Source organism: Dyadobacter sp. CY356, from assembly GCF_021440195.1.
Taxonomy (GTDB): domain Bacteria; phylum Bacteroidota; class Bacteroidia; order Cytophagales; family Spirosomataceae; genus Dyadobacter.
The window spans coordinates 173,015-230,685 of record NZ_JAJTSZ010000008.1; the positions used below are offsets into that span (position 1 = coordinate 173,015).

Genomic DNA, 57,671 nt, shown 5'->3' on the forward strand with positions numbered 1-57,671 from the left:
CAGCAATGCCTCTTACGTGGGTGTTCGCGTGATTGAGTAATCTTTCAATTCAGTATAACCAATAAATCCGCAGGAAGGCCTTTCTCTTGCGGATTTATTGTTTAAAATTAATGTGATTTTATCTCCTGAGCTTTAAGATTTTATTCGTTTTTCAATTTGTTAAGTCTGTCAATCAAATGAATAAGCTCACTCTCTGCACTACTCAGTTCTTTCAATTCTCCGGTATCAATAACATTCCCGGCCGGATCATTTAGATTTTTAAAATCTTCGCTAACCTCGGGATTTTCATTATTCTCTGACGAAAATTCAGTCGCCAGATCCATGTCTGTTTTATCAAACTCAATCTGTTGTCTTTTCGCCATTATTTTTTCTTGCAGCTCTCTTATTTCTTGCTCTTTTTGATTTTGCATAATTTAAAAATTTTGTCTCCTGTAATAATTATTCAAAAAACCAGGCCAGCAATTCAGATTATTTTTTAACATGTCAGGAGCTCTGTTGGGTAAATTGTAACCGTAACAAACCATTAGGTTATTCCATTTTGATAATGAATTACCATTTTGATAGTCATCAAGCCATTTACATTTAATATAAATAATTGAATATCAATATTTTGTAAATTTATAATTAATGTGGAATACTCTTAATAGTAATTAACATACAGTTTTTAATTTTATGTTATGATTACACAATTTCAGGTTATTGGCTTATTGAAAGAGGAGTTGCCTAAAATTACAGGACAGGAAAATTTTCAGGAAATTCCAAGAGCTTTTTCATCCATCCATGCGGCAATTTATTCTTTATCGGATTTTACGAGGATAAATCTGGAACTAAAACATTTCCAAACCGCCAGAAAATGTTTTGCGCTTGCTGAGAAAATTTATCTGGAAGGTGATATTATGGTTCAGCTTTTGATTGAAAAGGTGTTTATAGATTCTCTGGTTTTAGCTAAAAAAGCGAGGACGAAAAATCATTTGGCATGCCTGATTCCGCCAGCACTTCAGAAGGTCTATCTCAAACACCTTGATCCCCAAATACCTCCCAGCCATATTTAAGTATCATCATAATCACAACGACCAGAAAGATAATCCGGACGAAATCATTTCCTTTTCTTAATGCGAGTTTGCTGCCTATAATATTTCCGGTTATGTTCATGACTGCCATGATAAGCGCAAGTTCCAGCATGAAATTGCCTTGTCTGATGAATACAATCAGAGCTGAGATATTGGTAACGCAATTGACGACCTTGGCATAGGCCGAGGCCTGGACAAATTCAAAACCCAGGACAACTACAAAAGCAAGTACAAAAAAACTTCCCGTCCCGGGCCCGAAAAATCCATCATAAAATCCAATGATTAACCCGATCATGGCACCATAGAAAAGTTGATACTCATAAGGGAGTTCCTTGGTTTTTACCGATCCCAGATCCTTTTTGAAAAATGTATAAACAGCAATGGCTATCAGGATGAAAAGTATTAGTGGTTTCAAAACCTCCACATTAATCAGGCTGACGATTCTTGCACCTGTGAATGACGAAACGAAACAACTGAGGGAGATTACAAAAAGCAGCTTAAAGTCAAATGTTATTCTTTTGGCATAATGAAAAGCAGCAACAGAAGTCCCAGCCAGCGCGGAAATTTTGTTTGTGCCGAAAAGCGTTGCAATAGGAGTGTTAGGAAAGCCGATCAGCAAGGCCGGAATTTGAATTAACCCGCCGCCGCCAACAACAGAATCTATAAAGCCGGCAACAAAGGCCAGGGAACCAAGTGCAATTAAAGTCCAGGTATTGTATTCAGAAAGGAAAATTGAAAACATTGATCTATTGGAAATGCGGGTATTTTTGCGAAGCTAGCAAGGAGCGATTTAATAAAAAAGCAAAGGACATTGCATTCGAAATATTATTGTTTCATTATAATTTCAAATGTAGCTTTAACCTGAATAAATTTTGTTTATTTTAGTTGGAAATAGCCTGTAAGCTATTCTGAATGAAATTGTTGAAAATTTTCTAACAAAAATTAATCACAAAATGAAACAAGGATTCATCAAAAAAGGTATTTTACTGACGTTTGCTGTTATGCTTATGACGTCACTCGCCTGGGCGCAGCAGGACAAAGCGAGCCTCCCAAGTCCACCACAAACGGCAACAGGAAAAGTTGGTGTTGCAACAATTACAATCAACTATGCAAGTCCATCGGTAAAAGGACGCAAAATTTTTGGTGATCTCGTTCCCTTCGATAAGGTTTGGAGAGCCGGGGCAAATGAAGCTACCATTTTCGAAACGGATAAGGCAATTCAAATTGATGGGAAATCACTTCCTGCAGGTAAATACAGCTTATATGCCCAGCCTGGCGAAAGCGAATGGACGTTTTTCTTTAACTCAGAAGTTGGACAATGGGGAATTAAACGCACCGGTGAAACCACAAAAGATGCTTCAAAAGATGTTTTGAGCGTAAAGGCAAAACCTGCAAAAAGTGCTTCATTGACAGAGAAACTGGCCTATGAAATTACACCAAAAGGATTTGTTCTGCGTTGGGAAAATGTTGAAGTTCCTGTCATGATAAAATAAATTTAAAATGAAAAAGACCGGAATTTGAAAATCTTTCAGATTCCGGTCTTTTTTGCTCTTGATTCCTTCTTAAACCAATACAACTTTGTCTGGCTCGGGATAGCTGTGAATTGATTCCGGATATACCAGGGCAATTCGTTTTCCGGTTTCTTCGGCTACTTCCAAAAGCTGGAAAATTTTATCTTCTCCTTCAATTTTCAGTGCCTGGTACAACAGATTTCCGTATTGAAATTCTTCGGAACCGAAACCATTGATCTGAGCAACAGACTGATAATGATCAAATAATTGTTTTCCTTTCATGGCTAATATTTTATTGGAGTGTTTCTTTTGCCTGAACAACAGATGCATGCAATAAAACAAAGGTTGCACGGCTTGGATTTTGATCATCATTTATTTTTATGAACGGCAAAATAAGCTGAGGAAAATGATTGACTTTTATTAGTTATCAGCGTGTTATAATATAGTGCTGATCTTCGGAACGCTGTCGTTTGGATAACTGTTTATTCGTATACCCATTTGGCAGTTGCCAGCTTTCGGCGTTTTTTCAGTTTATGGTGCAAAGAATTATACAAAATTACAGAGTTTCGTTTAGCGGACTTAGCAGAGAAACGTGGTTGTTGAGTCTGGTAATTCTGATCAATCGCTGCGGATATATGGCTGTGCCTTTCATGAGCATGTACATTACCCAAAGTATGCACCGAAGCATAGCTGACGCAGGTTTAATCATAACGCTGTTTGGCGTCGGTTCCGTTTTAGGTGCTCTGGCGGGTGGTTATTTTACAGATAAAATTGGTTTTCGTCCTGTCCAGCTAATAAGTCTGGTAGTAAGCGGAGGCATGTTCGCAGTTTTTGGACATATCGACGATTTTGACTTGCTCTGCGGTTTAACTATTATTCTTAGCTTTTTTGTTGAAGGATTCCGGCCAGCCAACAATACCGCCGTTGCTTCCTATTCATCGCCGGAAAATCTGACGCGGTCGTATGCCCTGAACCGTTTGGCCACCAACGTAGGGTTTGGCTTCGGAACCTCGGTAGGTGGTTTATTGGCTGCGATTGATTATCATCTGCTATTCTGGGTTGACGGCGTGGTATATACTTTCGCGGGGATTCTTATCCTTATTTTACTGCCAAAAAGTGAGAAAATAAAAGAAAAAACAGTTGAAGAAACAGAATCTTTAATGGTTCAGTCACCTTGGCGGGATATGTTTTTTGTACGTTTTATTATCCTGGTCACGATTTACATGGTGGCGTTTGTGCTCATTTTTCGACTTGTTCCCGTTTACTGGAAAGAAGAATGGAAAATCGGGGAATCTACGATCGGGATTTTATTGGGTATGAATGGTGTGATCATCGCACTTTTTGAAATGGTACTGATCCAGAATCTTGGCAACCGAAAAACCGATGCATTTTATATCATTTCAGGTATTATCCTCACTGCCATCGCTTTCCTTTTTCTGGTCGTTCCGGGCATAACGCCGGTGATTATCGCTGCTGCCGCGGTTTTGTTTTTTACAATTGGCGAAATGCTCACTTTGCCTTATATCAGTACAATGATCATAAGCAGAGCAACAGCGCTGAATCGCGGGAAATATTCCGCTGCGTATTCCATGTCGTGGGCCGTTGCGCAGATCATTGGTCCGGCCGGTGGTGGATTTATTGCGGCCCACTGGGGTTATAACAGTTTGTGGTTTGCACTGGTTTTTCTGAGTTTCAGTTGTGCGCTGGGATTTAAAATACTTTTCCAAAATCAAATCCCCCAATCTCATCTGCTATTGAAGGATTCCAAAACGGAGGACTGATTCTTATCGTTTTTTCTAGGTCAGTGATATTGAGTAAGGCGATTCGTTGTCACAGATCCATAAGAGGCAGTCTCAGGGATATAACAAAAGTAATCTGCAAGTTTGCCATCGCTTGATAAAAATTTTTTGAGCCCGTATTAGCTATCAGGTTCTTAGATTTTTTCTATGGCTAATGAAAAAACCTTTTTAATTAGTTTTTTGCAAAAGGCAACCGGGAACGTTATTTATACGTATATTGATTTATATTGAAGTGTGAATCAACCCATGAAAATTGATAAAAATACTGTTAAACTTCTGAGAATCCCGTTCTCATTTTTTCTGATGCCGCTGTTTTTGTTTGCATTTAGTCAGGCGAAAAATATAAATTATTTTGATGCTTCACTTTCTTTTTTTATCATACATTTTTTGATTTATCCGGCCAGTAATGGTTATAACAGTTACATCGACCGGGATGAAGACAGCATCGGCGGAATAGAAAAACCGCCTATGCCAACGGAAAGCCTTTTTTACGTGACCATATTTCTGGATGTACTTGCAGTTTCCCTGGCCTTTTTTTTTGTCGGTAAGTTCTTTGCCATTTGTTTACTGCTTTATATAGCAGCGTCGCGTGCATACAGTTCCAGACAAATCCGTTTGAAAAAATATGCTGTTATTGGCTTTCTGGTCGTGACAATTTTCCAGGGTGCTTTTACTTACTATATGTCTATGGCCGGGATAACCGGAAATTCTTTGGCACTCACCCGGGATAACCTTTTTATCCTGCTTGGATGTTCTTTTCAAATCGCTGGCGCATATCCACTTACTCAGATTTACCAGCATAAGCAAGACCTTCGCGACGGGATCACAACGCTGAGTTACAAATTGGGATACAGAGTTACATTTATTTTTACAGCGCTGATGTTTGCCTTATGCAATATTTTCTACTATTTGTATTTTCAAAGCCAGGATTCTGGAATGATTTTTTTTATCATACAGCTGTTCTTCATTCCAATCGTTTTGTATTTTTTTTATTGGTTTTATCTGGTCAATAAAAATACAGAAAATGCAAATTTCAGGAATACCATGCGGATGAACTGGATCGCCGCACTTTGTATGAACAGTTGTTTTTTTGTACTCATTATTATCAATTTTTTCCTTTGAGTTATATCACCGCTATTGGGACCGCAGTTCCGGAAAATTGTTTTTCACAAGAAGAATTGAGTTCATTTTATTTGAATTCGACGAATGATGACACACTGAAACGTAAAATTAAAATCGTTGCCGGAAAGACGGGTATAAGTCAGAGATATTCTGTTCTGAAAGACTTTGATCAAAATTCGAGTGATTTTGAATTGTTTTCACAGAATTCCACAGATGAACCGGGTCTGACAGACAGAATGATGCTGTATAAAAAATATGCAATTGAGCTATCTCTCGCAGCCATTCATGATATTGAAAATATTGATTCACACAAAAAGGAAATAACGCACATTATCACCGTTACCTGTACCGGGTTATTTGCGCCTGGTCTGGATATTGAGCTTATCAGAGAACTTGATTTGAAGCCGGATACACAGCGGAGCAGTGTCAATTTTATGGGCTGCAATGCTGCAATCATTGCGCTTAAAAGTGCAGATTCAATTTGTAGAAGTCAGCCAAATGCCAACGTACTGATTGTTTGTACGGAATTGTGTACGATTCATTTTCAGAAAAGATTTAATGATGACTATATTCTTTCCAATCTGATTTTTGGAGATGGTGCCGCTGCCGTATTAATGTCTTCTCAGCCTGATCAAAATAATTATCATAAGACGGTGGAGGTTAACCGGTTTAATTCCATGATCCTGCATCAGGGGTATAGAGACATGGCCTGGCAATTATCAGAAACAGGTTTCATCATGAATCTTACTTCGTATGTGCCGGGGTTAATAAAGGAAAATATTCTACCAATGTTAGATGAAATTGGGTTAAATGCTTCTGAGATAGCTTATTGGGCCATTCATCCCGGCGGGAAGAAGATTGTAGACGATTTTTCCATCGCATTGGGTCTTGATAAATGCACGTTAACTGAAACATATGATGTACTGAAAAATTACGGAAATATGTCTTCTCCAACCGTTTTATTTGTCCTTAAAATGATATTGGAAAAAGCAGAAGGTGCGAAGATTGGTGAAAAACTTTTCGCGGCCGCTTTTGGTCCGGGACTGAGCATCGAAACCATGCAACTGCAATATGTTTAGGTTGAGAAGTACAAAAAAGGAGCTTCTTGACCAGGAAGAAATTCCGGAAGAAGATTTATTTCAAAATCTGCGTGAACTGGATTTCATTAATCACTGGCTTGGAGGTTATAATATCTCTTTTTCAGCATTAAAATCGATTGTAAAACCAGGACGGCATTATTCATTCGTTGATATTGGTTGTGGAGGAGGCGATACGTTAAAGCGAATCAAGAGGTGGAGAACGAAACATGGTTATTCTATTGATTTACAAGGAGTTGATTTGAAGCCGGTTTGTGTAAAATACGCAGAAAACAATCCAGAAAACACAGGGATCCGGTTTATTTGTGATGATTACAAAAACGTATTCAACCATATCGAAAAGATTGACATCATTCATGCCTGTTTGTTTTGTCATCATCTTTCAGAAGCTGAGCTTTTGGCATTGGTCAGTTTTGCTGTAAGAAATAAATCAGTGCTGGTTATCAACGATCTTGAAAGAAATCCGCTTGCATACTATTCAATCAAATGGCTGACTTATTTGTTTTCAAAATCTTATCTTGTAAAAAACGATGCGCCGCTTTCAGTTTTGAGAGGTTTTAAAAAGAAAGAATGGATATCAATTCTAGAACAATCCGAAGCTGTTAATTTTTCAGTTAAAGATAAATGGGCTTTCAGGCATCTGATCATTGTGGATGGAACCAGAGAATAAAACATATAATTGTGCCATTATCGGTGGGGGCTTGGCCGGGTTATGTTTGGCTATTCAGCTTGCAGATGAGGGAATTAGTGTCGTTTTATTTGAAAAAAATGAATACCCTTTACACAAAGTCTGCGGTGAATATATTTCCCTGGAAAGCTGGGATTTTCTGGTTGGACTCGGTTTGCCTATTGAAACATACAATTTGCCCATCATTAATAGTCTGGGTATAAGTTCTGAACAAGGATTTATGCTAAACCAAAGCCTGGAAATGGGTGGTTTTGGTATCAGCAGATTTAGTCTTGATCATTATTTGTATCAACTGGCAATTGAAAAAAATGTTACAATTCTCCAAAATTGCAAAGTTAATTCCGTGGTTCAAGCCGGAGCAGATTTACAGGAAATTGATACGGTTAACGGAAAATTCAGGGCTTCTGTTGTTTGTGGAAGTTATGGAAAATATACGCCTTCATTTATTCAAAAAAACGAAAAGTATCATAGCCGGATCAATAGCAAAAGTACCAACTATATTGGTGTCAAATATCACATTAAAAGCGATTTGGCTGCTAATCGCATTGAGCTGCATAACTTCAGGAATGGCTATTGCGGCATTTCAAAAGTGGATCAGGACTGGCATTGTCTTTGTTATCTGACCACCGCTGAAAATCTTCAAAACAATGCAAAGGACGTTAAACTGATGGAAGAAAATATACTTTTCAAAAATCCGTTTTTGAAAGATTATTTTACCAAATCAGAATTTATAAATCCTAATCCATTGGTAATAAGCAACATTCAGTTTCGAAATAAACAAACAGATGTTGGGAATATTTTTCTTTTAGGTGATGCGGCAGGGTCAATCACGCCTTTGTGTGGAAATGGAATGAGTATGGGTATGAGAGCCTCGAAAATACTTGCCAGGGAACTGACAAAATACTTCCGGAATCAATGTTCGATTGAACAGGTATCAACAGCTTACAAAAAATCCTGGAATACAGCATTCAGCAACAGGATTATGGCAGGTTATTATTTGCAGAATTTATTTGGCAGGAAAAATACAACGCATTTTGCCTTAAAGCTGCTTGATAAATCGCCGGCATTAATGCGAAGACTCATCACATTAACGCACGGCGAAAAGTTTTAACGGCCTTAAACAGAGCGTTGTACTTTGTTTTGCTTGGCCATTGATTGTTTCGCTTCCTTAAAGTACTTGAACGAAACCCATAACATACCAAAACATTCCCCTTCTTCTTTACCTAAATGCTTGTGATGCACCTTATGCGCTTTACGAATTGCTTTCAGATAAAAGGAATCAGTGTTTCTGAAAATTTTAAAACGCTGGTGAATAAAAATGTCATGGACAAGAAAATAAGCCATTCCGTACAAAGTTATTCCGGTACCAATCCAGAACAATACATTGAAATGCTGCTGCACACCCAGGAAAAGGCACAGTATACCAGGCGTTGCGAAAATGAGGAAAAAATAGTCGTTTTTTTCAAAGAAATCTTTGTCATCTCTTTGATGATGGTCATGATGAAGAAACCAGAAAAGGCCATGCATCAGATATTTGTGTGCCAGCCAGGCAACGCATTCCATCAGAACAAAAGTTATAATTACGGTCAGGATATTTACAATAACTGGATTCATATTTTGCTTAAATTCTTATTCTGTCTAAAACTTCACTAAGGCATATTTTGAACCATTCCGTGTACTTTGCAGGATTCTCCTTCATGTCTGCGCGAAGGTTCTCTTCTGAAATATATTTGTAACTTAAAACTTCATCGGGGTTAATAACCGGCACCACATCTGTAATTCCCCAAAAAACATGGTCTAATTCATGCTCAGTCAATCCGTTATCCAGACCAGCTTCATAGCGGAAAGAGTATAAAAAATTTAAACCGGCATCAATTCCCATTTCTTCTTTCAATCGTCTTGTGGCTGCGTCGGAAGTTGCTTCATCAGGATAAGGGTGGCTGCAACAGGTATTGGACCACAAGCCTTCTGAATGGTATTTGCCATAGGCGCGCTGCTGCAAAAGCATTTCGCCGTTTGTATTGAAAATAAAGATAGAAAATGCCCGGTGCAAGACTCCTTTCTGGTGCGCTTCAAGCTTGGGCATCAGTCCAATTTCAACATCATTTTCATTTACAAGGACAACGTGATCATTCATGCTTTATTGATTTAGGATTTAAAACGGGCAAAGCAATTAGAATGCCTGTTTACAGTACTACTTTTTACAACAAATTATTGTCATAAAAGATCAAATTGATGCCTAAATAATGACTGAAACATTAAACCGATTTTGTTATAATCCGGAATTCTGATTCTCGCCGTCATTACCTTTTCCGGAGGCAATTCTTTAATTCTCAGAAATAATTTTTTATAGTAGAAATAAGCCAGATAAACGCCTCTTCTGGCTCCGGCTGGTAATTGTTTTATCCCAATGAGTGCTTCATCAAAATCAGCTTCAATTTCTTTCTGAATGTTCATTTTATCTTCAGCTGAAAAATGCTGAAAATTGACATCCGGGAAATAATTTCTGCCCAGCAATTGATAATCTGCCATCAGATCTCGAAGAAAATTTACTTTTTGAAATGCAGCGCCAAGTTTCATTGCATATGGTTTCAGGTCATCATATAGAACTAGGTCGCCCTGGGTGAATACACGTAAACACATCAGCCCCACGACCTCAGCAGATCCCATAACATATTGATTGTAAGAATCTTCGGTATGTTCTTTTTGATAAAGATCCATTTCCATACTTTTTAAAAAAGTATCGATCAATGCCCATTCAATTTTGTAGGTATGCACCACATGCTGAAAACTGTTCAGTATAGGATTTATGCTGATTTTCAGGTCAATAGCTTCCGTTGTATCCTTTCTGATTTTTTTCATCAAAAATTCCTTGTCATACGCATGAAAGCTGTCTACGATCTCATCTGCCAGTCTCACAAATCCATAGATCCCGTAAATCGGTTCATGATATTTTTTATCAAGAAACTGGATGCCTAATGAAAAAGAAGTACTATACAACTGAGTGGTCGTCTTGCTGCAAGAAGCCGAGAGATTATCAAAGATTGCTTTCATAGTTATTTCTTTAGGAATTTCAAAAGTTCTTGTGCTGCAATTTGTCCTGAAATAATGGAGGGTGGAACGCCTGGTCCGGGTACCGTTAACTGTCCCGCGTAGTATAGATTTTTAACCTTTTTGCTTTTCATTTTCGGTTTGAAAATCGCTGTTTGCATCAAAGTATTAGCCAACCCATAGGCGTTCCCTTTGTACGCATTATAGTCACTGATAAAATTAGAGACACAGTAGCTTCTCTTATATACCACGTGACTGGTTACATCTTCGCCGGCGAACTTTTCCAGCCGTTTCATTAACGCTTTGTAATATTCCTCCCTGACTTCCTCTGTATCATTCAAACCAATCGCTATCGGCATCAGCACAAAGATATTTTCCATACCTTCCGGTGCCACAGACGGATCTGTTTTCGATGGACAGCATACGTAAAAAAGGGGATTCGTCGGCCACTTTTTTTCTTTGTAAATTTCTACTGCGTGCTGTTCAAAATCTTCATCAAAGAACAAATTATGATGTCTCAGCTTATCAATTTTTTTATTTACACCAAGATAGAAAAGAAGACACGAAGGAGCAAACGTTCTTGTGGACCAATAAGAATCACTGTACGATTGCAGATAGTCGGGCAGCAGGTCATTTTCGATATGATGGTAATCTGCGCTTCCGATAATCGCGTCTACCTGATGGCTGTTACCGTTTGAATGTAAATGACTGATAGAGCCTGCATTAATTTCTAACCAGTCTACATTATGAGAATTTTTGAAATCTACGCCCTCGTTTTCAGCGATTGTCTTAAATGCATCCGCAACTTTTCCGAAACCGCCCATTGGATAAAATGTGCCTTGTTTCAAACCGGCAAAATTCATCAGACTATATAAAGCCGGTGTATCTTTTGGCATTGCTCCCAGAAAAAGAACCGGAAACTCTATGATGGCGAGCAATCTTGGATTCTTGAAATATTTTCTGACATGTTCACTAAAAGAAGAAAATAACTGTATCTGCAATGCGTCTTTGAAAAGTTTCAAACTGAAAAATTCGGTGACCGAATGGCCAGGTTTAAAAACCATTTCACCCATTCCAACCCGGTATTTAAACTCACCTTCTTCAATAAACTTCCTTAGTTTTACTCCGCTTCCTGTTTCAATGCCTTCAAATAACGTGCATATATCATCAAAATCTGATGGGATATCTATTACTTCATTTTCTCCAAAAACAACTGCAAATCCGGGATCCAACTTCTTTAATTCGTAGAAATCAGAAGTTGTTTTTCCAAATAAGTTGAAATAATTTTCATATACATCAGGCATCCAGTACCAGCTCGGGCCCATGTCAAAAATAAAACCATTGCTTTCAAAGGATCTGGCGCGTCCACCGCTTTTTGCATTTTTTTCAAACACTGTAACCTTTGTGCCGTTTGCAGCCAATATGGCCGAAGCGGCCATTCCTGCAAATCCGGAACCGATTACGGCAACGTCTTTTTTATTTGTTTTACCAGTCGGGTTAAGCATTGTTGGTTGTTAAAATTTCAATGAGAGTATCAATTGTTTTGATCTGCATGATGTTATTTTCACCGGCAATTTTCTGAACGTTCTGATCGCCCCCCGAAATGCAGATCACACAGGATCCGAAGTCATTATTCAGGTTTTTGACTAATTCAGTCAGCTCATTTTCGTATTGATTTCTTACGAAAAATGAATAAATGTGCGTCGGTTTACACTGTTCTACTACATTGGTTAAGTCATTATAAGGCACTCGTTGTCCCAGATAAATAACTTTTTTCCCATGTTGGCGTATAAGATAATTTGCAAATAATAATCCGATTTCATGATCCTCCGACTCATTAAGGAATAAAATCCAGGTTTGATCCGCATTTTTTGGTAACGGAATTGCTTCAATAGCACTGAAAAGTTTTTGTTTAATAAGATTAGACAAAAAGTGTTCCTGAGCCGGAAGCAGATCGTCCTTTATCCACATCAATCCTGTTCTTACAAGAAGCGGATATATTATTTTAGTGTATGTTACAGCAAGTCCAAAATGAGTTACCGCGTTTGAAAAAAGATCGTCAAAAAGTATCTGGTCATAAGTCGAAAGAGAAAGCAGCGCCTGATTTGTAATGGCTTCCACATTTTCTTCGCCTTGAAATGATTCGTTGATCACTTTATCAATCTCAGTATCCATTTCTGATTTACTGAGTTTGCTGATATGCGAAATCTTCATACCCTTGCTCATCAAAGTACATACGTTCAACAGTTTTTTAAGCTGATTTTCGTCGTAAAATCTGATGTTCGTTTCCGTTCTTTCAGGTTCAAGCAAACCGTACCGCTGCTCCCAGATGCGTATTGTATGGGCTTTTCGGTTGCTGATCCTTTCCAGATCCTTAATGGAGTATAAAGCCATTTTGTTTAACGTTTTTCAAAAATAGTTAAACAAAATGATTTATGTAATATTTTCATAAAATACTTTAAATAAAAATTTCATCTCACACATCAATTCTGTATTAATAACTGATCCTTTCACCTGGTTATAACTTATTGGTTTGAAATTAAATACAGAAAAAATATTTTCATGTTTTGTATGTTTTATGTAAAAAGTTATTACATTTGATATTGAAAATATCTACTGATTGATTTCAAAAGTATCATATCGTTATGGAGACGCAACAAATATTTTGGTCGGGAAACATTAAGCATTTACGACTGCGAAAAAAAATGAGCCAGGAGGTTTTAGCCGAAAAGCTTGGAATTTCGCGTGTGAAGCTGAATGCACATGAAAGCGGAAGGACCGTCAACCCGACGGTAGAAGATCTGGTGAATACTTCCGGGTTTTTCAAGATGAGTATTGACTGTCTCTTAAAAATGGATCTGTCAAAACTCAGTGAACAAAAACTGAAAGATCTGGAAGATGGCAGCCAGGCTTACATGTCCGGAAACAAGATCCGCGTGTTGGCCATTACGGTGGATAAGGATGAGAAAGAAAATGTAGAGTACGTTCCCGTGAAAGCCAAAGCCGGATATCGTTCTGGATATAGTGATCCTGAATTCCTGGCCGGCTTGCCAAGATTTAATCTGCCGAATCTGCCAAAAAATGGCACATTTCGTATGTTTCCTACCGTCGGAGATTCCATGCTTCCGGTACCGGAAGGCAGTGATATCATCACACGATATGTTCAGGACTGGCGGATGTTAAAAAATGAAACGCCATGTATCGTGATTCTGAAAGGAGAACAGGATTTCGTTTTCAAACAGGTCACAATAAATGAGGACGGGACAATGCTCTTGCAATCGTTTAATAAACAATATTTTGCGTACACTGTTCCGGTGTCGGAGGTTTTAGAATTATGGGAATATTACAGCTTCCATAGCAAGCAGCTTCCTGAGCCGCAGACTGATATGCAGCAGTTGCTCAAAATGTTACAGGAAGTTCAATATGAAATAAAGGAATTGAAAAAATAATTTAGATTTGGGTGTGGGTAATAAGGAATAACGGCTTCGGATTTGATCACCCGGAGCCGTTATTTTGTAATTGCGGTGATCATGCCTTTAAATATAAAAAAGTGAAAAGGCATGGAAGAATACCAGTAAAGCCTTCCATACAAGCCTTTTGGCCGGAAAGTTGCCGTTTGGGTTAATTCTTTTCCATTGATGCTGAATTCCAGCCAGGCCTCTCCGGGAAGTTTCATTTCTGCAAATAGTAAAAGTCGGCCCTGATTTTTGTCTGCAAGCAAAACTCGCCAGAAATCCAGCGTATCTCCTGAATGAATATCAATAGCCGAGGTTCTCCCTCTGCGCATGCCGACGCCACCCGCAAGTTTGTCAAAATAACCACGCAATTGCCAGAGCCAGGTTGCATAATACCAGCCGGTTTGTCCGCCAATTTGCCAGATTCGGGATTGCACCGTATGGATATCGCGGATCGGAAATTTTTTAATATCCTTGAAACAACCATCTACCGGAACCTGTATATACTGCGTCAGTCTGGTATTGATTCTCCCGCTGATCAGGGAATCTTTCCAGCTGGAAATAATTGCATTCTGTTCAATTTTTGTAAAAGCCGCAGCAATGGCTTCATGATAAGTCATGGGTTTAATATCGAGCAATTCCGAAAGTCTGTTGTCGCGGCATACCACTTCAACAGTCATGCTATCAACAAGTTTTTTTGCCAGAGAAAACGTGGTTGAAGTGACAAAGTAAAGCCAATAGGAAGATAGTTTCGGTGTCAGAACGGGCAGGGTGATGATGAAACGCTTCAAATTTCTGATTTCTGCAAACTCTAAAAGCATTTGTTTGTAAGTAAGAATATCCGGTCCGCCGATATCAAAACTTTCGCCATAGGTTTCAGAATTGAAAAGCACTTTTTCAAGCATGGTAATTACATCCCGGATGGCAATCGGCTGCGATTTGGTTTGAAGCCATTTTGGTGTAATCATAATCGGAAGTTTTTCAATCAAATCTCTTATAATTTCGAAAGAAGCGCTGCCTGAACCAATGATTATTCCTGCTCTCAAAGTTGTAAAATGATATTTTCCTTCTGCCAGAATATCCTCGACATTTTTTCTGGAAGCCAGGTGTTTTGACAAACTATGATCGTTAGTGATACCACTCAAATAAACAATGTGTTTTACCTGGGTTTGATTCATACGGTTCCGGAAATTTTCTGCTGACTTATCTTCCAGCTTTGCAAAATCATTTGAATCTGATGACATAGAATGGATCAGGTAATAAGCTCCGTCCAGATCGTCAGGAATTTCAGTAAGTGTATCCGGATTCAGAAAATCTGCTTCAATAACAGTAACCTGATTTTCAGAATTTTCGGGTGGTGTAAATCTGCCTTTGTCCCGGACACAACAAATCACATTGTGGCCATTTTCCAGTAAAACTGGCAATAATCTTTTGCCAATATAACCCGTGGCACCGGTTAGCAGGATTTTCATTGTAACGAAATTTGAAAGGATGAAGTAATTACTATCAGAATTCTTAATTTCTGTGACCAACCAGAGAACTTAACGTCTTAATTCTGTTGCTGTTTTAAATAATTCCCTAACGTTTAATAACATTTTAATAAAAATTCAATACAATTTTCAAGTATAAATCGTTAATAGGTTAACTTTGTATTGTTATAAAAAAAGATAGAATAGTCATGACACATGAAAAAGTTTTCACTTTGAAAAATCGCCGGGAGGTTAAAATAATCTTTGAGGCAACCTATCATTCCACAACACAAAAATTAAAAACGGACTGCGAGATCCTGATCAGGGAACCAGGTGAAAAAGCGTTTAGAACACCGATTGGTATTAGTCATCCAAAATATTGGAAGTTGCAGACAGTTACAAAAGAGCAGGGGAGGGAGCTTATTTTATTGTATAGCGGGCTAAGCCGAAAACAAGTTCAACTGGCTGAAAATGAATTTAATCAGTTGATGCTCATGCCAGCCTGATATAAAAGATTTATAGTTGCCAGCTTCTTTCAATACGAGAGAAGCTGGCATTTTTGTTAGTAGATGCGTTTTACAACAACTTTACTATTGGTCAGCTGAGCTGCATATGCCCGGGCGTTTTCATTAGGAAGGGAAATGAAAGTCTGTTTTTTCTTTTTCCCATCGGTGGTTACCCAGTTGGCGGAATAAATCTCAAATGGAGGTGCGCCTGCATAAATCGGACGATTATCAGAATGCACAAAATTGTCTTCTTCTTCATAGGCCAATTCAAGGTCGCTTCCTTCTAATACCTCACAGATAATTCTCAGTTTTCCAAACTCATCATCTGCCAGACCTTTAATACGCGCTTTTCCGAAAAAGGGCTCTTCCCCGAATTCCCAGCGATCGTAGTATTCTATCACATTTCCTATTTGAGAATCAATATAATCTGCACTTAACTTCGTGTCCTGGTCCATGGTAGTAACGGCTTTGTTTAACATTTCTTTTTTTTATAATCTTATCACTGATCCCAGTGATTTAGACTGACTGGTAATCCTGACTTCCTATTTAAGTCAAAAGTATGACTTTCAATTTTGTGAATATTTGCAAATATAGGAATGCAGTTATATCTATAACACAATCCAGGCTTTTAATTAGTGTATTTAGTGGTAAAATATAAAAAAAATTCAGATATACGTAGGATTTTAAAATTGTCTGAGAGAAACGTTTATTGAAATTTATTCATAAATTATTTTATACCAGAGCCTTACAAATATTTTTTAAGCTTTTTAAAGAGAAATAAACAACCGTTTTGATTGAATCTAAATTATATTGTTTGAAAGAAATATCCTCCGCAAATCCGTTTTCCAAACTATTGGCAAAGCAGGACTTACGGAGGACTAATTAAATTCAAAAGATATTATCCTGAATCTTAAAAAATAAATTTCGTACTTAAAAAATTGGAGCTGTTTTCTCTCACAATTTCATTGATCAGCTGATTATTGCTGTCGTTCATTTTAAAGGCAACAAGTGAACGTATTGAAAACGAGCGAATTGCGTCGGGTATAGAAAGTGTTCCTTCCGCGCTGTCCTTACGTCCTGTAAATGGAAATGCATCCGGCCCTCTTTGTGATTGCGTATTGATGTTGACACGGCTAACCAAATTCACAAGCGGGTCAATAAGCCAGGAAACTTCCTGAGCATTGTTGCTAAAAATACTTACCTGTTGTCCATGCGTAGACGCAATCAGAAAATCAATGGTTTCTTCCAGATCATCAAAAGGAACAATAGGAATTATTGGCCCGAATTGTTCTTCATGATACAACTTCATCTGATCGTTTACAGGATAAACAACGGCGGGGTAAAAGAAAGAAGCTACGGACGTTCCTCCGTTTTCATTCATAATTTTTGCCCCGAATTTTTCCGCGTCTGCAATACACTCGTTCAGATAATCAATTTTATTAGGTTCTGGTAACGGTGTCAGCGATACGCCTTTTTCCCAAGGCATTCCAAATTTTAGCTGACCAACTGCAATGTTGAATTGTTTGATAAATTCATCGGCAATACTTCTATGTACCAAAACGATTTTTAACGCAGTACAACGTTGCCCGTTAAAAGACAGTGAGCCTGTAATGGTTTCTTTAACAGCGAGAGGAATATCTGCGTGCGCTGTAACAATTGCCGCATTTTTAGCATCCAACCCCAGAACGGCACGCAATCTGTTCACTTTCGGATGTTGCTTTTTCAACTCATTTGCAACTTTACTGGACCCGATCAAGGTTAGAACATTGATTTTTCCTGATTGCATCAAGCCCGGAACGATAGCATTTCCACGTCCATAAATCACGTTTATCACACCTTTTGGAAAACAGTCCCGGAATGCTTCCTGCAATGGGTAATGTAAAAGCGTACCAAATTTCGGAGGTTTGAACAAGATTGTATTGCCCATGATCAATGCCGGGATCAGGGTTGTGAATGTTTCATTTAAAGGATAGTTAAATGGTCCCATACACAAAACCACGCCCAGGGGCGACCGTCGAATTTGGGCCGCAATGCCGTCAACAATCTCAAAACCGGACGAATCTCTGTCCAGGTGTTTCAAAGAATCAATCGTTGCATAGATATATTCAACAGTGCGGTCGAATTCTTTTGTGGAATCAGCAAAGGATTTACCAATTTCCCACATGATGAGCTTGACGATAATATCTTTTTGCTCTATCATTTTGCCCGTAAATTTTTCAACATGATGAATACGTTCTTCAACGCTCATGATGGGCCATTCGCCACGGCCGTTGTCGTACGCTTTCACAGCGGCTTCCAGCGAGGCCTGCGCTTCTTCCTCAGTACAAACAGGATAACTTCCGATCAGTTTTCTTTCTAGACCGTTTTCAGTTTTGATACAAATTGGAGAATATACCTCATGAACCTGGCCGTTCCATTGCTTCATTTCTCCATTACTCAGATATTCCCGCTGGTGAATTTCAGAAGGAAGGGAAAACTCAGCCGGAACATCCTTTGCCTCAACAAAGATGTTTTCTAATGTGGTTTTGAAATCCATTTTTAATTTTTAAAAAGGTACAAGATACATGAATGCCCGAATCATTGCAGATCAATTTAAGACCATAATTATTGACATCACGCTATGAAGGTAAAAGTATTTTTTATGCTGTTGAATTGCAATGCCGAGTTCATCGCAAATATGGTATTAATCAATTATAAGCTGCTTTTGCCGCAGCAGACGCCGCCTGAGCAGTAAACTTTATTGATTTATTGTATTAATAAAGTCAATAATTCCTCTGGAATCCAGTATCAGATCCATATCCATTTTATTTATAGCACTTTGCGGCATATAAGGCATTTGCGCAGATTCGGGATTTTGAGCGATGATAAATCCACCGGCATCTTTTACGGCTTTCAAACCGGCCGTTCCATCGTTATTTGAACCCGACAAAAGCATAGCAACAAGAGACGAACCAAAAGTATCCGCCGCTGACTCAAAGGTAACATCCAGACTTGGCCGGCTGTAATTGATTTTTTCCGAAATGTCGAGCGAGAAGAAATGGTTTTTTTCAATTAACAGATGGTAGTCAGCAGGAGCAAGGTAAACGTGACCAGGAAGGATAGGATCCTTGTCATCAATTTCTTTTGTTGGTAAGAATGTTTTTGTAGAAAGCAGATCAGAAAGGGAAGAATCGCCCGAATATTTACGGTGTAATACCAGTATTATGGCTACATCCAACACCGGTTTCAAGGCTGGAAAAACCTCAAACAAAACAGAAAGGCTACCCGCGGAACCACCGATAACTATGGCTTTATATCTATTTTTTACATTGTTTTCTTCCATATTTTTTCCTTATCCAATTGCTTGTATCTCGATTGTATGGTTGAAAATTTCAGCGTTTCTTTTGAACCCAGGGCCAGATAACCAAGTGCTCCCAGGCTTTCATCAAACAACTTTAAGGCTCTTTCCTGCAAATCTTTATCAAAATAGATTAGCACGTTTCGGCAAAGAATCAGGTCAAATTCATTAAAGGAACTGTCTGAAACAAGGTTGTGTGTAGAAATAATTATTTTCTCAGATAAATCTTCATTGAGTTTTGCCTGTCCGTAATTGGCAGTATAGTAAGTAGAAAAATCTTTTACACCGCCAGACGCTATATAACTTTCTGAATATTGTTTCATTTGGTGCAGCGGAAAAATTCCCTTTCTAACCTTTTCTAGTACGCTGGGGTTCAGATCAGTGGCGTATAAAAGTGATTTTTTCAACAAATTGGCTTCCTGCAACAATATAGCCATTGAAAAAACTTCTTCACCTGTGGAGCAGCCGGCATGCCAGATTCTGATGAAAGGTTTGGTGCCTAAAATCGGCAGAACTTCTGTTCTCAAAACTTTGTAAAAGGCCGGATCCCGAAACATTTCTGTCACGTTCACGGTAATCTCTTCAATAAATCGTTTCAGATAATCTTCTTCTGTTCTCACCCGATAACGCAGCTCTGCAAAGCTTGGAAACTTATCGAGCGCGAATAATCTTATGATACGTCTTTTCAGTGATGCCTTGGAATAGTTGGCAAAATCATATCCGTATATCTCAAATACGTCATTCAAAAGAAGATCTATTTCCTCGTCCTCGATCATAGCAGGTTCTAAATACTTCGTAGCAATTCTAATAAGTGGTCAACATTTATCGGTTTGGAAATATAGTCGTCTGCACCGGCCCTGAGACATTTCTCCTTATCCCCGACCATAGCCTGTGCTGTTACCGCAAAAACGGGTGTCTGCCGCCTGGCTTCAATATTTTTGATGAGCGGAATTGCTTCATAACCATCCATATCCGGCATCATCATATCAATCAGAATTACATCTACAATTTCATCCGTTTTCAACAATTCCAATGCTTCCCGCGCACCGGTACGGGAAATACTTTCAAATGACTTTGAACGCAGGGTAGCAGAAAGTGCAAAAATATTTCTGGCATCATCGTCAATGATCAACACCCTTTTTTTGTGCATAATTTGTAACTATAAGTCTGTACTATTTTTCAGTAACGTTGATCAGGATTTTGCATAGAGCCATACGCGTAATAATGACATAAGCTGATCTATATCAACAGGTTTGGTTATATAATCCGAAGCCCCGGCGTTGATACATTTTTCTCTGTCACCAGTCATCGCTTTGGCAGTCACCGCAATCACCGGAAGATTTTTCCATTGATAATTTTCGCGAATCCTTCGGGCAGTTTCGTAACCATCCATTTGCGGCATCATCATGTCAAGCAAAACTACATCTATTGCAGGATTTTCGTGAAGTTTTTGTAAAGCTTCCTTGCCATCAAGCGCAGTAATGACGTTCATTTTATAATTTTCCAACGATTTTGTCAGTGAAAAAATGTTTCTGACATCATCATCAGCGATTAGAACTGTTTTTCCCTGTAAAATTTGTTCTAATGCCCCGAGCTTTTTGAAATCCCCATCCCTTACCTGTGGTTTTTTGCTTTCTTCAACAACATGAAGGAAAAGCGATACCTCGTCCAGCATGCGTTGATAGGAATGTGCAGTTTTGACAATAATAGAATCTGCATACTGTTTAATCCGCAGCTCTTCACTCATTGACAAACTTTTTCCGGTGAAAATAATAATAGGAAGATTTTCGAAACCCGGATTTTTCTTTGCTTCTTCCAACATTTCGTAAGCCTGTTTATCAGGAATTCCCATATCCAGGATCACGCAATCTACTTCCTTATTTTTCAGGGCTTCTACACCTTCAGAGATATTACTTCTTAATTCGGAATTGATATTGAAAGTTTCCAGGAAATAAGCCAATGCTTTGGCGTGCTGCGGATTATCTTCAACGATCAGTACTTTTTTCGACTTTTTGCTCAATACATATTCAATCTTTTTAAAGATTTCCTGCATCTTGTCAAGCGCCATGGGCTTGTCAATAAAATCAACCGCTCCTTTCAATAAACTTTCATTTTTAAGTTTATGGGAAGACATGATATGTACAGGAATATGCCGGGTTTTCTGGTTTGATTTCAGCTTGTCCATCACTTCCCAGCCACTCATAATCGGCAGCTGTAAATCCAGTAAAATTCCCAGCGGTTTAAAACTTTCGGCCAGTTCCAGTCCTTCATCACCACGCACTGCTACAATCCCTTTATAACCCTTTTTTCTGGTATATTCCAAAAGCGATTTTGCAAAGTTGGTATCGTCTTCAATGATGAGGATGGATTTATCCTTTTCCGTAATTGAAGATCTGTCATCCGGAATATTTTCAGGAATTACGGTACTGATGAAACGGGTATCCACTGATTCCTCTTTTTTAGTAAACGAATCAGTTGTTGCTACGCCGAATAAATTTTTATTTTCCTGTACTTGAACCTGTTGACTTTGAGAAACGGGAATGATCAGTGTGAACTCACTTCCTTTACCTGGTTCACTGATCAGCGAAATTTCACCTTTGAGCAATTTTACCAATTCACGACTAATTGATAATCCAAGCCCGGTTCCGCCGTATTTTCTTTTAGTGGATCCGTCTGCCTGCTGGAATGCTTCAAAGATAAGCTGCTGTTTTTCAGGCGGAATTCCAATTCCGGTATCCTTTACAGTAAATGAAACCGTGTTGTTATCAACAGGATTAGTGTTAACAGTCAGTTCAACTGAACCTTGTGATGTGAATTTCAGCGCATTTGAAATCAGATTTTTAAGTATTTGTTCAAGACGCATTCTGTCGGTCTCAATAATGGCCGGAACATCGTCTGCTACTGAAATTTTAAATTCCAGGTTTTTCTCTTTTGCAATCTGATTGAAAAGTGATTTTATATCACCGGTAATATCCCGGACGGAAACCCTTGCATAATCGAGATCCATTTTTCCAGCTTCGATTTTGGAAAGATCCAGAATTTCATCAATCAGCCCCAGTAAGCCGTTTCCAGACGACTGAATGACAGTTGCATACTCAACCTGATCACTTGTTAAATTTTTCTCATCATTTTCAGCAAGTAACCGGCTAAGCAGTAATATCGAATTGAGTGGCGTACGCAATTCGTGGGACATATTGGCCAAAAATTCTGATTTGTAACGTGTTGTCAGTTCGAGTTCATCAGCCTTTTTCTCTATTTCCAGATTTTTTTCTTCGAGTAAACTGCTGCGTTCTTCAAGTTCGCCGTTGGTCTGTTGCAGTTCTTCCTGTTGCACACGTAACTCTTCTTCCGAGGCCTGAAGTTTTTGAGATTGCGCTTCAAGTTCTGCATTCAGGTTTTCAAGCTCATTGTGCTGCGTTTGCAGTTCTTCTGATTGCGCCTGCGTTTCTTCAAGGAAATCCTGCAATTTTACATAATCCAGCGCGGCGTTCACGCTGATAGAAAGCATTTCAAGATTTTCAGTCAAAAACTGAATTTCTAACGGGCCGGGTTCTCTCAATAATCCGATTTCAATAATCCCGATGCATTCATCAGCATAAACCAGCGGTAAAATGACCAGGCAGGCTGGTGCGGTATGTCCAAGTGTGGAATTAACTGTTATGTAATTTTCGGGCAGATCACGGATAATGACCGAATTTTTATTTTTAATCACCTGGCCTGCAAGTCCGTCTCCGCCATTTATTGTTTCAGGCGCGTGGCTTGCTGCATAATGACCGGTCAGTTTAAAATTCCAGTCTTTATCAAGAATATAAACCGTACCAAGGGGCGCATTGATGTAATCTGTAATAGTATTGATCAGATTCTCGGCCAGGTTCTTCAAAATTCTTTCTCCGCGAATGGCATTACTCAATTTTACAGTACCGGTTTGCAGCCAGTTTTTGTTGGACAAGTCATTAAATGTTTGTTCCAGAGATCCTGTCATACTATTCAAAGCCGTTGAGATCCTTCCCAGCTCATCGTCCATATTATCCGAACTTCTCACGGAATAATCACCTTCGGAAACAAGTTTGGTAATACCTTCAATGACATTGATTCTTTGGGCTGTTTCAATATATTTTGCCTCAGCTTCTTTCTGCTTACGAATGCGGTCGTCCAGATCTTTTTTGATACGGAAATAGGCGAATGCGGTAATCATGATGGATATCAATGCGGCAATCACAAGCAAAATTGGCGTGTAAGTAATGTATACCTGCTGCGCTTCTGTTCGCTCTTTCAGCATCTTATTCTCCTCTGTTTTTATTCTTTCAACGATCATACGAAGGTTGTCCATGACCAGTTTGCCTTTCAGCATTTCTATTTGCCTGGCTTTGGCGTCAAATGCAGATTGATCGTTTTTCAGCGTTTTGTCAATGATCTTTTGCATTTGTATGAACTTTGATTCATACAGTTTTTTAACCTGGTCCAGATATTTTTGCTGAACAGGATTGTCGCTTGTCAAAAGAATCAGTGTATTATAACTTGCCTCCGTTTTTTCGTAGGAACCATTGTAGGGCTGTAAAAATTGAGGATCCAGCGTGACCAGAAAACCGCGTTGCCCGGTTTCTGCGTCCTTCATGTAGGATATGATGTTTTCAGCTTCAATCAGAACCTGATTGGTGTGATTGACAAGCTGGGAGTTCTTGATCAGTTTTTGCGTACTGTAAAAGGAAGCAAAAAGACTGAGAACCAAAAGGACAACCGAGACGGAAAATACAATTTGAAGTTGCCGGATTATTGAATTGGCGGACGTAGCAGGCATATTTTTATTGGTAGATCTTTTCTGTATTGCTTGGCTGAATGGCTTCGTTAGTTTGATTTATTGGCAGAATTATTATAAAACTTGCGCCTTCGTTTTCATGACTTTTTGCGGAGATCAGACCATTATGCTTGTCCATTATTTTTTTTGCAATGGCAAGTCCGATACCTGTTCCTTCGTAACTGCTTTGGTTGTTAAGTCGCTGAAAAATTACAAAAATCCTGTCAAGAAACTTTTCATCAAAACCGATTCCATTATCACTTATGGTTATGCGGCAATAATTCCCGGACTCCGATGGCAGACTGTCAAAATCCTTGGAAGCAATTATTTCCGAAGTGATAGTGATGTTAGGAGCCGTGTCTTCTTTGGCAAATTTCAGCGCATTACTGATCAGGTTTTGAAAAACCTGACGGATCTGGCTGGCAATTGTATCTATTAAAGGAAGTTTGTCAACCCTGACAATTGCTTTTTTCTCTTTGATCTGGTCATCGAAATCACTCAAAATATCACTTATCAAATGATTTAAATCCGTCGGCTGAAAATTAGCCGAAATAGATAAGCGTGAATAATCAAGCAAGTCACTGATCAGTCTTGTCATTCGTGCAGAGGAACTGATCGATCTGTCAAGGTAAGAGGCTGCTTCCTGATTTCCGTTCAGGAATTTATCTTTGATCAGATGGTTAAACGTCTGGATTTTCCTAAGCGGTTCTTTCAGATCGTGAGATACCACCCAGGCAAATTGCTGAAGTTCATGATTGGTAGTTTCAAGCTCCGAATTTTTTGCTAGTAGCTCTTTGGTTCTTTGAAGCACCTTATGTTCCAGAAGCTCATTAGCCATTTTCTGCTGGTGAATATCAGTGAAAGTACCAACCCAGCGGATGATATTTCCCTGCTGCATAACCGGTATAGTTTTCAACAGAAAATACCGGTAATCTTTTGTGACGAGATTTTTAATACGCACATCAGATGAAAATTCAATCCCCTGTGCCACTGATTCTTTCCAGATTTCCCAGGAATTGTCATCCGGGTGAATTTCCGGCAAGGTATCCGAATCATTAGAATACTGGAACCAGTGCTGATTTACATACTCAATCTTACCATTCGTAGACATGGTAAATGCGATTTGCGGTAGTGATTCAAGGACAAACTGCAATTCCTGCATGTTGGAAGCAAGATTTTCCTGAGCCTGTTTTCTTACCTCAATTTCGTTTTGCAGCGAAATCTGAATCGCTTTAAGTTCCTGCTGTTGTTCGTAAAGTTTGTTGAATGTTTTGACTTTCAGTAATAAAATATCCGGATCAACCGGTTTTGTCAAATAATCAATACCACCCGAAGTATAACCTTTGGTAATAAATTTTTTCTCTTTATTTACTGCGGATAAAAAAAGGATGGGTGTATCCTTTGCTTTTTTAAATCCTGATATTGCTTCTGCAACCTCGAAACCGTCCATTCCAGGCATTTGCACATCCAGGATAATGAGCGAGTAACTGTTGTTCAGAATTTTTTTCAGGGCCTCTTCTCCGGATTCTGCGCTGTCAGTTTTGAAGTTATTCAGTTCAAGAATTTTTTTCAGAGGAAGGATATTTTCGGATCTGTCGTCAACTATAAGAATCATAATTCAGAAATTGAACTTATTAATGGACCAGCCTTTAATATATTCTTATATTTTAAAAAGGTTTACGGAATAGAATTCAATGATAATACATCTGGTATATCTTAAATCAGGTATTTAAATATCATACCAGATTTTATTCCAAACGTATTAAACATCCGGAAAAATTGCAATTTAAGGATATTGGGAGGATTTTTTCTCTGTCGGTTGTTATTTTAATAAGCCGTCATTTTTAAGATATCCGATAAATTGTTTCACATCATAACCATTCATATCAACAATCTTCTTTTCGAATAGTGAATGTCTTTCGCTGTTGTTGAAATCGTTTAATGCTTCATCTGTAATAACTTTTAATTCGGCTACCCATTTCTGGATTGTGATGAGGTGATGAATATACGCAGTTTCAAATTCTGCAACGATATCCTGACGGCCTTTCAGTTTGGCCAGTTCGATGATGGATATTACAATATACTCCTGATCGGCAGTGTATTCTGTACTTTCATTGGATGCATCAATATTGTTCAAAAAGACTTTTATCTCCTGAAGCCTGGATTTGCTAAGATTTGATGATTGCGGCATAATATAAGCAATAAAAGGTGGGGTGGGGAATTATTCCCACAGGTTGTAAAATTAGTACGGATCCTACAATGATTCGGTGGAATCTGTTTCACCCAAAGGTTTATAAATATTATGCCCCTAAAATTGATGTTTGGAATGATTTTTTAGAACCAATAGCTGAGAAGAATAATAGTATAATTGATATAATTTATTAAATATTTATAATATGGGCAGAGAACTGGAACTTCACGGCCTTGATCATAATACAAGGCATAAAAAAGCCAACAGACCTTTTGAAGACGTGCAGGGAGTTAAAAATCGAGTTCCTGTACAATTTAAATCAGAAGGGCACGAAAAGTTGGTAGAGAAAACGGCCATACTAAATTCGGCCAGGGAAAGAAGATTGAGAGAGGAGCCTCCTACAAAAGCAAGGTTAACAATAAGGGAGAAAAAGAGAAATCCTGTCAGATCCAGTATAAGTTTGGCCGATGAGTAGCCATTATGAAAAAATAGCCGGCAAAGTCATTCTTGCAGGCTATTTTTTTTTGAATATTACTCAATATCGCGAATTTTTATTTTGATATCATGCGGTGCAACTTCATCACCACCAAAATAGGGAAGGAGCTTATAAGAAACTCCAAGTCCGCCTGAGCAATGACGCGGCATAGTCGTTTGTTCACCGTTGAAAATAAAAATGTAAGTATTGTTCAATGTTGACAAACCGAAACTTCCCACCTTACCAAGAGCCAGTGTGCCCAATTGTTTTTCTTGTCTTTGGCCGGCTACATAAATATAAGCGAAAATGTTTATCGCATTGTCCCGCCAGTTCCATCCGAACCTTGCGCTGTTTTCATGATGCAGAGAATTACAATCCGAAAATCCCAGCAGCTTGTTAATGTCATATTGATTGCCTGCATCAACAGTTTGATAAATACAGGTACTGTCAAAAATCGCCTGAAATTTTAATTCATTTGCTGTGAACAGAGGGTTGGAATTATCGTCAATTTCGTGATTTCCTTTACTGATTTTATAGGTAACATAGTCATCTCCAAAGCTGGGCTGATTCCCTATCCATTGACAGGAAAAACAACAAAATATTAAAATGATGAGTGAAAAGCTGATTTTCATAGATTAATAATTCCGCCTGAGTTCAAAAACAACGTTACTAATGGACGTTTGTTGAACGACTTGGTAACGTTAATATTTAATGATGGTTTACAAATTTATAAATCAGTTTTCCTGAGGAGCATTTGTTTTGATTTCTCTGGTGCCGGCATAAAGTTCATATTCCAGTAACCGGCAATCAATCGTACTGGTATAAAATTCAATTCTGCGCTTCGCTTTCAGACCAATTTTTTTTGCCAGATCAAGATTTCCGGTGAATACATAACCAAAATAACCTTTGCATTTTTGTTTCATGAAATCCCCGATCCGGGCATAAGTTTCTTCCAGCTCATCAATTTCGCCCAAGCGGTCACCATATTCCGGATTGACAAAAAATACACCGTTTTCTCCTTCGGGAACTTCGGTGTCAGCAAAATCACAAACACTGAATTCAATCATGTCGGCCACGCCGGCCGCGATGGCATTTTTTTTCGCATTATTAACAGCCATTTCACTGATATCCGTTGCAAGAATTTTTAGTCCGGAAACTTCAATGATCTGGTCTTCCAACGTATACATTTCACTATAATAAACTTCTTTGTCGTAACCCTGCAAATGCATAAATGCAAAATTATCACGGAACAAACCCGGACGCGTTTTACTTGCGATCAAAGCTGCCTCAATAGCCAGGGTTCCTGAACCGCACATGGGATTGATAAAAGGCGAAGTTTTATCCCACTTGCTCGCCAGAATCGTTGCCGAGGCGAGTGCTTCCAGCATAGGCGCACGGCCTGGAATTTTCCTGTAACCATGACGTGCAAGTGAATCTCCGGAAGTATCCACGAAAATTTCTGCGTAATCATGTTTCCAGAAAAGGTGAATAACTGCCCCTATAAGTTCAGATCCGGTCGAGGGGCGATTTCCTCTTTTATCTCTCAAACGGTCAACTATGGCATCTTTGACCCGAAGGTTCGCAAACATTCCATTATTGATTGTTGGATGCTGCACGTTACTGGTAACCGAGAAATAGCCGGGATCAGGAAGAATATCCTCCCAGGCCATTTTTACAAGATGATTATAAACGTGATCGGGGCTTTGTGCTTCAAATTGCTGAAGACTGTAAAGTACCTGACTAGCGCAATAAAGGTTAAGGTTAAGTCTGATACAATCATTAATGGTACCTTTTATGCGAACACCGGTAACAAAAGCCTCTTCAATTTTAAACCCCAGATCTTTTACCTCCTGTTCAAGGTATGGCGCCAGGCGCTTGTTGCAGGTAATAATGATCGGAGCTTCGGTGGTATATAATGACATGACTGTGATTTGCAATTCTGACGGAAAAGTGGCAAAGGTAACGGTTCGTGATGGAGTTTTGATATGTTGATTGAAATGTTTGATTTAAAATTTGATCTGGTTATTTCTTAAAATAAAATATTATTGCAGTTTATGTGATTCTGCTATATGATTTCGGTTGATTTTTATCTATTTTTAGAACTTAACAAAACATTATTCTGATGACACAGGAAATTAACAATCCTTTACCAAGTGCTTTTGTAGCTATTGACCTGGCTACCAAAGCTTCCGGCTTTACCATGGCGTCTGATATTCAGACTTGTTCACTCTTAAAAACCCTGGCGGCTTCAAAACCTGGCGGGAAATTTCTTGAACTCGGAACCGGTACCGGATTGTCAACTTCCTGGATACTCGCAGGTATGGATAGCAGCTCAACTCTGATATCCATCGATAATGATGAAAAATTTCTGGACATAGCCGAAAACCATCTATCTCAGGATACTCGTCTGGCGTTGGTTTTAGCTGATGGTGAAGATTGGGTAGAAAGTAATCGCGAGATGAAATTTGATTATATTTTTGCTGATACCTGGCATGGGAAATATTTGCTTTTGGATGAAGTTTTAGAAATGTTAAACAAAGGCGGTATCTACATTATCGATGATATGCTTCCACAGCCCAACTGGCCGGAAGGTCATGACAGGAAGGCGATTAACCTGATTAAAGATCTGGAAGCAAGAAAAGATCTGGTATTGACAAAACAGGTTTGGGCTACCGGGATTGTGATTGCAGTAAAAGTGTAGGAATTATAATAAAAATGCCTGAGTCGGTTTCCGGCTCAGGCATTTTTTAATATTATGTTTTTAAATCTACATCCCGTTCAGCTCTTCCACGGTAAATGCTTTCTGCCGGGCATTTAGTTTTTTACGGGTTGAAACCACTTCATCTGTTGTAATTTTTTCTCCGTTATTTCTCCATGATTTTCGGATGAAACTCAGCAATTGGGCCACATCTTCACTCGGCATATCCTTATCATAACCAATGCCCGGCATATCTCCGCTAACTTCCGGCGTTTTGTAAATATGTCCGTTCACTTTTACAGGACCGGTTAATCCAAAGAGAACAATAGAAATAAGTTTGCTCTTGTCACCCGTTACCCACTCAGATTGATTTAAGGGAGGGCCAAGTGATTTTACACCATTGCCATCTGGTCCGTGACATGTTTGGCAAATGGAAGTAAATAATGCAACGCCCTTTGGAAATTCTTTAACCAGCATTTGCGGATCACGATTTCCCTTTGTATTGGCAGCCTGGGCAATGGCGCGTTTTAATTGCGTCTGTATGTAAAGACTTGTATCCGGCAATGAAACTGCAAGTTCATTTTTAAATGTATTCTCGCGGTCTTGTAAATTGCTGATAACCGCGTCTGTTACGTACCGGTTGGCGGGATATCTTTTTGCAACTTTCAACAAAAGATCATTGGCTGCACCTTTGTCAAACTCCTGAATGTTATGTGTTAAAAATGCGACATAAGGAGCTGAAAGTGTATCATTTTGATCAATCAGTTTATTCAATGCTGCTGTGTAAGTCTTGTAGGTACTTTCTGTCATTACAGACGGCAAAACACTAAGTGCTTCCATCCGTACCGGCCATGAAGGCTGATTTATCAGCGCCACAACTTCATCTGTTTTCAAAGCATTCAAACCTTCGAGCGTCCAAAGCGCATGAATGGCCAAAAGCGTATTTGCAGTTTGTTTAGAGGCAGATTCCAGAGCAGGAATTGCCTGGTTCATTTTCCCATCCACGAGACTTTGCTGCGCATAATCCCTGATCCAGCCGTTATTATCGCCTAGCAATTTAATCAGATTTTCCGCGTCGGTTGGGAGCGCGGTGATTTTTGTATTTGAATTTTTAGGAACAACTTTATAAATTCTTCCAGCTGAAAGCGGCTGTGTTAAATCTCTTTTCCCGATTTGTCCTTTTAAATAAGGCGTCAGATATGTTTTGTGCTGGATGATTCCGCGGTACATATCTACAATATACATGGCACCATCTGGTGCGTTATACAAACTTACCGGGCGAAAACGTTCATCAGTGCTGGCCAGAAATTCTTTCCCCTTATAAGCCTGTTCGCCTTTTACAACATAACCAATTTCATTCAGAATATTACGTTTAATCAAATTCGCAGATGGCTCGGCCACAAAAACGTTTGATTCATAAGCTTTTCCAAACAAATTTCCCCGATAAACCATCGGAGAGCAGGCAGCTGTAAAATCAACAAGTTTAAGACTGTCGTTAATAACACCTTTCATATAGGCCCGATTCACGCCCGGAGTAGGGCGGATCGGATATACGTGATTATTGGCAACGGATTTTTCGTTATATCCGGCTACATTCCGCTGGTTTTTGTTGTTGGCACCAAGACCCGGTGCAAAGAAATCGCTCAGAACATTTTGGGAATTGTTGTTGTAATAAAGCCGGCCATAATTGTCCTGGGATATGCCCCATTGCCCACGAAAATGCGTTTGTTCGATCAGCCATTTATCGCCTTTTCTTCGATAGCGCTTGCTGGATTTTGCATTATAAATCCAGTTATCCATGGCGCGCATCAGTCCGTTTGGCTGGTGTTCAACATTTCCGCCCTCTGTATATAATGGATCAACCAGAGTCTTATTGACAGGTTTATCATTTTTTATTTCAAAAAACCACAAATTGGTTGGTTCTCCAACGAGAATGCCATTTTCGATCAGACATATTGCCCGTGGTAAAACAAGGGAATCCAGAAAAACTTTTCTGTCGTCCATTACTCCGTCCTTGTTTTTATCTTCCAGAATAACAATTTTTCCGTTTGGAACATCCTCACCGGTTCCAATCGTATCCGGCATATAACCCGTCATTTCAATAACCCACATCCTTCCTTTTTGATCAAAGGAAAAAGCTACGGGAGTACTGATCAGAGGTTCCGAAGCAACCAGTTTTACTTCAAATCCGTCCTCCACCTGAATCTTTTTCATAGATTCCTGCGCGGTCAAAAATGGTGATTTACTGAAATCTATTTTAGCAGGATCTTCTTTTGGAGTTTCCTGAATGTTTGATGCAACGATTTGTGATCCAGCCTGTTTATTCGATTTACAATAGAATAAGGTGCCCGCAAGGGTTAACATCAGCAAAGGATAACGAAACTTTTTCATTGGTTACAGTTTAATGGCGCCGAAAGAACTTTAAAAATAAATACAGGAGGTTAATAAATACGTATTTTTCAAGTGATTATTATAAATTCTGATTTCTGAGCGCTTCTTCTACCGGCGTCATTTTGGCCGTCAAAAGCTGAATAGCAGACCAGGCCACAAAATAGGTACAGCCACAAATAATGAAAAGAATGTTATATCCTGCGCCAATATTTCCAGCCGTTTTGTAATAATCCAATAAGGCTCCTACAAGCAGAGGGAAAAGTGTCGAACCCAGAGATCCGACAAATCCGCCCATACCCACAACAGAGCTAACTGCTCTCTTAGGAAACAAGTCCGATACGATCGTAAAAATATTTGAACTCCATGCCTGATGGGCCGCAGCGGCAACGCTGATAATCCCCACAGCTACCCAAATATCCGTGGCATATTTGGCAAAAATAATAGGCATAACGGCGAAAGCCACAATAAGTAAGGTTACCTTTCTGGCTTTCAAAGGTGCCCAGCCTTTCTTTATAAGATAGGAAGAAAGATACCCGCCACCAATACTTCCGAAAGTAGTAGCCGTATATACCACTACCAAGTGAATACTTGGTTTTTTCAGGTCAAGTGAAAAAGTGGTTGCGAAATAAGACGGTAGCCAGAAAAGGAAAAACCACCAGATCGGATCTGTCAGGAATTTACCGATAATAAAAACCCAGGTTTGTTTCAGTTTCAGTAACGAAATCCATTTGATCGGCTTATCGGTTTCTGCGCTTACTAATTCATTATCACTATGAATATATTCAAATTCGGCGGCTTGTAATTTTTTGTGGCGGGAAGGGATTTCATATAAAATCCACCAGAATATCAGCCATATAAAACCTAAGGCACCGGTAATGATAAACGCTTCCTGCCATCCATAAGATCCTAATAACCAAGGCACAACAATCGGTGCAGCAACAGCTCCAATACTAGTCCCGGAATTGAAAATTCCGGTTGCAAGCGCCCTTTCTTTTTTAGGAAACCATTCCGCAACAGCCTTGACTGCCGCTGGAAAATTTCCGGCTTCACCCAAACCCAATACTGCACGTGCTGCTCCAAACCCAAAAGTGCTTTTAACAAAAGCGTGGGCAATGGCGGCAATACTCCATATAATTATGGAAATGGAGTAACCCAGTTTTGATCCAACCTTGTCAATTATATTTCCGAAAATGATATAACCCAAAGCATAACAACCGGCAAAAACAGTAACAATATTGGCATAGTCGGACTCTGACCAGTTAAATTCTACTTCGAGTGTCGGTTTTAAATATCCAAGTATTTGTCTGTCAACATAATTAATGGTGGTGGCAAAGAAAAGTAACGCGCAAATTACCCAGCGGTAATTACCAATTTTGGTTTTTTCCATGGTTTGAAATAATGGATTTTCAGGAATTTAAGGGTATTGGAATATGAATCTTCTTGGGAGTAAGACGGTGAAACCTTATTTCTACCCCTTAAATGCTGGTGAAGTCTTTTGAAATCGGCGGAAAGGAAAGAGTCCGTGTTAGCAGTTTGAAAAATTAAAGCGCTGTTCTTTCTATATTGATTTTAATGAATTCAGGATTTGTTTTAGATAATATTGGTTGAACAACGCGTGGTTCATTACCCGTCGGACGGCGAAAAAGCCGTCCGACGGGTGGCTCTTTCAGATCGGTTGATTCTTGAAACATTTGAATTTTTTTGAACCGGAACCCCGGTCGGACGGTTTTTTCTACCGTCCGACCGGTTATAAAAATATGAACTATCCGAAGTTTAATTAAACCTTACTTCTGATTAAAGAAATAAACAATCAGCATTAAGCAACTTTCGGCATGTTTGTTCTTAGGTACGTGCGGTAATCTTCCGTCAAAAAATAGTGAATCTCCTGCTTCTAAACTGTAAACATCACCATTGATCAGGTAATCAACTTTCCCGTTCAGGATATATTTAAATTCGAAAGCTTCGGTATAAACTTCTTCCCGGTGAGAATTTGGAGATAATTCGAGCAAAACAAAATCGATGGTATTTGCTACCAGGCTTTTGGTGAAAATCCGCTGGTAACTAAATCCTTTGGTATTTTCTTTTTCAAAAGGTTCATAATGATCTTTTTTCTGAACAATCACAGTAGGCTCTACCAGATTGAGGTCCTTAAAAAAATCACCAACCTCCATTTCCAGCGACTGGATTATACTGAACATAACTGGCAGGGAAGGAATACTGCGGCCATTTTCAATCTGAGAAATCAGACCTTTGCTGACGTTGGATTTGTCTGCCAGCTCCTGTAAAGTAAGTTTTTTGTCAATTCGTTTCTCCTTAATTCTCCGGCTTACCTCCAACAAGAATGCACCTTCCATAGTATTCTGATCGCTATATTGTTTTTTAAAACACCTCAAAGTTAAATGCTTCCTGCATTTTCACAGGTATTTTTTTCAATACTTTATGATATCTTAAAATGAACAGGTTTCAGGTATGGTAGAGTAAATTGTCAAAGAGACAATAAAGGCTTCACCGGAGGAAGTGCTTCATCAACCCAAAGCTGATGCATTTTTTTCGAATAATGCAGATTATCTGACGCGACCATCGTTGGATCGTTCAGGGCTTTTCGGGAAGTTGGGGTGATATCAATAAATAGAATTTTTTCTTTTGCACATTCCTCCTTTACGACCAAATTAAATTTATCAATGCTTTTTGCAACTTCCTCTCTGCTGCCCGAGCCAAACTCCGTGCAACCCCAGTCGGGTATGGATAAGACAAAAACCCGGTTCCGCCGATTACCGGCATATTCCACACTTTTCAAAAGCAGCAAATGAAAATCGATCCGAAACTGGTCGATGCTTCTGCCTTGATATTGATTATTCACACCGATCAAAAGAGATACTAAATCATAATTTTCCGTAGGTTTGAAACCGTTGCAGGCACTTAACAGGTTTTCCGTAGTCCAGCCGGTTTTAGCCAAAATATCTGTTGCAGAAATTGTCTTCCCATTTTCAGCCATACTTTTGGCAAAAAGCACCGGCCAACGGTCCGTTTCCGGAACGCTCTCACCAATTGTATATGAATCTCCAAGAGCCAGATATCTTAGTCCGCCGGTGGACTCCTGTCCATTTCCCGAATGAACAACTGCCACTTCCGGTTCGTTGATACAGGCAATACAAAAAAGAAAAAATGATAGAATTAATTTGTACATTTTCAGAATCTGTGTGGTTGAAATCAATTTACCAGTGCTTCTTATCCTCCGCACTGTTTCATATATACCGTTTTTAGCCTTGTTTGGATCGAAACGGTCTGAATTTAGATTATTATTTCAATTGGGCTATTTTTCAAGTTTCAGGCATTGTTATTTATGTATGTTAGAAATATAGAAAAATTGCTTAAACTAACAGATAAATCGACCCTGCTTAATACATTTAAACCTATGAGAATGCTCAAAACCATTCGGACTATTACAATTGCTTTAATGATTGGCCAGTTAAATAATGTTTCATTGGTAAAAGCTCAGTCTGCGGATTCTACGAATGAAATGTCATACAGACCAGCCTTCCATTTTGCGCCGCCACAAAACTGGACCAATGACCCGAACGGGCTGGTTTTTTATAACGATCAGTATCATATTTTCTACCAATATAATCCCGAAGGAGATACCTGGGGGCATATGTCGTGGGGGCATGCCACGAGCCGGGATATGATGAAATGGGAGCATCAGCCTGTTGCTTTACAGGATTATCCAAATGGAAATGGCACAACTACTATGTTTTTTAGTGGTACTGCGGTAGTTGATAAAAACAATACCTCCGGTTTTGGTCAAAAAGATGGCGAGACACCATTGGTAGCCATTTACACAGCACATATTGATAGCAGCGGTGTAGGGATTTCGCAGAGCCAAAGCCTGGCGTATAGCCTGGATGGAAAGGAGTTCACCCGTTATGACAAAAATCCGTTAATCGATCTGCACACAAAAGATTTCCGTGATCCCAAGGTTTTTTGGCAGGAAGAATCCAAACAATGGATTATGATTGTTGCAAAACCACTGGATTATGAGGTTCAGTTTTATGCTTCCACCGACCTGAAATCATGGAGCTTATTAAGTGAGTTTGGTGATAAACTTGGAGATAAAAGTAAGATATGGGAATGTCCGGATATTTTTGAACTACCCGTCGAGAATGAACCTGGTACTACAAAATGGGTCATTACCGTGTCAGGAGGGCATCCGCAGCAGAATGGAAATCTTGGGATGCAGTATTTCATTGGAAATTTTGACGGCAAAACTTTCACGCCGGACGCACTGCAATATCCACTCTACCTTGATTATGGAAAGGATTTTTACGCCGGTATTATTTTCAATAATTTGCCAGACACTGATAAAAGGAAAATCATGATTGGGTGGCAAAATAGTTGGGAATATGCTGCGACTACACCAACCAGGGGTTTCAGAGGTCAGATGTCTGTTCCGAGAGAATTTTCAATCTATAAAAATGAAAACAGTGAGTACCGTTTAAAATCATTTCCAACCAGAGAAGTGACCGCCAACCGTGGGCAGCTTCTGGCAACGCAAAGTTCGGTGGCTGTGACGGGAAGCAAGCTTTTGAATTCTATTTCAGGAAGCACGCTGGATATAGAATTTGTGATAAAAAGAAGTTCTGCGGAGCAGGCAGGAATAAAATTATTAAAACACGGTGAAAACCAAACGCTGGTTTATTACAACAAGATTGACAATACACTTAAAATTGATCGTACCAAAAGCGGCAATGTAAGTTTTAGTCCCAAGTTTGCGAGTATCGAGTCGGTGCCGTTGCCTGCAACCAATGATGATATTTATATCAGAATTCTGGTTGACAAAAATAATATTGAAGTTTTTGCAAATGGTGGAAATCAGGTGCTGACAGATCTTGTTTTTCCACTTTCAGAAAAAGTCAGTTATGAATTGTTTTCAACCGAAGTAGCTACGACTTTCAAAAATCTAAATATCTGGGAAATGAAATCAACTTTGGAATAGTTGGTTGTAAAATAGATGTAAAAGGCTGTATCAAAATTTTACGATACAGCCTTTTATTATGTAAATCAAAATGAGATAGGCGTCTCAACAACAGTATTTTCCCAGCCAAAGCGCATCACCGCGCCATTGTCGGCCTTGGCAAACTGGATAGAGAAATTTTCAATAGTGTCTGCTATCTTTTTTGCCGGCACTTTCACTCTCAATACATCATCGGCCTCTTTATAACTGTAAGCACCCCAATAATCCAGATCTTTATTCAGGATAATTGTCCATTCAGTTTCGCCCGGAATAGCAAATAATGAATAAGTACCTGCTTTTATTTTTTGCCCCTGAATTGTTGCATCCTGGTAAAATTTGATTTCAGTTGATTCATCCGCACCTACTCTCCATACTTTGCCAAACGGAACAAGTTTTCCGATAACCTCACGATTCTTTTTAGCCGGCCGGCTGTATGTAACACGAACAAGTGCCTTGTCATCACCCTTGCGGTCGTGTGAGAAGTTGTCAGGATAAAAAGCCTTATCCATCGGACTGGTATCAAGGCCTCTGAATGTTTGGGCGTTGGCAGCAATTGCGCCAAGAAATAGCATCGATGAAAGTAAAATCGCTTTTTTCATAATCTTAAAAGTAAAGTTCGGAATAGTAAGTAAAATATATTGTCTGCGAATTTATTTCTTTTTCATAAAGTTATCCAGATTTTGTCTGGCCGTAGACTGGACTTTATTTCTGAAATAGGAAGTCCGGCCCAGTAACAAACCAGTAAAACCTAAAGCTTGTTTAGCCCACATATAGAAGTCAAATGTGTCAGTGTGTTTTACAATTTTATTATTTTCGATAACAAATCTGGCTTGTATATTATTGACAACACGTTTTCCGGTTTTGGAAAAGAGATATGAAGCCGTCCATTCGGCTGAGACGCTGGTGTCATTTTCAGTAATATTTCCAAAAGTAAGGCTGAGTTCTTTTGATTTGCAAAGCATTTCCCACATCGCTTTCACTTCATCGCTGTTAAGATTTTTAAAGACTTCGTCATTAAAAACAGCATTTTCAGCATAACATTCCTGCATTCCACGGTAGTCTTTATTTTTAAAGCTTGCGTAAAATTTGGTAATCAATTCCTCGTTAGGTGTCATAAAATTTGATGAGTAGGGGAAAAGTAATAAGTCAGTTTTTTCAACCTCATCCTATAAATGTACAAAAGGCTGGCAGAAAGCAGCGGTTGTGAGATTATATTAATTATCAGATAATGCTGAAAGTAACCTGGGGTATTTGGTATTTTTGTGCAGAATTGATTTAATTGCACGACAGGAGGGATTTATTTCACACAAGAATTCTTCCATAATTTAAAGTAAAGACGGAATTATGACATATTGCTTGGGGATTAAAGTGAAAGAAGGATTGGTGGCCATAGCGGATACGCGTATCACTGCCGGTACCAATACGACCACAAAAAAGAAAATGTACATTGCTCAAAAAGATAATTATTCTCTTTTTATTATGACAAGCGGTCTTCGTTCTGTACGGGATAAGGCAGTGCATTATTTTGAAGAATTGATCGAAGAAGGCGTAGTATATAACAAATTGTATAAGGCTGTCAATGCTTTTGGAGAGCAGGTAAAACGAGTGGCTGTTGAGGATAAGGAAGCTTTGGAGCGTGCAGGATTAAAGTTTAATCTGAACACCATTGTTGGAGGGCAGCTTAAAGATGACACTGAGCATAAACTGTTTCTACTATATTCCGAAGGAAATTGGGTGGAACTGGATGAAGGTTCACCCTATGTGATTATCGGGAATTCTGGTCAGGGAAAGGCAATTTTGAACAGAGTCCTTGATGACGAATCCACGATGAAACAAGCTTTAAAAGCCGGGTTTCTATCATTTGATTCCACACGGGTAAGCAATAATGATGTTGAATTCCCGATAGACGTTGTACTCTATAAAAAGGACAGTTTCGCCATCGTGCAGCATCGCTACGAAAAGAAGGATATGGAAAAGGTATCTGAATTGTGGGCTGCCAAATTGAAAGAAGATCTGGATGAAATTCCGGAAGACTGGATGGATGTTTCTTTTGATAAAATTAAGGAAAAGCAAAATTAATCATCCTGAAATATAAAAGACGAGGCCAGAGGAATTCAATTCTTCTGGCCTCGTCTTTTATATTTTTCAATGTGCATTACTCCACGCCATATTTATCAATCAGATATAACATGGCTGCCATGGAAGCTCCGCCAAGTTCGAGTTCACGCTTGCTCACTTTATCGAAAGTATCGTTGGATGCATGGTGATAGTCGAAATACCTTTGTGAATCAGGAATTAATTCCATCAGAACTGTTCCCTGTGGACCTAATGGACCGATGTCTGCACCGCCGCCTCCAGGTCCTAATTCATATAAGCCATAGGGGATGAATAATTTTGTCCAGGAAACAATTTTAGCTTTTTGAGCCGGTGTTCCAACAACGCCAAACCCCAATGGAATAAACCCGCCACGATCAGATTCAATAGCTGCGATATGTTTTTCATTTTTATTTTTTGCTGAATCCGCGTAAGCGATGCCGCCTTTCAAACCGTTTTCTTCGTTCATGAACATTACGGCTCTCAAAGTATTTTTCGGTTTATATCCCAAAACTTTAAGCAAACGAACCGCTTCAATAGACTGAACGCAACCCGAACCATCATCATGTGCGCCTTGTGCAAAATCCCATGAATCAAGATGTCCGCCTACAACAATATATTTTGCCGGATTTTCAGATCCTTTTAATTCGCCAATCACATTATGTGAAGGTGCGTCAGGAAGTGTTTCGCTATATTGTTCAAAATAAATCTCGGTGTCAGCGTTTTCTTTTATAAGCTTGCTTAATAATTCTGCGCCGTTTGTAGAAATTGCGGCGGCCGGAATCATGCCTGCTCCACTCGCATAACGCAGGCTGCCGGTATGTGGGAAATCGTCCAGTCTGGTTGTCATAGACCGTACAATGGCACCAACGGCACCAAGTTTTGCAGCTTCACTTGGCCCATATCCGCGTTGTTCAACAGCACCACCATAGGCTTCAAAAGTGTTCAATTTTGTCGGGTCCATCGGGCGGTTGAAGAAAACTATTTTTCCTTTCACTTTTTCCGCTCCAAGTGCTCTTAATTCCTGAAAGCTTTTTACTTCTATAACTTTGGCTTTTGTACCGCCTTTTGGTGTTGCCACCGAACCGCCCAGCGCAGCCACCGGTACTACTATTTTTTGTTTTCCTGAAAGAATGTAAGCTTTTTCTTTTGCACCGCGCACCCAATGGGGAACCATGACATTTTGTAAAAATACATTGTCAAATTTTTCCCTCACCATTATATCCCTGGTATATTCAACCGCCTTTGCAGCTCCGGCTGATCCACTTAATCTGGCTCCGACTTTCTGTGTAAGGTCTCTCAAATATTCGTAAGAATGTCCGTCAGATAAAGCCGTATCAAAGATTTTTCGGATAAAAATAGAATCCGACTGATAGTCCGATTGGGCAAAAGTTGTGGTCGATGCGCATAAAGCCAACATCGCCACAGAAAGCAGTGTTCGTTTCATTTCTTGTTTTATAGGAGTGTTTACTTGGTAATTTTTATTTTAATCAGGATGGTTTTTCACCTTTCCCCTGCCATTTGGAAATGGAAAGGAGCAAGGCAGGTAACAAAATCAGGTTGGTACACATAGCAACCAACAGCGTTATTGAAACCATGACACCCATCGCCGCCGTTCCGCCAAAACTGGAAGCAGAGAAAATGGAGAAACCGCAGAAAAGGATCACTGCTGTGTAAATCATACTAAGGCCTGTACCAAAAATAGAATTGGTAACGGCTTGCGAAGCATTTAATCCTTTATCATAAATTTCCTGACGATACCGGGTCAGGAAATAAACTGTTCCATCCGAAGCAATACCAAAAGTTATACTGAAAATCAGAATAGTTGTTGGTTTGAAATAAATGCCAAAATAACCCATGATGCCGGCAGTTAAAGCCAGTGGAATTAAACATGGCAGTTTTGACAAAAGGATTATAGGAATGGAACGGAAAAGTACCATACCTACAACTGCGATCAAAAGAATGGCGATCAGTAAACTTTCATACAAGTTTCCAAGCAAATAGTCATTGCTTTTCAAAAATACCAGGCTATGACCCGTAAGGCTAACTTTGTATTTAGCCGGACTGAAAATAGAATCCACTTTCGGACGGATTTCATTCATCAAAACTTTGATACGTTCTGAACCCACATCCGCCATCTGGAAACTTACCCGCGTTACGCTTTTATCTTCATTCAAAAAGGAATTGATTTGCTTGGAAGCACCTTGTTTTCCCTGCACATAATTAGTAAGTTTTGCCAATTCCAAAGCACCGGGCAAAGCATAATATTTTGCATCACCAGCTCTGTATGCCTGATACAAGAAACGCGAAGCTTCTACAACCGAAACTGGTTTTGAAAACTCCTTGTATTTTCCGAGCTCATTCTGGAGTGATTTTATTTTGTAAAGTACCGCAGCCTGGTCCCCAAATACACCATTTTTTTCTTTGGTATTGATCATTACCTCAAATGGTAAAACACCATTGAAGTTTTTTTCAAGAAAGCGCAGGTCAGTATAAACCGGATCATTTTTTGGTAAATCATCCACAACAAATCCAATTGCCTTGATTTTGGTCATACCGTAACCTGAAACAATGATCATCAGGAACATCGCGATGTAAATTTCCTTGCGTCGGTTATGTACCAGATAATTTATTTTTGTTAAAAATCCATGAGCCCATTTTCCGTCCAAATGTTTTAAATGACGCGCTTTTGGTACGTCCATATAATGCAGGGTGATCGGCAAAAGCAACAGGCAAAGCACGTAAGTTACCATAACACTAATCGCAGCCACGATACCAAATTCAACTAATAATGTACTATTGGTAAAATAAAATACCCCAAAACCAATGGCAGTTGTAATATTGGCAAGGAAAGTAGACAGGCCTATCTGTCGAACCATTTCCAATAAAGCATCATCTTTCTCACGTCCTGCTTTAAGTTCTGTCTGGTATTTATTGATGAAAAATACGCAGTTTGGAACACCAATTACAATGAGCAGGGGAGGAATAAGTCCGGTTAGCGCGGTAATTTTGTATCCGAATAACTGCAATAATCCTACCGAAAATATTACGCCGATCAATACGACAACAATTGATAGTAATGTCAGACGGAATGACCTGAAGAATGCCCAAAGGATAAACAGCGTTACCAAAACGGCGAGCCCCATGAACAATTCCATTTCACCGGAAATTTTCTTCATGTTGACAGTCCGGATATACGGCATGCCAGAATAGTGGAGATCTGTTTTGTATTTAATCGCAAATTCCTCAGCCATCGCTTCAATATCGCTTACAATACTAAGCCTGCGTGCGGAATTTAGAGCTTTATCATTAAATGTGATAACAATAAGTGTGGCATTTGTTTTGGAATTCAGCACCAAGCCTTCATAAAAAGGAAGATTAAGAATTTCCTTTTTCAGGCTGTCAACTTCTGTCTGTGTTGTTGGAATTGTACGGATAACAGGCGCAAAATCAAACTGACTCAGACTATCATTTCTTACGATTTTTTGAAGATTGGCGAGAGACAAAACGTTTTTGATACCAGTTGTTTCCTTAATGCGCTGTGCAAGTTTGCACCAGTCCCGGAACTTGTTAACCTCGAAGAGGCCCGGATCCTGCCAGCCGATGACCATTACACTGCCATCTTCGCCAAATAATTTCCGGAAATCCTGATATTCTTTTTCAACAGGATCGTTTGCAGGGAGGATTCTTGCAAACTGATATGAAAGTTCGATTTTTTTGGCCTCGTACGCCATGAAGACGGTGGAGACTAACACCAATGCAACCCACCAAAGCCGGTAGCGGATTATGTAAGTTGCTAATTTATTCCACATATATTGTAATTAGGTTTTTTGCAAAAAGCTGCAAATATACACAGCATGTTTAGGAAACGGTCTTTTTTGACCTTTTTTGTGACTGCGAAAAGAAAATCAGGCTGATTTATAAATTCGTTGGAATCACAATCAGACTAGAAATATGTTTTTGTAAATTATTAATATAATTCCCATGCCATGGATCATATTCCCAACATTCTTTCCAGGTGGTGATATTCAATACCAAAATAAGATTTGGCATCTTTTATTTTTTTTAGCAATTCGGTTTTGTCCGGATTTGATTTATGGTTTTTGATCCCCACAATCATAACGTTCTTTGGCGTGTGGGCGTCTGAAATGAACTCAAAAACTTTTGTTTTATAACCAAAGTATTCCAAAATCATTGCTCTTATCCCGTCTGTTACCATCTCAGCCTGCCGTTCAAGAAAGATCCCGTATCTGGTTAAAAAGTCAACGTCATTGGTGGCTTTGTGTTTCTCAATTTCCCTTCGGATTTGTTTGTGACAGCATGGTGCCACTACAATTAATTCTGCATCTGCCTTGATGCCTTTGTAAATGGCATCGTCTGTCGCGGTGTCACAGGCATGAAGTGCGATCAGGATATCCATTTCATTGCCGGCATATTCTTCAATGGTACCTTCTACAAAATTCAGATTTTCGAAAGAAGCATTTACGGCAATATTATTACAAAGTGCAACCATGTCTGCCCGGAATTCTACCCCGGTAATCTCCGGTTGAAGATTAAGCACATTTTGCAGATAATCATATAGCGCAAAGGTCAGGTAACCCTTTCCTGATCCCATATCGACCACTTTTATGGAACCTTCGGTAGGGATTTCCTTAATGAGTGAGCTTAGAATCTCGACATAATGATTGATCTGTTTATATTTATCCTGCGCATTTTTGAACACATTACCTTCCTGATCCGTAATTTTCAAATCAGTCAGGTAGGATTTATTTTGTGCCGGGATCAGCCGTTTTTTATTTTTATCGTGATCAAGGGAAGCAGTGCTTTTGGAAGAAGGTTTATTCTTTAAAGTAACTTTACCCGTTTGTAGAATTTCAAATTGAAGATCTGAATCAGTAGAAAAAAGTGTAGATATCCGAAATCCTTCATTAAGAAATTTTTCTATGTGGATGATTGCTTCATCTTTCGAAAAGTTTTTAACAATATCGCGTGTTTTGTAGCGATAGGTAAAACTCAGCTTTTCTTCTTTTTTGATCAAAATCCTTTTGACATATAGATTTTTCAGATTTTCTTCCTGGCCTTTATAATTGCCCAGAGAAAGGCTTATGAAAGTTTGATCGGTGATGGCCTGCGAGACTGCTTGTATAAACTCCTTAACCTTTTCAGAAATAATCATTAGACATATTTTATTTTCTCAAAATAAACTAACAAAGCGAACGCTAATACAGTTTACTATATGAGAATAAGTTTACTTGGGGATTTCAATGCCAATATTGGTTCCGGGAATTGCTTCATTGGAAATCATGATCTTCCCATTAAGACTTTGCACTCGGTTTTTCACATTTCCCAGACCAACACCGTGCGAAGAATTATTTTTTATCCCGTTTCCATTGTCGCTTATCGAAAGATGAATCGTACGAACGGATTCTTTTAATGAAATTTCGGCTTTGTCGGCCTTGGAGTGTTTCAGGATATTGTTGGTCAGTTCCAGCAGGATACTATATAATTCAAATTCAACCTTTTTGTCCAGTCGTTTATCAAGACCTTCAACGTCAAATTTAAATTGAATAGAATTATTTTCATTCAGTTTCCCAACCAGGCGTTGTAAAGCCATAACAAGCCCATGTTCTTCAAGCTCAACCGGCATTAAATTATGTGACAAACTTCTCACTTCCCGGTATGCGGCGCCAACCATTTGATGGACGCTCTGATAAATTTTTTGCTCCTCTTCGGACAAAAGTTTTTTATCCATGCCATATAAATACCAGTTTAACGATGCGAGTGTACCGCCCAGATGGTCGTGAAGCTCTGCGGCAACGCGTTTTCTTTCAATTGTTTGTCCCTGAATCAGCGCTTCTTTTATGGCAGCATTTTTTCGCCGCAACTTTTTGTTGTTAAACCAGAGGAAGGCAGAAAATGCGACGATCAATACCAGGAAACCTATCAAAACACTTTGTATCGTATTTTGTTCCTGAATTATTTTCCGCTGGATTTCTGAATCCATTTGCTGATTTTCATAAATCAGCTTGTACATGTTATATTCCCTGGCAACGCGCTCAATGTGTCTTGTCCGGCGAATGTAATCGACCTGTTCGAGGTAGTAGAGTGATTGTTTACTATTGCCCATGTCCTTATATGCCTTGTATAGACATATAAGCGCCCAGTTCGTCTGACGTGAGGAATGATAAAGCTTGCTAAGTTTCAAGGCTTCAAGTTCCGTTTCGATCGCTTCGTTATACCTTTTTTGTGAATAATAGACATTGCCTAAATCATTCAGCGCATTGAGTATACCAAACCGGTTATTCAGTTTCTGAAATATTACCAGAGCCTGTGTTACGTATTTTTGAGCCTTTTCAAGTTCATTTTTGCGAACATAAAGATAGCCTCGATTTTGAAGAACAGATGCCATTCCCCATTCTGAGCCTGCCTTTTCAAATGATGTATATGCCTGATCATAGTAACGTAGTGCTTCGGGATATTCTAGTTTTTCTCTGTAAAAATTGCCGATGTTTTCCAGGGTAACGGCTTGGGCACTGTCAAGTTTCAGGGTTTTATAGATTTTAAAGGCACTTTGAAAATTGGCAAGTGCTGCATCAAATTGTTTATATTCTGCACCAGTTTCGCCTAAAAACCTTTTAGCATTTGCCGTGTAGAGAGAAAGATTCTCTTTTTGAGAGAGAATCAGTATTTCATTGGCTATTTCCCTTAAAATGTCATAACTGCCATCGATAATATAGTAAGTACATAAAAGGTCATAGGCCATGATTTTCCCTTTTGACCATTGATGTTTTTGTGAGAGGCGCAGAATTTGTTGAGCGTATAGTACGGCTTTGTCTGCATCGACATGCAAATTCTGGACGGCAAGTTTCCGGTATTTGTATATCAATACGGTGTCCTTCGGAAAGTCTGCTGCATATTTTAATTGTGCCGAACGCTCACTTGACCCTGATGTCTGGGCAATAGAAGAAATCCCTTCAAAAGGATTTGCGTATACCAGTAAAACTAAAATCAGTGAGTAAATTCTAGCCATAAATAATCAGGCAAGTATGGCAAGGCGCGTGATAAACCAAATATTATTTTTAAGAGAAGATGGATAACGCTGAGAATTATAAACGAAGTCCAAATATAGAAAATCATCTAATAAAAAGTCACTTTGTAGGCGTTTCTTTTATTAGATTGTAGTATAAATTTTAATTATGTAGCTAATGGTTTACCTATTTACTTACAAACGGGTTGTTTTTTATTGCGTAGCGATATAGGAAATCTGCACCCTGAGTAATTCCGATTCTCTTGGAAATTTCTATTTCAAACGAGGTGTTCGAAACAGGTTGCGCGATGTATAATGAACTGTCAACGAAAGACTTTCCGTTATGAACGGACCTGTCTATGCCCATCGCCTGAACAAGTTTTCCAGGTCCGCGACAAAGTTCTTTTATTGAAATTTGTTTTGTTGAAATAGCTGCTACTTTTTTTCGGGACAATTCCCGTCTCATTTCCATCAGTTCAATTCCCTGTGTTGGCTGGAGCGCGCGGATCAAAACTGCCTCACCGCAATCAATTTTACTACTTACCACATTGACGCACTGATACATCCCATAAATAAGATAAACATAAATGGTTCCCGGAGCAGCGTACATTGGCTCGGTCCGTGGCGTTCTTTTCTGATAAGCGTGACAAGCCGGGTCGTCCTGTAAATAGGCTTCTGTTTCGACAATAATCCCGCTGGTTACACCATCGGGACTATTGTGAATGAGTTCGCAGCCAAGTAATTTCTGGGCCAGCGTTCTGGTATCATAAGCTTCATAAAAGGATAACGGCAAACGATTTTCGCCAGGTATCATTTATATGATATTCATGGTTTGTTCTTTAATTTTTTCCAGTTCGTCCTTCATTTGGACCACAAAACGCTGAATTCCATAGTCATTTGCCTTGGAACCGATCGTATTGATTTCACGTCCGATTTCCTGAGCAATAAAGTTCAGCTTTTTGCCATTGCTTTCTGGTGATTGCAGCGTTTCGTTGAAATATAATAAGTGATTTGCCAGTCGAATTTTTTCTTCTGAAATATCAAATTTTTCTATGTAATAGATCAATTCTTGTTCAAAGCGGTTTGGATCAAAGTTTTCATCAGACAATAAATCACGAACTTGTTTTTCCAGACGTTCGCGAACGGCTGGAATCCGTAATTTATCCTGTTCTTTTACTTCTTCTAACAAAGAGGAAATGGTGCCGATGTAATCTGCAAATTTATCAGCGGTCATTTTTCCTTCCTGCTCACGAAAAACGGTACATTTCTTTAAAGCTTCATGAACCGCTTCTTTAATTAACGACCAGTCATTGTCGCGGTTTGTTTCACTGACAGATTCCGTGTTGTAGGCATTGGGCATTTGAAGTGCCATACGAAGCAAATCAGTCGATTCACCAGAAAAACCAAGGTCGTTCGCCGTTTCTGTTAAATCGTTGAAATAAGCTTTCACCAACGGACGGTTCACCGCAGTAGTCGCTATGGCCTTTCCGATCGGCTGGACCGTCAGGGTTACTTCAACCTTTCCCCGTTCCAGGGATTGCGTAACGAGATTACGGATCTCAATTTCACGTTCAGAATAATTTCTTGGAACGCGGCAGTATATGTCCAGGAATTTGGAATTAAGCGTTTTAATTTCAACAGTTACGTTGATCGATTCGGATTCGATGTTTGCTACACCGTAGCCGGTCATGGATCTTAACATGTAGGGGTCTTTAATTAGATTGAATGTTGAATGATGAAAGGAGCCGAGAAACCTGGCCGTTTTATTCCATCAGTTTTGTCTTTGTTTTCCTGATTTTGCCGGATGCTGGCTTTCAGATTGCTGTGGTTTTGTGATCAGCGCATTTTTGTCAATATCCTGACTGAATGTTCTGTATTTTGCCACATCGCATGCCAGATAAATCGCCTGTAACAATGAGCCTGGTTCCGCCTGATTTTTTCCTGCAATATTGTAAGCAGTTCCATGATCCGGAGAAGTTCTTACGGCTGATAATCCGGCTGTGAAATTTACGCCTTCGTTAAATGCCAAAGTTTTGAATGGTATCAATCCCTGATCATGATACATTGCCAGCACGGCGTCATATTGTTTGTATGTTTCGGCGGCAAAAAAACCATCTGCCGGGAAGGGGCCGACAACCAAATTCCCTTTTTCGCGAAAACTTTTCAGCACCGGAATAATGGTATCAATCTCTTCACTACCCAATAAACCATTTTCGCCTGCATGAGGATTTAATCCCAAAACGGCCAGTTTCGGTTTTTTTATACCAAAATCATTTTTCAACGAAAAGAGCATCTGCTCAATTTTGGCAGTCAGTTTCTCTGTGGTGATCCAAGAAGCAACGTCTTTAACAGGTATGTGACCCGACAGAACACCTACACGAAGATCACCTGAAACCATAAACATTAAGGCTTCCTGAACCTCGAAAGATTCCGCGAGAAATTCGGTATGTCCGGGAAATTTAAATTCCGCGCTTTGAATATTGTCTTTGTTGATTGGACCTGTCACCACGGCGTGTAATTTTCCGGCCTTAAGATCTTCAACCGCCCGTTTCAATGAGGATAAAGAGCCTTGTCCGGCTTCCGGGGTAACTTTGCCTGGTTGAATTTCTGTCTGATGGTCGTGCCAGCAGGTAATTACATTGGTTAGTTTTGGATTTGCCTGCTCAGGTTTTTGAATGCCATGCAAAGTCCAGTCTTTCATTTCAAAAAGATTGCGATATTGATTCAGTACGCGTAAAGAACCGTATATAACCGGTGTGCATAATTTTGCTAACTGATTTCCTTCCAATGCTTTAAGGATCACTTCCGGGCCAATCCCGTTGTAATCACCTAACGTAATCCCTATTATTGGTTTATCACTTGGTAGTTCACTCATTTATTTGATATTGTATTGATTGTTATTTCTGTTTTGTTGAAATTACTTTGCAAGGTACTGATATTAATAATTTTGTATTCATAATGAAGAATTTTAAACTCAGAACTTCCCATTGAATGTGCATTTATATCGTCCCTTGTACGTATTTCTGATTACTTTTGTAAAACTAATCAATTGGCAAGTTACAAAAATTCCCGTGCTCCTATGAAAATCCTGATAGCAGACTCCATGCATCCGTCACTTTTTACCATGTTGGAAGCCGAAGGTTGGGAATATGCCTATCATCCCGAATACAAAAGGGAGGATATTATCCGTGAATTACCAGCATTTGAAGGATTATTTATCCGCAGTAAAACTTTTGTTGATCTTGAAGTGATGGAGCAGGCAAAAAAACTCCGGTTTATAGCCCGTGCAGGAGCAGGTCTTGATTTGATTGATCTTGATGTAGCCAAGGAAAAAGGCATTGAAGTTTTTCATGCCGGGGAGGGAAACCGGGATGCCGTTGCTGAACATATGCTGGGAATGCTCCTGGGTTTGCTGGCCAATATTGTAAAAGCGGATAAGGAAGTTCACAACGGAATTTGGGATAGGGAAGGAAACAGGGGAGTAGAGCTGATGAATAAAACCGTTGGTCTTATTGGTTATGGAAATAACGGCGGAGCCACAGCAAAACGTTTGAGTGGTTTTGGCTGTAAGGTTTTAGCCTATGACAAGTACCGCGATAATTATGGTGACGCTTTTGCGACGGAAGCTTCACTTGAAGAAATTACACAGGAAGCTGATATATTGAGTTTACATGTTCCGCTTACCGATGAAACAAAATATCTGGTCGATCAAGATTTCATTGACAGTTTTTCCAAACCCTTCTATCTGATGAATTTGTCGAGAGGTAAAGTTGCTAACCTGACGGGCGTTGTTGAAGGGTTGAAATCGGGAAAAATAATCGGGGCTTGTCTGGATGTTCTGGAAAATGAAAAATTAAAAACGCTTACTGATGATCAGCAAGCAGTTTTTGATTATCTGATTAATTCTAATCGCGTGGTATTGACACCTCATATAGGCGGCTGGACACACGAAAGTTACGTGAGGATCAATGAAGTATTACTTCGACAGATCAAAGAATGGCTGGTAGAAGCCTAGGATTTTTCCTTCATAATTACACTGATATTACCTGTTGCTTCAAGGTAACAGGTCTTCACTTTTGTAAAGTCATCAACATCTTTTTCACGCAAGAGAGCGGTCAATTCCTCTTCATCGATCAATTCCTTTTCCATATTTTTATGTAAAAGTCTGCCGTTGCGGATTAGAAGTACCGGGTCCGGCTTCGCAAATTTTCCAAAAATAACTTTGTTATAACCCATCCAGTCGATTGCAAAATCCCAGAAGAGCAATGTCAGGATCAGTGCTGCACCTTCCACCACAGAATTATAGGTTCCAGCCATTGCATTTTGAGCGGCATCAGAAATCATCGTAATCAGCAGCAGATCGCTGATACTTAACTGGCCTGTGCCTCGGCGAAATAAACGCATGCAGAGATAAATAACCCAGTAAGTGAGGGTTCCTCTCAAAAATATTTCCAGCAGCGACAAGCTGGGGACAAACATGGCTTGCCAGTCTACATTGAAAAGTTTATCCATAAAAATGGTCAGGGTGTTTCAGAATCGGATGTAAGGTAATAAAAAACAAAAAACCTGTATAACAAATATGCCGACCAAAGGTCGGCACGTTTGCATCTATTAGCCATGAAAAATAAAATACTTATTATTTACCCAAAGTACCGCGAAGTGCACGTGGGATTTCAACTGAGGCAATCGGATTGCTAACTGACGTCAGGATTACAAATCCTTCTGGTTTGATAGCACCAACTTTAACAGATTTTCCAAGATCAAGTTCAGTTACATCAACTTCAACATAATCAGGGATACTGTCTGCCAAACCTTGTACACGCAATTTACGCAATTTTTGGTTCATTTTACCACCTTTCATTACACCAGAAGATGCACCTGTCAATTTCACGGGTACGTCAACTTTAATTTCCTTGCCATCAATGATCTGAAGGAAATCGGCGTGTAACAACATATCGTTTACAGGGTGGAATTGTTTTTCCTGTAAAATGGCATTATATAGAGTTCCCTCGATATTCAAGGTCACGTTAAATACATCCGGGGTGAAAAGCAATGTGCGGAACAACATAGCAGGTGCATAGAAATGCACTTGTTCGGTACCACCATACAGCACAGATGGAACATAACCCTGAGCACGTAACTCCTGAGCTTCCACCTTGCCGAGATTCGCTCTTTTAAACCCTACAATCTCATGCGTTTTCATAAGAATAATAATTAAAGTTAAAAAAAATAAAATTTACTGATAATTTATAAACAATGAACTAATAGATTCGTGATCTCTGATACGCCCGATTGCTTTTGCGAACAACTCCGCAACTGACAATACGCGTATTTTGTTATTCTGTTGCTTAAGAGGAATAGTATCTGTAACAATTAATTCCTCCAAAACAGAATTTGCAATATTTTCATGTGCCTTACCGGACATAATCGGGTGAGTACTAATGGCTCTGACAGAATTTGCGCCTTTTGCCATAATAATTTCGGCTGCCTTGCATAAAGTACCGCCGGTATCAATCAAGTCGTCCACAAGCACCACGTCCATTCCCTCAACTTCACCGATAACCTGCATACTGGCAATTTCGTTGGCTCTTTTTCTGTGTTTATCACACAGAATCATATCAACGTTCATAAACTTGGCAAAATTCCTTGCTCTTGCTGCTCCACCCATATCCGGTGATGCGATCAGCAGGTTTTTAAGCCCAAGTGATTTGATATATGGAACGAAAATCGACGTGCCTTCCAGGTGATCAACGGGTAGATCAAAGAATCCCTGGATCTGCCCTGCATGAAGATCAACTGTCATCAAACGATCTACGCCAACAGCTGTCAATAAATTGGCAACCACTTTTGCGGCTATCGCTACACGAGGTTTGTCTTTTCTGTCCTGACGTGCATATCCAAAATAAGGAATTACCACAGTGACATAATGTGCGGAAGCCCTGCGCGCTGCATCGACCATCAAAAGCAGTTCGAGCAAATTGTCCGCCGGCGGAAAAGTCGACTGAATCAAAAACACGTCACATCCGCGAATCGATTCTTCGAAGCTTGGAGATAATTCACCATCGCTAAATTTGCGAAGTGTGTAACCTCCTAATTCCTTGCCGTAGTACCTCGCAATGTCTTTTGCCAAATACTCCGACTGACTTCCTGAAAATATTTTTACTGTGTTAAAAGAGCCCATGGCCAAACTAAAATTTGCGCAAAATTAATAAAAATCAATCAATTAGGATAGTATTTCTTAAAAAATATTAAATAAAGTTGAATACATATCCAGCCAACGATGAGGCCAACCAGTGCTCCGACGAAAATATCGACCGGATAATGGACACCAACATATACCCGGCTATATGAATAAAAAGCCGCCCAGGCAAACAACCAACCCACATGATGTAGCTTGTCTTTTGTAAGTTGAAACCATACAATGGCCAGAGAAAAGCTTGTTGCAGCATGTGCGGAAGCAAATCCGTATAACCCGCCACACGCTCCGACATTATGTACGAGACCGGCTAATAGTGGATCATGACATGGGCGGAAACGTTCAAAGTAAGGTTTCATCACACCAGAAACAACCTTATCTGACAAAATTACCGCCGCCAGCACCGTTGCAATTATAGCAATGGCCTTCTTTTGTTTTGTTTTAATTGTAAAAACGAGAAGAACCAGATACAATGGAATCCAGGTGAACTTGTAAGTTACCCAATACATAATAGCGTCCAGCCAGGGCACATGCTTACTATTCAACCATAAAAACAACTGCTGGTCTCCGTGAATAATGCTGTCAATGGCCGCTGTCATGCACCAAAACCGAGGACACGGCGGACTTTGGTGATTGTTTCCCTTGCAATTATCCTGGCTTTTTCTTCACCGGTTTTCAGGATATTTTCCAGCTCGTCATTGTTTTCCATATAATAATTATAGAGACGGCGAGGTTCAGCATATTTTTCAAGTATAATTTCAAAAAGTGCCTGTTTTGCATGGCCGTATCCATAACCTCCATTCAAATAATTCTGGCGCATGGTTTCGGTTTCAGCTGTTGAGGCAAGCAAAGAATAGATTTTGAAAGTAATATCAGCATCAGGATCTTTTGGCTCTTCCAGCGGTGTTGAATCTGAAACGATCTTTTTGATAATTCCTTTCAACTCCTTTTCAGGTAGAAAAATGTTGATGTAGTTATTATAAGATTTACTCATTTTCTGACCATCCAATCCTGGAATGGTCATCATTCTCTCATCAATCAAAGGTTCAGGTAAAACCAGGATATCCTCTCCGGCAAGATTGTTAAACCGGGACGCGATATCTTTTGCCATTTCCAGATGCTGCTTTTGATCTTTCCCAACCGGAATGATATTGGCATTGTAAAGCAAAATATCTGCGGCCATTAAAACGGGATAGGTAAATAAGCCGGCATTTACGTCAGCCAGCTTTTCAGATTTATCCTTAAATGACGTTGCATTTGCGAGCATGGGAAACGGAGTGAAGCAGCTCAGATACCACGAAAGCTCTGTATGCTCCTGGACACGGGACTGTCTCCAGAATACATTTTTATCTGTATCAAACCCAAAAGCCAGCCAGGTAGAGGCAATTGAGCGCACATATAACTCGCGCTCAGTACCGTTTTTCAGTGTTGTCAGCGAATGAAGGTCCGCTATAAAGAGGAAAGATTCGTTTTGTGGATTTTTGGATAACTCAATAGCAGGCTGGATTGCACCTAAAAGATTTCCCAAATGTGGTAGTCCGCTACTTTGTATCCCGGTAAGAATTCTGGCCATTTAATTAGTTAACTGGTTGACTTATATCAAATTTTGTTGTAGACATTGTATTTACAAACGTGGTTTTCGGCGATTATCCCAGAAATAAAGCAGTATGACTACATCGTTTTCAATCTGATAAAACAGCGTGCAACGCTTGTTTACGAAACCTTTTCGAACAGAAGAATTTGAAGCGGAAGCCTCAAAAATATACGGAAAGCTGGCAATTTCGAGTATCGTTTTATTAACGCTTCTTACAAATTTTTGAGCTTGTTTTTCCGATCTGTGTTCCTCTATATAGTGTGTAATTTGACCAAAGCTTTCTTGTGCTTCTGTGGTCCAGCGGATGGAAAAAGTCATAGATACTTTTTGTATTTCTCCATGACCTCATCGTTGGATTTAGTTTCTCCGGCTAAAAATTGCTTTTGAGCCTTATGTATACCATCCTTAACATGTTCCGGTAAATCTCCCCAGAAATCAGGTGATTCAGCGTTAAGTTGCTGTTTGATCTTGTTCCAATATTCTATTGGTATCACTGCAGCTGTTTTTTCACCCTTTTCATTTGACAAAAATTGAACGTTCATAATTTTCAGTTGATTATGAGTTTTAAAGAAACATCGTCCTTTGGAATTGTAAAATTCGTTAAATTGATCCAGAAAAACGTGGTAAATTTGATATTTGTAAATTGTCTAAGGTTTACAAAACATGAAAAACAGATTATTATCTCAGTAGATATTTTATGCTTCAATCATCAACACTGAAATTTTTGGCCGATTTAGTTCAAAATAACAACAGAGAATGGTTTCTTGAAAACAGAAAACGATATGACGATGCCAAAGCAGATCTTGAAAAACTGGTTGGAACGTTAATTAAAGAAGTTGGCAAATTTCATGATCTGGGAAATTTGCAGGTCAAAGATTGTATTTTCAGAATTAACAGGGATGTTCGGTTTTCTAAAAATAAAGATCCTTATAAAAGTAATTTAAGTGCCGGAATTGGGCCTGGTGGGAGAGGTTCCGGCCGGATTGATTATTATTTGCACATTCAGCCCGATGGTCAGTCTTTTCTTGGCGGGGGAATGTGGGATGCAACGGCGGAACAATTGGCAAAATATCGGCAGGAGGTTGATTACAATGCAGAAGCGTTAAAGAAAATAATTTACGACGAAACCTTTCGAGAATTTTTTCCCGACATTTCAGGTGAATCTTTAAAAACCGCCCCGAAAGGTTATCCAAAAGATCATCCGGAAATTGATCTTTTGCGGAGAAAGCAACTTTTCTTTATTCATCGTTTTACAGATAAAGATGTGACTTCAAAGGGTTTCGCAGATTCAATTTTAAAAGGAATGAAATTGCTGAAACCTTATACTGATTTTATGAATTATATACTGTATGATGCCAATCAGGATGCAGAGGATATTCAGTTGTAATGATTGAATTTGTGAATGATTGAATTGAGCGAATATTCAAATAAAAAATATGCAATTTTCCCACTTACACTGCCATACCCAGTTTTCACTTCTTGATGGTGCTGCTGATATCAAAAAGCTTTTCAAAAAAGCCAAAGAAGATAATATGCCCGCCGTTGCTATAACCGATCATGGAAACATGTTTGGTGTTTTTGAGTTTGTGGCTGAGGGCAATAAACAGGGTATTAAACCGATTGTTGGCTGTGAATTTTATGTGGTTGAAGATCGTCATATTCGTCAGTTTACAAAAGAAAAAAAGGACGTCCGCCATCACCAGCTGCTTTTGGCAAAAGATGAAATCGGGTATAAAAATCTTGTAAAAATGTGCTCCCTCGGTTTTATTGAGGGAATGTATGGCAAATATCCCCGTATTGATAAAGAGTTGATTGTCAAGTATCATAAAGGACTTATTGCAACAACTTGCTGTATTGGGGCGATTATTCCTAAAACAATTATCAGAAAGGGAGAGGCCGAAGCAGAAAAGGAATTTAAATGGTGGCTGGATCTTTTCGGTGACGATTTTTATGTTGAATTACAGCGACACGAAATCCGTGATCAATACATAGTTAACGAAGTTCTTATTCGTTTTGCAAGAAAATATAATGTTAAAATCATTGCTTCCAACGACTCCCATTACGTGGATCAGGAAGACTGGAATGCGCATGATATTTTGCTTTGTATCAATACCGGAGATAAGCAAAGTACGCCTTCTGCAAAGGATTTTGATGATGACAAAGGTATTCCGAAAGGTTCACGTTTTGCATTTTTCAACGATCAGTTTTATTTCAAAAATACTAGTGAAATGATGAAATTGTTTAACGACTTACCCGAGTCGATAGACAATACCAATGAGATCGTTGACAAAATAAAAACGCTGAATCTCAACAAAGATATCCTGCTGCCAAACTTCCCGATTCCGGAAGAATTCAAAACACACAGGTTATCTGAAATGGTGGGGACGAAGGAACTTACCGCTGATGTTTTAAATCAGTGGGAATTTTTAAAACACCTTTCTTTTGAAGGAGCAAAGTTTAAATACGGTACCATTACGCCTGAAATCGAAGAGCGCCTGAATTTCGAGCTGAACGTAATCCGTAATATGGGTTTTCCTGGGTACTTCCTAATCGTAGCTGACTTCATTGATGCAGGGCGGAAAATGGGTGTATTTATTGGACCCGGCCGGGGTTCTGCCGCTGGTTCGGTGGTTGCTTATTGTACCGGTATTACCAACATTGACCCGATTAAATACGATTTGCTTTTTGAGCGTTTCCTTAATCCTGACCGTATTTCACTTCCCGATATTGATACGGATTTCGATGATGAAGGCCGGCAGAAAGTGATTGATTACGTGGTTAAAAAATATGGTTATAACCAGGTTGCACAAATTGTAACTTATGGCACGATGGCAGCAAAATCAGCGATTAAGGATGTAGCCCGTGTAATGGATCTGCCATTGCAGGATGCTAACATGCTCGCGAAACTCGTCCCTGATAAACCTGCTTATAACATGACATTGGCGCGAATATTTTCTGCGCCACTGGAAGGTGAAGGAAGTCTGACAAAGAAAGAAGGAATTGCCCCGGAAGAACTGGATAATGTGAAGAAAATGCGGGCAATTATTTCAGGAAATGATCTTCAGGCCAGTGTTTTACAGGAAGCAAGAAGATTGGAGGGAACAGTAAGGAACACGGGTATTCACGCGGCTGGAATTATTATTGCGCCAAGTGATCTGACCGAAATTATTCCTGTTAGTACTTCCAAAGATTCTGATTTCCTTATTACACAATATCAGGGAAAAATTATTGAAGATGCGGGAGTTATTAAAATGGACTTCCTGGGTCTTCGAAATCTAACCATTATCAAAGAAGCACTTCGCCTGATCAAACGTAATCATAGTATATCAATCGTTATTGACGACATTCCACTGGATGATCCGAAAGTGTTTGAGCTTTTCCAAAGAGGTGAAACCAACGCCATTTTCCAGTTTGAATCAGACGGTATGAAAAAGCACATGCGTGATCTTATTCCCGATCGGTTTGAGCACCTTATCGCGATGAACGCTTTATACCGTCCGGGACCGATTGCTTACATACCAAACTTTATCCGCCGGAAAAACGGGCATGAAGAAATTACCTATGATTTACCTGAACTGGAAGAATATCTTGCGGACACTTATGGGATCACGGTTTATCAGGAACAGGTAATGCTTTTGTCTCAGAAGTTGGGCGGATTTACCAAAGGCCAGGCGGATACGCTGCGTAAGGCCATGGGAAAAAAACAGATTGAAACCCTGAACAAAATGAAAGGGTATTTCATGAAAGGTGGGGAAGAAAAAGGACTGGATTTAAAGAAACTAGAAAAAATCTGGACCGACTGGGAGGCTTTTGCATCTTATGCCTTCAACAAATCACACTCAACCTGTTATGCTTTTGTCGCTTATCAAACCGCCTATCTGAAAGCGCATTTTACCGCCGAATATCTTTCAGCAGTACTGACCAGTTCGCTTGGTAATATTGAAAAAATTACATTTTTCATGGAAGAATGTAAGAGCCAGGGGATAACGGTTTTAGGTCCTGATATCAATGAATCTGATCGTCAGTTTAACGCAACCAGCAGAGGTGAAATCCGGTTTGGACTGGCTGGTGTGAAAGGAAGTGGTGATGCTGCG

Annotated in this window: 57 protein-coding genes (2 of these 57 running past the window's edge); 17 read left to right on the plus strand and 40 right to left on the minus strand. The window is 39.4% G+C overall.

Annotation, left to right across the window (positions count from 1 at the left end; all coding sequences use genetic code 11):
- Positions 1-40: the 3' portion of a CocE/NonD family hydrolase gene (locus tag LXL81_RS23010; RefSeq protein ID WP_234649274.1), read on the plus strand. 1,907 nt of this gene lie to the left of the window's left edge; 40 of the gene's 1,947 nt are visible here — the last part of the coding sequence; its start codon lies beyond the left edge, outside the window; its stop codon occupies positions 38-40.
- 100 nt (positions 41-140) lie between these two features.
- On the opposite strand, the gene LXL81_RS23015 is transcribed toward LXL81_RS23010, so the two are convergent.
- Entirely contained in the window at positions 141-410 is a 270-nt protein-coding gene (locus LXL81_RS23015; RefSeq protein WP_234649276.1) for a hypothetical protein, read from the minus strand.
- Between the two features lie 267 nt (positions 411-677).
- On the opposite strand from LXL81_RS23015, the gene LXL81_RS23020 reads away from it, so the two are divergent.
- Complete coding sequence (locus LXL81_RS23020) at positions 678-1,052, plus strand: hypothetical protein (RefSeq protein ID WP_234649278.1); 375 nt, start codon at positions 678-680, stop codon at positions 1,050-1,052.
- Here the strand turns inward: LXL81_RS23020 and LXL81_RS23025 are convergent.
- Positions 1,012-1,812, minus strand: a complete 801-nt coding sequence (locus LXL81_RS23025; protein WP_234649280.1) for a TSUP family transporter — start codon at positions 1,810-1,812, stop codon at positions 1,012-1,014. The two genes, LXL81_RS23020 and LXL81_RS23025, sit on opposite strands and share 41 nt — an antisense overlap.
- Positions 1,813-2,023: 211 nt before the next feature.
- On the opposite strand from LXL81_RS23025, the gene LXL81_RS23030 reads away from it, so the two are divergent.
- Positions 2,024-2,563, plus strand: a complete 540-nt coding sequence (locus tag LXL81_RS23030; RefSeq protein ID WP_234649282.1) for a DUF2911 domain-containing protein — start codon at positions 2,024-2,026, stop codon at positions 2,561-2,563.
- A 69-nt stretch (positions 2,564-2,632) separates the two neighbouring features.
- Here the strand turns inward: LXL81_RS23030 and LXL81_RS23035 are convergent, their stop codons facing one another.
- Positions 2,633-2,863: a hypothetical protein gene (locus LXL81_RS23035; RefSeq protein WP_234649284.1), complete on the minus strand. Its 231-nt coding sequence runs from the start codon at positions 2,861-2,863 to the stop codon at positions 2,633-2,635.
- Positions 2,864-3,114: 251 nt separating this feature from the next.
- On the opposite strand from LXL81_RS23035, the gene LXL81_RS23040 reads away from it, so the two are divergent.
- The 5 genes from LXL81_RS23040 (at position 3,115) to LXL81_RS23060 (ending at position 8,398) form a co-directional block, all read left to right on the plus strand.
- Positions 3,115-4,362 carry an MFS transporter gene (locus LXL81_RS23040; RefSeq protein WP_234649286.1) on the plus strand — a complete coding sequence of 416 codons (1,248 nt, stop codon included), beginning with the start codon at positions 3,115-3,117 and terminating at the stop codon, positions 4,360-4,362.
- Positions 4,363-4,626: 264 nt separating this feature from the next.
- Positions 4,627-5,502 (plus strand): UbiA family prenyltransferase, encoded by an 876-nt coding sequence (locus LXL81_RS23045; RefSeq protein WP_234649288.1) that lies wholly within the window; start codon positions 4,627-4,629, stop codon positions 5,500-5,502.
- Positions 5,499-6,581, plus strand: coding sequence for a type III polyketide synthase (locus tag LXL81_RS23050; RefSeq protein WP_234649290.1), 1,083 nt, complete (start codon positions 5,499-5,501; stop codon positions 6,579-6,581). The genes LXL81_RS23045 and LXL81_RS23050 overlap by 4 nt, the downstream gene beginning before the upstream one ends.
- Entirely contained in the window at positions 6,574-7,269 is a 696-nt protein-coding gene (locus LXL81_RS23055) for a methyltransferase domain-containing protein (protein WP_234649292.1), read from the plus strand. The genes LXL81_RS23050 and LXL81_RS23055 overlap by 8 nt, the downstream gene beginning before the upstream one ends.
- The gene (locus LXL81_RS23060) at positions 7,253-8,398 is read left to right on the plus strand and encodes an NAD(P)/FAD-dependent oxidoreductase (RefSeq protein ID WP_234649294.1); all 1,146 of its coding nucleotides are present in this window, start codon (positions 7,253-7,255) and stop codon (positions 8,396-8,398) included. The genes LXL81_RS23055 and LXL81_RS23060 overlap by 17 nt, the downstream gene beginning before the upstream one ends.
- A gap of 5 nt (positions 8,399-8,403) precedes the next feature.
- Here the strand turns inward: LXL81_RS23060 and LXL81_RS23065 are convergent, their stop codons facing one another.
- The 5 genes from LXL81_RS23065 to LXL81_RS23085 form a co-directional block, all read right to left on the minus strand.
- On the minus strand, positions 8,404-8,901 hold the full coding sequence (locus tag LXL81_RS23065) for a sterol desaturase family protein (RefSeq protein WP_234649296.1): 498 nt from the start codon (positions 8,899-8,901) through the stop codon (positions 8,404-8,406).
- Positions 8,902-8,908: 7 nt separating this feature from the next.
- Positions 8,909-9,424 carry an isopentenyl-diphosphate Delta-isomerase gene (gene idi / locus LXL81_RS23070; RefSeq protein ID WP_234649298.1) on the minus strand — a complete coding sequence of 172 codons (516 nt, stop codon included), beginning with the start codon at positions 9,422-9,424 and terminating at the stop codon, positions 8,909-8,911.
- Between the two features lie 80 nt (positions 9,425-9,504).
- Positions 9,505-10,341 (minus strand): phytoene/squalene synthase family protein, encoded by an 837-nt coding sequence (locus tag LXL81_RS23075; protein ID WP_234649300.1) that lies wholly within the window; start codon positions 10,339-10,341, stop codon positions 9,505-9,507.
- Between the two features lie 2 nt (positions 10,342-10,343).
- On the minus strand, positions 10,344-11,843 hold the full coding sequence (locus LXL81_RS23080) for an NAD(P)/FAD-dependent oxidoreductase (RefSeq protein ID WP_234649303.1): 1,500 nt from the start codon (positions 11,841-11,843) through the stop codon (positions 10,344-10,346).
- Positions 11,836-12,732 carry a MerR family transcriptional regulator gene (locus LXL81_RS23085; RefSeq protein WP_234649305.1) on the minus strand — a complete coding sequence of 299 codons (897 nt, stop codon included), beginning with the start codon at positions 12,730-12,732 and terminating at the stop codon, positions 11,836-11,838. The genes LXL81_RS23080 and LXL81_RS23085 overlap by 8 nt, the downstream gene beginning before the upstream one ends.
- Before the next feature lie 251 nt (positions 12,733-12,983).
- On the opposite strand from LXL81_RS23085, the gene LXL81_RS23090 reads away from it, so the two are divergent.
- Entirely contained in the window at positions 12,984-13,787 is an 804-nt protein-coding gene (locus LXL81_RS23090; protein WP_234649307.1) for a helix-turn-helix domain-containing protein, read from the plus strand.
- A 59-nt stretch (positions 13,788-13,846) separates the two neighbouring features.
- Here the strand turns inward: LXL81_RS23090 and LXL81_RS23095 are convergent, their stop codons facing one another.
- Positions 13,847-15,265, minus strand: coding sequence for an SDR family oxidoreductase (locus LXL81_RS23095; protein ID WP_234649309.1), 1,419 nt, complete (start codon positions 15,263-15,265; stop codon positions 13,847-13,849).
- A gap of 206 nt (positions 15,266-15,471) precedes the next feature.
- Between LXL81_RS23095 and LXL81_RS23100 the strand changes: the two genes are divergently transcribed.
- Positions 15,472-15,768 (plus strand): hypothetical protein, encoded by a 297-nt coding sequence (locus LXL81_RS23100; RefSeq protein ID WP_234649311.1) that lies wholly within the window; start codon positions 15,472-15,474, stop codon positions 15,766-15,768.
- Positions 15,769-15,824: 56 nt separating this feature from the next.
- On the opposite strand, the gene LXL81_RS23105 is transcribed toward LXL81_RS23100, so the two are convergent.
- From LXL81_RS23105 to LXL81_RS23140, 8 genes are all read right to left on the minus strand, one after another.
- Entirely contained in the window at positions 15,825-16,247 is a 423-nt protein-coding gene (locus tag LXL81_RS23105; protein WP_234649312.1) for a hypothetical protein, read from the minus strand.
- Positions 16,248-16,678: 431 nt separating this feature from the next.
- Positions 16,679-18,304, minus strand: coding sequence for an NADP-dependent glyceraldehyde-3-phosphate dehydrogenase (locus tag LXL81_RS23110; protein WP_234649314.1), 1,626 nt, complete (start codon positions 18,302-18,304; stop codon positions 16,679-16,681).
- Between the two features lie 201 nt (positions 18,305-18,505).
- Positions 18,506-19,090 (minus strand): chemotaxis protein CheB, encoded by a 585-nt coding sequence (locus LXL81_RS23115; protein WP_234649315.1) that lies wholly within the window; start codon positions 19,088-19,090, stop codon positions 18,506-18,508.
- Complete coding sequence (locus LXL81_RS23120) at positions 19,072-19,881, minus strand: protein-glutamate O-methyltransferase CheR (protein WP_234649317.1); 810 nt, start codon at positions 19,879-19,881, stop codon at positions 19,072-19,074. Before LXL81_RS23120 ends, LXL81_RS23115 begins: the two co-directional genes overlap by 19 nt.
- Before the next feature lie 8 nt (positions 19,882-19,889).
- Entirely contained in the window at positions 19,890-20,255 is a 366-nt protein-coding gene (locus tag LXL81_RS23125; protein ID WP_234649319.1) for a response regulator, read from the minus strand.
- A 42-nt stretch (positions 20,256-20,297) separates the two neighbouring features.
- Entirely contained in the window at positions 20,298-23,903 is a 3,606-nt protein-coding gene (locus LXL81_RS23130) for a response regulator (protein WP_234649322.1), read from the minus strand.
- A gap of 4 nt (positions 23,904-23,907) precedes the next feature.
- On the minus strand, positions 23,908-25,515 hold the full coding sequence (locus tag LXL81_RS23135) for a response regulator (RefSeq protein ID WP_234649324.1): 1,608 nt from the start codon (positions 25,513-25,515) through the stop codon (positions 23,908-23,910).
- 207 nt (positions 25,516-25,722) lie between these two features.
- The gene (locus LXL81_RS23140) at positions 25,723-26,091 is read right to left on the minus strand and encodes a hypothetical protein (protein ID WP_234649326.1); all 369 of its coding nucleotides are present in this window, start codon (positions 26,089-26,091) and stop codon (positions 25,723-25,725) included.
- A 205-nt stretch (positions 26,092-26,296) separates the two neighbouring features.
- Between LXL81_RS23140 and LXL81_RS23145 the strand changes: the two genes are divergently transcribed.
- Complete coding sequence (locus LXL81_RS23145; RefSeq protein ID WP_234649328.1) at positions 26,297-26,566, plus strand: hypothetical protein; 270 nt, start codon at positions 26,297-26,299, stop codon at positions 26,564-26,566.
- A 56-nt stretch (positions 26,567-26,622) separates the two neighbouring features.
- Here the strand turns inward: LXL81_RS23145 and LXL81_RS23150 are convergent, their stop codons facing one another.
- Both LXL81_RS23150 and LXL81_RS23155 read right to left on the minus strand, forming a co-directional pair.
- Complete coding sequence (locus LXL81_RS23150; RefSeq protein ID WP_234649330.1) at positions 26,623-27,198, minus strand: hypothetical protein; 576 nt, start codon at positions 27,196-27,198, stop codon at positions 26,623-26,625.
- A 102-nt stretch (positions 27,199-27,300) separates the two neighbouring features.
- Complete coding sequence (locus tag LXL81_RS23155; RefSeq protein WP_234649332.1) at positions 27,301-28,488, minus strand: class I SAM-dependent RNA methyltransferase; 1,188 nt, start codon at positions 28,486-28,488, stop codon at positions 27,301-27,303.
- 200 nt (positions 28,489-28,688) lie between these two features.
- Between LXL81_RS23155 and LXL81_RS23160 the strand changes: the two genes are divergently transcribed.
- A complete protein-coding gene (locus tag LXL81_RS23160; protein WP_234649333.1) occupies positions 28,689-29,267 on the plus strand; it encodes an O-methyltransferase in 579 nt (192 codons plus the stop codon).
- Between the two features lie 66 nt (positions 29,268-29,333).
- On the opposite strand, the gene LXL81_RS23165 is transcribed toward LXL81_RS23160, so the two are convergent.
- From LXL81_RS23165 to LXL81_RS23185, 5 genes are all read right to left on the minus strand, one after another.
- Positions 29,334-31,655, minus strand: coding sequence for a c-type cytochrome (locus tag LXL81_RS23165; RefSeq protein WP_234649335.1), 2,322 nt, complete (start codon positions 31,653-31,655; stop codon positions 29,334-29,336).
- Positions 31,656-31,734: 79 nt separating this feature from the next.
- On the minus strand, positions 31,735-33,042 hold the full coding sequence (locus tag LXL81_RS23170) for an MFS transporter (RefSeq protein ID WP_234649336.1): 1,308 nt from the start codon (positions 33,040-33,042) through the stop codon (positions 31,735-31,737).
- 154 nt (positions 33,043-33,196) lie between these two features.
- Positions 33,197-33,346: a hypothetical protein gene (locus tag LXL81_RS23175; protein WP_234649338.1), complete on the minus strand. Its 150-nt coding sequence runs from the start codon at positions 33,344-33,346 to the stop codon at positions 33,197-33,199.
- A gap of 93 nt (positions 33,347-33,439) precedes the next feature.
- Positions 33,440-34,009, minus strand: coding sequence for a helix-turn-helix domain-containing protein (locus LXL81_RS23180; protein WP_234649340.1), 570 nt, complete (start codon positions 34,007-34,009; stop codon positions 33,440-33,442).
- A gap of 131 nt (positions 34,010-34,140) precedes the next feature.
- Entirely contained in the window at positions 34,141-34,842 is a 702-nt protein-coding gene (locus LXL81_RS23185; protein WP_234649342.1) for an SGNH/GDSL hydrolase family protein, read from the minus strand.
- A gap of 234 nt (positions 34,843-35,076) precedes the next feature.
- On the opposite strand from LXL81_RS23185, the gene LXL81_RS23190 reads away from it, so the two are divergent.
- Positions 35,077-36,648: a glycoside hydrolase family 32 protein gene (locus LXL81_RS23190; protein WP_234649344.1), complete on the plus strand. Its 1,572-nt coding sequence runs from the start codon at positions 35,077-35,079 to the stop codon at positions 36,646-36,648.
- Positions 36,649-36,713: 65 nt separating this feature from the next.
- On the opposite strand, the gene LXL81_RS23195 is transcribed toward LXL81_RS23190, so the two are convergent.
- Positions 36,714-37,265 (minus strand): DUF2911 domain-containing protein, encoded by a 552-nt coding sequence (locus LXL81_RS23195; protein ID WP_234649346.1) that lies wholly within the window; start codon positions 37,263-37,265, stop codon positions 36,714-36,716.
- 51 nt (positions 37,266-37,316) lie between these two features.
- Complete coding sequence (locus LXL81_RS23200) at positions 37,317-37,781, minus strand: nuclear transport factor 2 family protein (protein WP_234649348.1); 465 nt, start codon at positions 37,779-37,781, stop codon at positions 37,317-37,319.
- 229 nt (positions 37,782-38,010) lie between these two features.
- Here LXL81_RS23200 and LXL81_RS23205 point away from each other — a divergent pair, with 229 nt between their 5' ends.
- The gene (locus tag LXL81_RS23205) at positions 38,011-38,745 is read left to right on the plus strand and encodes a peptidase (RefSeq protein WP_234649349.1); all 735 of its coding nucleotides are present in this window, start codon (positions 38,011-38,013) and stop codon (positions 38,743-38,745) included.
- 76 nt (positions 38,746-38,821) lie between these two features.
- Here LXL81_RS23205 and LXL81_RS23210 read toward each other — a convergent pair whose 3' ends face one another.
- The 7 genes from LXL81_RS23210 to pdxA form a co-directional block, all read right to left on the minus strand.
- Complete coding sequence (locus LXL81_RS23210; RefSeq protein WP_234649351.1) at positions 38,822-40,207, minus strand: M28 family peptidase; 1,386 nt, start codon at positions 40,205-40,207, stop codon at positions 38,822-38,824.
- A 43-nt stretch (positions 40,208-40,250) separates the two neighbouring features.
- Positions 40,251-42,572 carry an RND family transporter gene (locus tag LXL81_RS23215; RefSeq protein WP_234649353.1) on the minus strand — a complete coding sequence of 774 codons (2,322 nt, stop codon included), beginning with the start codon at positions 42,570-42,572 and terminating at the stop codon, positions 40,251-40,253.
- A 182-nt stretch (positions 42,573-42,754) separates the two neighbouring features.
- A complete protein-coding gene (locus LXL81_RS23220; protein ID WP_234649355.1) occupies positions 42,755-43,936 on the minus strand; it encodes an SAM-dependent methyltransferase in 1,182 nt (393 codons plus the stop codon).
- A 72-nt stretch (positions 43,937-44,008) separates the two neighbouring features.
- Positions 44,009-45,790 carry a tetratricopeptide repeat protein gene (locus tag LXL81_RS23225; RefSeq protein ID WP_234649357.1) on the minus strand — a complete coding sequence of 594 codons (1,782 nt, stop codon included), beginning with the start codon at positions 45,788-45,790 and terminating at the stop codon, positions 44,009-44,011.
- Positions 45,791-45,974: 184 nt separating this feature from the next.
- Positions 45,975-46,601: a DNA-3-methyladenine glycosylase gene (locus LXL81_RS23230; RefSeq protein ID WP_234649359.1), complete on the minus strand. Its 627-nt coding sequence runs from the start codon at positions 46,599-46,601 to the stop codon at positions 45,975-45,977.
- Positions 46,602-47,489, minus strand: coding sequence for a YicC/YloC family endoribonuclease (locus LXL81_RS23235; RefSeq protein ID WP_234649361.1), 888 nt, complete (start codon positions 47,487-47,489; stop codon positions 46,602-46,604).
- Between the two features lie 69 nt (positions 47,490-47,558).
- Positions 47,559-48,662: a 4-hydroxythreonine-4-phosphate dehydrogenase PdxA gene (gene pdxA / locus LXL81_RS23240; RefSeq protein WP_234649363.1), complete on the minus strand. Its 1,104-nt coding sequence runs from the start codon at positions 48,660-48,662 to the stop codon at positions 47,559-47,561.
- A 204-nt stretch (positions 48,663-48,866) separates the two neighbouring features.
- Between pdxA and LXL81_RS23245 the strand changes: the two genes are divergently transcribed.
- Entirely contained in the window at positions 48,867-49,802 is a 936-nt protein-coding gene (locus LXL81_RS23245; protein WP_234649366.1) for an NAD(P)-dependent oxidoreductase, read from the plus strand.
- On the opposite strand, the gene LXL81_RS23250 is transcribed toward LXL81_RS23245, so the two are convergent.
- From LXL81_RS23250 to LXL81_RS23280, 7 genes are all read right to left on the minus strand, one after another.
- Positions 49,799-50,299 carry a DUF421 domain-containing protein gene (locus LXL81_RS23250; RefSeq protein ID WP_234649368.1) on the minus strand — a complete coding sequence of 167 codons (501 nt, stop codon included), beginning with the start codon at positions 50,297-50,299 and terminating at the stop codon, positions 49,799-49,801. The two genes, LXL81_RS23245 and LXL81_RS23250, sit on opposite strands and share 4 nt — an antisense overlap.
- Positions 50,300-50,423: 124 nt before the next feature.
- A complete protein-coding gene (locus LXL81_RS23255) occupies positions 50,424-50,990 on the minus strand; it encodes a 50S ribosomal protein L25/general stress protein Ctc (protein ID WP_234649370.1) in 567 nt (188 codons plus the stop codon).
- 33 nt (positions 50,991-51,023) lie between these two features.
- Positions 51,024-51,968 (minus strand): ribose-phosphate pyrophosphokinase, encoded by a 945-nt coding sequence (locus LXL81_RS23260; protein ID WP_234649372.1) that lies wholly within the window; start codon positions 51,966-51,968, stop codon positions 51,024-51,026.
- A 38-nt stretch (positions 51,969-52,006) separates the two neighbouring features.
- Positions 52,007-52,582, minus strand: coding sequence for a phosphatase PAP2 family protein (locus LXL81_RS23265; RefSeq protein ID WP_234649374.1), 576 nt, complete (start codon positions 52,580-52,582; stop codon positions 52,007-52,009).
- Entirely contained in the window at positions 52,579-53,556 is a 978-nt protein-coding gene (gene trpS, locus LXL81_RS23270; RefSeq protein WP_234649375.1) for a tryptophan--tRNA ligase, read from the minus strand. The genes LXL81_RS23265 and trpS overlap by 4 nt, the downstream gene beginning before the upstream one ends.
- A gap of 51 nt (positions 53,557-53,607) precedes the next feature.
- Positions 53,608-53,895 carry a type II toxin-antitoxin system RelE/ParE family toxin gene (locus LXL81_RS23275; RefSeq protein ID WP_234649377.1) on the minus strand — a complete coding sequence of 96 codons (288 nt, stop codon included), beginning with the start codon at positions 53,893-53,895 and terminating at the stop codon, positions 53,608-53,610.
- Complete coding sequence (locus LXL81_RS23280) at positions 53,892-54,119, minus strand: hypothetical protein (RefSeq protein WP_234649380.1); 228 nt, start codon at positions 54,117-54,119, stop codon at positions 53,892-53,894. Before LXL81_RS23280 ends, LXL81_RS23275 begins: the two co-directional genes overlap by 4 nt.
- Before the next feature lie 155 nt (positions 54,120-54,274).
- Between LXL81_RS23280 and LXL81_RS23285 the strand changes: the two genes are divergently transcribed.
- Complete coding sequence (locus tag LXL81_RS23285; protein ID WP_234649382.1) at positions 54,275-54,964, plus strand: DUF2461 domain-containing protein; 690 nt, start codon at positions 54,275-54,277, stop codon at positions 54,962-54,964.
- A gap of 49 nt (positions 54,965-55,013) precedes the next feature.
- Positions 55,014-57,671, plus strand: partial view of a DNA polymerase III subunit alpha gene (gene dnaE / locus LXL81_RS23290; RefSeq protein WP_234649384.1) — the 5' portion only. The gene runs 996 nt beyond the window's last position; 2,658 of the gene's 3,654 nt are visible here — the first part of the coding sequence; the start codon lies at positions 55,014-55,016; the stop codon falls past the right edge of the window.

Bases quoted from the DNA above. Each gene is read 5' to 3' on its own strand.
- LXL81_RS23015 (WP_234649276.1), bottom strand. From the start codon at position 410: ATGCAAAATCAAAAAGAGCAAGAAATAAGAGAGCTGCAAGAAAAAATA.
- LXL81_RS23020 (WP_234649278.1), top strand. From the start codon at position 678: ATGATTACACAATTTCAGGTTATTGGCTTATTGAAAGAGGAGTTGCCT.
- LXL81_RS23025 (WP_234649280.1), bottom strand. From the start codon at position 1,812: ATGTTTTCAATTTTCCTTTCTGAATACAATACCTGGACTTTAATTGCA.
- LXL81_RS23030 (WP_234649282.1), top strand. From the start codon at position 2,024: ATGAAACAAGGATTCATCAAAAAAGGTATTTTACTGACGTTTGCTGTT.
- LXL81_RS23035 (WP_234649284.1), bottom strand. From the start codon at position 2,863: ATGAAAGGAAAACAATTATTTGATCATTATCAGTCTGTTGCTCAGATC.
- LXL81_RS23040 (WP_234649286.1), top strand. From the start codon at position 3,115: ATGGTGCAAAGAATTATACAAAATTACAGAGTTTCGTTTAGCGGACTT.
- LXL81_RS23045 (WP_234649288.1), top strand. From the start codon at position 4,627: ATGAAAATTGATAAAAATACTGTTAAACTTCTGAGAATCCCGTTCTCA.
- LXL81_RS23055 (WP_234649292.1), top strand. From the start codon at position 6,574: ATGTTTAGGTTGAGAAGTACAAAAAAGGAGCTTCTTGACCAGGAAGAA.
- LXL81_RS23060 (WP_234649294.1), top strand. From the start codon at position 7,253: ATGGAACCAGAGAATAAAACATATAATTGTGCCATTATCGGTGGGGGC.
- LXL81_RS23065 (WP_234649296.1), bottom strand. From the start codon at position 8,901: ATGAATCCAGTTATTGTAAATATCCTGACCGTAATTATAACTTTTGTT.
- idi (WP_234649298.1), bottom strand. From the start codon at position 9,424: ATGAATGATCACGTTGTCCTTGTAAATGAAAATGATGTTGAAATTGGA.
- LXL81_RS23075 (WP_234649300.1), bottom strand. From the start codon at position 10,341: ATGAAAGCAATCTTTGATAATCTCTCGGCTTCTTGCAGCAAGACGACC.
- LXL81_RS23080 (WP_234649303.1), bottom strand. From the start codon at position 11,843: ATGCTTAACCCGACTGGTAAAACAAATAAAAAAGACGTTGCCGTAATC.
- LXL81_RS23085 (WP_234649305.1), bottom strand. From the start codon at position 12,732: ATGGCTTTATACTCCATTAAGGATCTGGAAAGGATCAGCAACCGAAAA.
- LXL81_RS23090 (WP_234649307.1), top strand. From the start codon at position 12,984: ATGGAGACGCAACAAATATTTTGGTCGGGAAACATTAAGCATTTACGA.
- LXL81_RS23095 (WP_234649309.1), bottom strand. From the start codon at position 15,265: ATGAAAATCCTGCTAACCGGTGCCACGGGTTATATTGGCAAAAGATTA.
- LXL81_RS23100 (WP_234649311.1), top strand. From the start codon at position 15,472: ATGACACATGAAAAAGTTTTCACTTTGAAAAATCGCCGGGAGGTTAAA.
- LXL81_RS23105 (WP_234649312.1), bottom strand. From the start codon at position 16,247: ATGTTAAACAAAGCCGTTACTACCATGGACCAGGACACGAAGTTAAGT.
- LXL81_RS23110 (WP_234649314.1), bottom strand. From the start codon at position 18,304: ATGGATTTCAAAACCACATTAGAAAACATCTTTGTTGAGGCAAAGGAT.
- LXL81_RS23115 (WP_234649315.1), bottom strand. From the start codon at position 19,090: ATGGAAGAAAACAATGTAAAAAATAGATATAAAGCCATAGTTATCGGT.
- LXL81_RS23120 (WP_234649317.1), bottom strand. From the start codon at position 19,881: ATGATCGAGGACGAGGAAATAGATCTTCTTTTGAATGACGTATTTGAG.
- LXL81_RS23125 (WP_234649319.1), bottom strand. From the start codon at position 20,255: ATGCACAAAAAAAGGGTGTTGATCATTGACGATGATGCCAGAAATATT.
- LXL81_RS23130 (WP_234649322.1), bottom strand. From the start codon at position 23,903: ATGCCTGCTACGTCCGCCAATTCAATAATCCGGCAACTTCAAATTGTA.
- LXL81_RS23135 (WP_234649324.1), bottom strand. From the start codon at position 25,515: ATGATTCTTATAGTTGACGACAGATCCGAAAATATCCTTCCTCTGAAA.
- LXL81_RS23140 (WP_234649326.1), bottom strand. From the start codon at position 26,091: ATGCCGCAATCATCAAATCTTAGCAAATCCAGGCTTCAGGAGATAAAA.
- LXL81_RS23145 (WP_234649328.1), top strand. From the start codon at position 26,297: ATGGGCAGAGAACTGGAACTTCACGGCCTTGATCATAATACAAGGCAT.
- LXL81_RS23150 (WP_234649330.1), bottom strand. From the start codon at position 27,198: ATGAAAATCAGCTTTTCACTCATCATTTTAATATTTTGTTGTTTTTCC.
- LXL81_RS23155 (WP_234649332.1), bottom strand. From the start codon at position 28,488: ATGTCATTATATACCACCGAAGCTCCGATCATTATTACCTGCAACAAG.
- LXL81_RS23160 (WP_234649333.1), top strand. From the start codon at position 28,689: ATGACACAGGAAATTAACAATCCTTTACCAAGTGCTTTTGTAGCTATT.
- LXL81_RS23165 (WP_234649335.1), bottom strand. From the start codon at position 31,655: ATGAAAAAGTTTCGTTATCCTTTGCTGATGTTAACCCTTGCGGGCACC.
- LXL81_RS23170 (WP_234649336.1), bottom strand. From the start codon at position 33,042: ATGGAAAAAACCAAAATTGGTAATTACCGCTGGGTAATTTGCGCGTTA.
- LXL81_RS23175 (WP_234649338.1), bottom strand. From the start codon at position 33,346: ATGTTTCAAGAATCAACCGATCTGAAAGAGCCACCCGTCGGACGGCTT.
- LXL81_RS23180 (WP_234649340.1), bottom strand. From the start codon at position 34,009: ATGGAAGGTGCATTCTTGTTGGAGGTAAGCCGGAGAATTAAGGAGAAA.
- LXL81_RS23185 (WP_234649342.1), bottom strand. From the start codon at position 34,842: ATGTACAAATTAATTCTATCATTTTTTCTTTTTTGTATTGCCTGTATC.
- LXL81_RS23190 (WP_234649344.1), top strand. From the start codon at position 35,077: ATGCTCAAAACCATTCGGACTATTACAATTGCTTTAATGATTGGCCAG.
- LXL81_RS23195 (WP_234649346.1), bottom strand. From the start codon at position 37,265: ATGAAAAAAGCGATTTTACTTTCATCGATGCTATTTCTTGGCGCAATT.
- LXL81_RS23200 (WP_234649348.1), bottom strand. From the start codon at position 37,781: ATGACACCTAACGAGGAATTGATTACCAAATTTTACGCAAGCTTTAAA.
- LXL81_RS23205 (WP_234649349.1), top strand. From the start codon at position 38,011: ATGACATATTGCTTGGGGATTAAAGTGAAAGAAGGATTGGTGGCCATA.
- LXL81_RS23210 (WP_234649351.1), bottom strand. From the start codon at position 40,207: ATGAAACGAACACTGCTTTCTGTGGCGATGTTGGCTTTATGCGCATCG.
- LXL81_RS23215 (WP_234649353.1), bottom strand. From the start codon at position 42,572: ATGTGGAATAAATTAGCAACTTACATAATCCGCTACCGGCTTTGGTGG.
- LXL81_RS23220 (WP_234649355.1), bottom strand. From the start codon at position 43,936: ATGATTATTTCTGAAAAGGTTAAGGAGTTTATACAAGCAGTCTCGCAG.
- LXL81_RS23225 (WP_234649357.1), bottom strand. From the start codon at position 45,790: ATGGCTAGAATTTACTCACTGATTTTAGTTTTACTGGTATACGCAAAT.
- LXL81_RS23230 (WP_234649359.1), bottom strand. From the start codon at position 46,601: ATGATACCTGGCGAAAATCGTTTGCCGTTATCCTTTTATGAAGCTTAT.
- LXL81_RS23235 (WP_234649361.1), bottom strand. From the start codon at position 47,489: ATGTTAAGATCCATGACCGGCTACGGTGTAGCAAACATCGAATCCGAA.
- pdxA (WP_234649363.1), bottom strand. From the start codon at position 48,662: ATGAGTGAACTACCAAGTGATAAACCAATAATAGGGATTACGTTAGGT.
- LXL81_RS23245 (WP_234649366.1), top strand. From the start codon at position 48,867: ATGAAAATCCTGATAGCAGACTCCATGCATCCGTCACTTTTTACCATG.
- LXL81_RS23250 (WP_234649368.1), bottom strand. From the start codon at position 50,299: ATGGATAAACTTTTCAATGTAGACTGGCAAGCCATGTTTGTCCCCAGC.
- LXL81_RS23255 (WP_234649370.1), bottom strand. From the start codon at position 50,990: ATGAAAACGCATGAGATTGTAGGGTTTAAAAGAGCGAATCTCGGCAAG.
- LXL81_RS23260 (WP_234649372.1), bottom strand. From the start codon at position 51,968: ATGGGCTCTTTTAACACAGTAAAAATATTTTCAGGAAGTCAGTCGGAG.
- LXL81_RS23265 (WP_234649374.1), bottom strand. From the start codon at position 52,582: ATGACAGCGGCCATTGACAGCATTATTCACGGAGACCAGCAGTTGTTT.
- trpS (WP_234649375.1), bottom strand. From the start codon at position 53,556: ATGGCCAGAATTCTTACCGGGATACAAAGTAGCGGACTACCACATTTG.
- LXL81_RS23275 (WP_234649377.1), bottom strand. From the start codon at position 53,895: ATGACTTTTTCCATCCGCTGGACCACAGAAGCACAAGAAAGCTTTGGT.
- LXL81_RS23280 (WP_234649380.1), bottom strand. From the start codon at position 54,119: ATGAACGTTCAATTTTTGTCAAATGAAAAGGGTGAAAAAACAGCTGCA.
- LXL81_RS23285 (WP_234649382.1), top strand. From the start codon at position 54,275: ATGCTTCAATCATCAACACTGAAATTTTTGGCCGATTTAGTTCAAAAT.